General features: G+C 72.5%; 51 protein-coding genes, 1 tRNA gene and 1 pseudogene. 20 read left to right on the top strand and 33 right to left on the bottom strand.

Annotated features, from left to right (window positions below; genetic code table 11):
* The first annotated feature begins 21 nt into the window (after positions 1–21).
* On the top strand, positions 22–1,251 hold the full coding sequence (gene tyrS / locus ABD067_RS07630; RefSeq protein WP_343894620.1) for a tyrosine--tRNA ligase: 1,230 nt from the start codon (positions 22–24) through the stop codon (positions 1,249–1,251).
* A gap of 386 nt (positions 1,252–1,637) precedes the next feature.
* A complete protein-coding gene (locus ABD067_RS07625; RefSeq protein WP_343894619.1) occupies positions 1,638–2,021 on the top strand; it encodes a hypothetical protein in 384 nt (127 codons plus the stop codon).
* 100 nt (positions 2,022–2,121) lie between these two features.
* Here ABD067_RS07625 and ABD067_RS07620 read toward each other — a convergent pair whose 3' ends face one another.
* On the bottom strand, positions 2,122–3,489 hold the full coding sequence (locus tag ABD067_RS07620; RefSeq protein WP_343894618.1) for an alpha/beta hydrolase family protein: 1,368 nt from the start codon (positions 3,487–3,489) through the stop codon (positions 2,122–2,124).
* 190 nt (positions 3,490–3,679) lie between these two features.
* Positions 3,680–7,375, bottom strand: a complete 3,696-nt coding sequence (locus tag ABD067_RS07615; protein ID WP_343894617.1) for a YhdP family protein — start codon at positions 7,373–7,375, stop codon at positions 3,680–3,682.
* A 17-nt stretch (positions 7,376–7,392) separates the two neighbouring features.
* On the opposite strand from ABD067_RS07615, the gene ABD067_RS07610 reads away from it, so the two are divergent.
* From ABD067_RS07610 to ABD067_RS07600, 3 genes are all read left to right on the top strand, one after another.
* Positions 7,393–10,389: a bifunctional [glutamine synthetase] adenylyltransferase/[glutamine synthetase]-adenylyl-L-tyrosine phosphorylase gene (locus ABD067_RS07610; protein ID WP_343894616.1), complete on the top strand. Its 2,997-nt coding sequence runs from the start codon at positions 7,393–7,395 to the stop codon at positions 10,387–10,389.
* Entirely contained in the window at positions 10,386–10,868 is a 483-nt protein-coding gene (gene bcp, locus ABD067_RS07605) for a thioredoxin-dependent thiol peroxidase (RefSeq protein WP_343894615.1), read from the top strand. Before ABD067_RS07610 ends, bcp begins: the two co-directional genes overlap by 4 nt.
* Before the next feature lie 66 nt (positions 10,869–10,934).
* On the top strand, positions 10,935–11,522 hold the full coding sequence (locus ABD067_RS07600) for a hypothetical protein (RefSeq protein WP_343894614.1): 588 nt from the start codon (positions 10,935–10,937) through the stop codon (positions 11,520–11,522).
* A 22-nt stretch (positions 11,523–11,544) separates the two neighbouring features.
* Here ABD067_RS07600 and ABD067_RS07595 read toward each other — a convergent pair whose 3' ends face one another.
* Together ABD067_RS07595 and ABD067_RS07590 are read right to left on the bottom strand one after the other, a co-directional pair.
* Positions 11,545–11,871, bottom strand: coding sequence for a hypothetical protein (locus ABD067_RS07595; protein WP_343894613.1), 327 nt, complete (start codon positions 11,869–11,871; stop codon positions 11,545–11,547).
* A 31-nt stretch (positions 11,872–11,902) separates the two neighbouring features.
* Complete coding sequence (locus ABD067_RS07590; protein ID WP_343894612.1) at positions 11,903–12,199, bottom strand: BolA family protein; 297 nt, start codon at positions 12,197–12,199, stop codon at positions 11,903–11,905.
* A gap of 249 nt (positions 12,200–12,448) precedes the next feature.
* Between ABD067_RS07590 and ABD067_RS07585 the strand changes: the two genes are divergently transcribed.
* From ABD067_RS07585 to ABD067_RS07565, 5 genes are all read left to right on the top strand, one after another.
* Entirely contained in the window at positions 12,449–12,922 is a 474-nt protein-coding gene (locus ABD067_RS07585) for a J domain-containing protein (protein ID WP_343894734.1), read from the top strand.
* A gap of 97 nt (positions 12,923–13,019) precedes the next feature.
* A complete protein-coding gene (gene cobS / locus ABD067_RS07580) occupies positions 13,020–14,027 on the top strand; it encodes a cobaltochelatase subunit CobS (RefSeq protein WP_343894611.1) in 1,008 nt (335 codons plus the stop codon).
* 13 nt (positions 14,028–14,040) lie between these two features.
* Positions 14,041–15,915 (top strand): cobaltochelatase subunit CobT, encoded by a 1,875-nt coding sequence (gene cobT, locus ABD067_RS07575; RefSeq protein ID WP_343894610.1) that lies wholly within the window; start codon positions 14,041–14,043, stop codon positions 15,913–15,915.
* A gap of 164 nt (positions 15,916–16,079) precedes the next feature.
* Positions 16,080–17,078: an esterase-like activity of phytase family protein gene (locus ABD067_RS07570; RefSeq protein ID WP_343894609.1), complete on the top strand. Its 999-nt coding sequence runs from the start codon at positions 16,080–16,082 to the stop codon at positions 17,076–17,078.
* Positions 17,079–17,303: 225 nt separating this feature from the next.
* Positions 17,304–17,618, top strand: a complete 315-nt coding sequence (locus ABD067_RS07565) for a hypothetical protein (protein ID WP_343894608.1) — start codon at positions 17,304–17,306, stop codon at positions 17,616–17,618.
* A gap of 62 nt (positions 17,619–17,680) precedes the next feature.
* On the opposite strand, the gene ABD067_RS07560 is transcribed toward ABD067_RS07565, so the two are convergent.
* From ABD067_RS07560 to ABD067_RS07540, 5 genes are all read right to left on the bottom strand, one after another.
* Positions 17,681–17,771: transfer RNA gene (locus tag ABD067_RS07560), tRNA-Ser, on the bottom strand.
* A gap of 55 nt (positions 17,772–17,826) precedes the next feature.
* A complete protein-coding gene (locus ABD067_RS07555) occupies positions 17,827–18,102 on the bottom strand; it encodes an acylphosphatase (RefSeq protein WP_343894607.1) in 276 nt (91 codons plus the stop codon).
* On the bottom strand, positions 18,099–18,809 hold the full coding sequence (locus ABD067_RS07550; protein WP_343894606.1) for an ATP12 family chaperone protein: 711 nt from the start codon (positions 18,807–18,809) through the stop codon (positions 18,099–18,101). The genes ABD067_RS07555 and ABD067_RS07550 overlap by 4 nt, the downstream gene beginning before the upstream one ends.
* A 6-nt stretch (positions 18,810–18,815) precedes the next feature.
* The gene (locus ABD067_RS07545; RefSeq protein ID WP_343894605.1) at positions 18,816–21,467 is read right to left on the bottom strand and encodes an AsmA family protein; all 2,652 of its coding nucleotides are present in this window, start codon (positions 21,465–21,467) and stop codon (positions 18,816–18,818) included.
* A 30-nt stretch (positions 21,468–21,497) separates the two neighbouring features.
* Positions 21,498–22,502, bottom strand: a complete 1,005-nt coding sequence (locus ABD067_RS07540) for an RluA family pseudouridine synthase (protein ID WP_408871521.1) — start codon at positions 22,500–22,502, stop codon at positions 21,498–21,500.
* Between the two features lie 136 nt (positions 22,503–22,638).
* On the opposite strand from ABD067_RS07540, the gene ABD067_RS07535 reads away from it, so the two are divergent.
* Both ABD067_RS07535 and ABD067_RS07530 read left to right on the top strand, forming a co-directional pair.
* Positions 22,639–24,282 (top strand): DUF4214 domain-containing protein, encoded by a 1,644-nt coding sequence (locus ABD067_RS07535; protein ID WP_343894603.1) that lies wholly within the window; start codon positions 22,639–22,641, stop codon positions 24,280–24,282.
* A 98-nt stretch (positions 24,283–24,380) separates the two neighbouring features.
* A complete protein-coding gene (locus tag ABD067_RS07530; protein WP_343894602.1) occupies positions 24,381–24,872 on the top strand; it encodes a septal ring lytic transglycosylase RlpA family protein in 492 nt (163 codons plus the stop codon).
* On the opposite strand, the gene ABD067_RS07525 is transcribed toward ABD067_RS07530, so the two are convergent.
* The 3 genes from ABD067_RS07525 to ABD067_RS07515 are packed head-to-tail and all read right to left on the bottom strand — an operon-like array spanning position 24,869 to position 27,762.
* A complete protein-coding gene (locus ABD067_RS07525) occupies positions 24,869–25,234 on the bottom strand; it encodes a fluoride efflux transporter FluC (RefSeq protein WP_343894601.1) in 366 nt (121 codons plus the stop codon). The genes ABD067_RS07530 and ABD067_RS07525 overlap by 4 nt on opposite strands.
* Entirely contained in the window at positions 25,231–26,595 is a 1,365-nt protein-coding gene (locus ABD067_RS07520; RefSeq protein WP_408871518.1) for a replication-associated recombination protein A, read from the bottom strand. Before ABD067_RS07520 ends, ABD067_RS07525 begins: the two co-directional genes overlap by 4 nt.
* 9 nt (positions 26,596–26,604) lie before the next feature.
* A complete protein-coding gene (locus ABD067_RS07515) occupies positions 26,605–27,762 on the bottom strand; it encodes an NADH:flavin oxidoreductase/NADH oxidase (protein WP_343894600.1) in 1,158 nt (385 codons plus the stop codon).
* Between the two features lie 112 nt (positions 27,763–27,874).
* On the opposite strand from ABD067_RS07515, the gene ABD067_RS07510 reads away from it, so the two are divergent.
* The 4 genes from ABD067_RS07510 to ABD067_RS07495 all read left to right on the top strand — a co-directional run bounded on the left by ABD067_RS07510 (position 27,875) and on the right by ABD067_RS07495 (position 32,801).
* Positions 27,875–28,585 (top strand): SDR family oxidoreductase, encoded by a 711-nt coding sequence (locus ABD067_RS07510; protein ID WP_343894598.1) that lies wholly within the window; start codon positions 27,875–27,877, stop codon positions 28,583–28,585.
* A 407-nt stretch (positions 28,586–28,992) separates the two neighbouring features.
* Positions 28,993–29,907: an IS1595 family transposase gene (locus tag ABD067_RS07505; protein WP_343894596.1), complete on the top strand. Its 915-nt coding sequence runs from the start codon at positions 28,993–28,995 to the stop codon at positions 29,905–29,907.
* Positions 29,904–30,914, top strand: a complete 1,011-nt coding sequence (locus tag ABD067_RS07500) for a P63C domain-containing protein (protein ID WP_343894595.1) — start codon at positions 29,904–29,906, stop codon at positions 30,912–30,914. Before ABD067_RS07505 ends, ABD067_RS07500 begins: the two co-directional genes overlap by 4 nt.
* 1,200 nt (positions 30,915–32,114) lie before the next feature.
* Positions 32,115–32,801: an RraA family protein gene (locus ABD067_RS07495; protein ID WP_343894594.1), complete on the top strand. Its 687-nt coding sequence runs from the start codon at positions 32,115–32,117 to the stop codon at positions 32,799–32,801.
* On the opposite strand, the gene ABD067_RS07490 is transcribed toward ABD067_RS07495, so the two are convergent.
* Both ABD067_RS07490 and ABD067_RS07485 read right to left on the bottom strand, forming a co-directional pair.
* Positions 32,770–33,801, bottom strand: a complete 1,032-nt coding sequence (locus ABD067_RS07490; RefSeq protein ID WP_343894593.1) for a potassium channel family protein — start codon at positions 33,799–33,801, stop codon at positions 32,770–32,772. The genes ABD067_RS07495 and ABD067_RS07490 overlap by 32 nt on opposite strands.
* Positions 33,798–34,166, bottom strand: coding sequence for a RidA family protein (locus ABD067_RS07485; protein ID WP_343894592.1), 369 nt, complete (start codon positions 34,164–34,166; stop codon positions 33,798–33,800). Before ABD067_RS07485 ends, ABD067_RS07490 begins: the two co-directional genes overlap by 4 nt.
* A 5-nt stretch (positions 34,167–34,171) precedes the next feature.
* Between ABD067_RS07485 and ABD067_RS07480 the strand changes: the two genes are divergently transcribed.
* Positions 34,172–34,729 carry a YqhA family protein gene (locus tag ABD067_RS07480; protein WP_343894591.1) on the top strand — a complete coding sequence of 186 codons (558 nt, stop codon included), beginning with the start codon at positions 34,172–34,174 and terminating at the stop codon, positions 34,727–34,729.
* Positions 34,730–34,778: 49 nt separating this feature from the next.
* On the opposite strand, the gene pufC is transcribed toward ABD067_RS07480, so the two are convergent.
* The 11 genes from pufC to ABD067_RS07425 form a co-directional block, all read right to left on the bottom strand.
* Positions 34,779–35,870 (bottom strand): photosynthetic reaction center cytochrome PufC, encoded by a 1,092-nt coding sequence (gene pufC / locus ABD067_RS07475; RefSeq protein ID WP_343894589.1) that lies wholly within the window; start codon positions 35,868–35,870, stop codon positions 34,779–34,781.
* Positions 35,867–36,862, bottom strand: coding sequence for a photosynthetic reaction center subunit M (gene pufM, locus ABD067_RS07470; protein WP_343894588.1), 996 nt, complete (start codon positions 36,860–36,862; stop codon positions 35,867–35,869). The genes pufC and pufM overlap by 4 nt, the downstream gene beginning before the upstream one ends.
* Positions 36,863–36,881: 19 nt before the next feature.
* Positions 36,882–37,706: a photosynthetic reaction center subunit L gene (pufL, locus tag ABD067_RS07465; RefSeq protein ID WP_343894586.1), complete on the bottom strand. Its 825-nt coding sequence runs from the start codon at positions 37,704–37,706 to the stop codon at positions 36,882–36,884.
* A 127-nt stretch (positions 37,707–37,833) separates the two neighbouring features.
* The gene (pufA, locus tag ABD067_RS07460; protein ID WP_343894585.1) at positions 37,834–38,031 is read right to left on the bottom strand and encodes a light-harvesting antenna LH1, alpha subunit; all 198 of its coding nucleotides are present in this window, start codon (positions 38,029–38,031) and stop codon (positions 37,834–37,836) included.
* 15 nt (positions 38,032–38,046) lie between these two features.
* Positions 38,047–38,286: a light-harvesting antenna LH1, beta subunit gene (gene pufB, locus ABD067_RS07455; RefSeq protein ID WP_343894584.1), complete on the bottom strand. Its 240-nt coding sequence runs from the start codon at positions 38,284–38,286 to the stop codon at positions 38,047–38,049.
* A 144-nt stretch (positions 38,287–38,430) separates the two neighbouring features.
* Positions 38,431–39,885 (bottom strand): chlorophyllide a reductase subunit Z, encoded by a 1,455-nt coding sequence (bchZ, locus tag ABD067_RS07450; RefSeq protein WP_343894583.1) that lies wholly within the window; start codon positions 39,883–39,885, stop codon positions 38,431–38,433.
* Between the two features lie 4 nt (positions 39,886–39,889).
* Entirely contained in the window at positions 39,890–41,377 is a 1,488-nt protein-coding gene (gene bchY / locus ABD067_RS07445; protein ID WP_343894582.1) for a chlorophyllide a reductase subunit Y, read from the bottom strand.
* Positions 41,364–42,386 carry a chlorophyllide a reductase iron protein subunit X gene (locus tag ABD067_RS07440; protein ID WP_343894580.1) on the bottom strand — a complete coding sequence of 341 codons (1,023 nt, stop codon included), beginning with the start codon at positions 42,384–42,386 and terminating at the stop codon, positions 41,364–41,366. The genes bchY and ABD067_RS07440 overlap by 14 nt, the downstream gene beginning before the upstream one ends.
* Positions 42,383–43,324, bottom strand: a complete 942-nt coding sequence (bchC, locus tag ABD067_RS07435) for a chlorophyll synthesis pathway protein BchC (RefSeq protein WP_343894579.1) — start codon at positions 43,322–43,324, stop codon at positions 42,383–42,385. Before bchC ends, ABD067_RS07440 begins: the two co-directional genes overlap by 4 nt.
* 77 nt (positions 43,325–43,401) lie before the next feature.
* Positions 43,402–44,577: a methyltransferase gene (locus tag ABD067_RS07430; RefSeq protein WP_343894577.1), complete on the bottom strand. Its 1,176-nt coding sequence runs from the start codon at positions 44,575–44,577 to the stop codon at positions 43,402–43,404.
* A 7-nt stretch (positions 44,578–44,584) separates the two neighbouring features.
* Positions 44,585–45,469 carry a polyprenyl synthetase family protein gene (locus ABD067_RS07425; protein ID WP_343894575.1) on the bottom strand — a complete coding sequence of 295 codons (885 nt, stop codon included), beginning with the start codon at positions 45,467–45,469 and terminating at the stop codon, positions 44,585–44,587.
* Positions 45,470–45,585: 116 nt separating this feature from the next.
* Here ABD067_RS07425 and crtD point away from each other — a divergent pair, with 116 nt between their 5' ends.
* Both crtD and ABD067_RS07415 read left to right on the top strand, forming a co-directional pair.
* Positions 45,586–47,172, top strand: coding sequence for a 1-hydroxycarotenoid 3,4-desaturase CrtD (crtD, locus tag ABD067_RS07420; protein ID WP_343894574.1), 1,587 nt, complete (start codon positions 45,586–45,588; stop codon positions 47,170–47,172).
* 101 nt (positions 47,173–47,273) lie between these two features.
* Positions 47,274–48,053, top strand: coding sequence for a carotenoid 1,2-hydratase (locus ABD067_RS07415; RefSeq protein WP_343894573.1), 780 nt, complete (start codon positions 47,274–47,276; stop codon positions 48,051–48,053).
* Positions 48,054–48,193: 140 nt separating this feature from the next.
* On the opposite strand, the gene ABD067_RS07410 is transcribed toward ABD067_RS07415, so the two are convergent.
* A complete protein-coding gene (locus ABD067_RS07410) occupies positions 48,194–48,391 on the bottom strand; it encodes a hypothetical protein (RefSeq protein ID WP_343894572.1) in 198 nt (65 codons plus the stop codon).
* Between the two features lie 223 nt (positions 48,392–48,614).
* On the opposite strand from ABD067_RS07410, the gene ABD067_RS07405 reads away from it, so the two are divergent.
* Complete coding sequence (locus ABD067_RS07405; protein WP_343894571.1) at positions 48,615–49,454, top strand: DUF2189 domain-containing protein; 840 nt, start codon at positions 48,615–48,617, stop codon at positions 49,452–49,454.
* Between the two features lie 24 nt (positions 49,455–49,478).
* Here ABD067_RS07405 and ABD067_RS07400 read toward each other — a convergent pair whose 3' ends face one another.
* The 7 genes and pseudogenes from ABD067_RS07400 to ABD067_RS07370 form a co-directional block, all read right to left on the bottom strand.
* The gene (locus ABD067_RS07400; RefSeq protein ID WP_343894569.1) at positions 49,479–49,658 is read right to left on the bottom strand and encodes a hypothetical protein; all 180 of its coding nucleotides are present in this window, start codon (positions 49,656–49,658) and stop codon (positions 49,479–49,481) included.
* A gap of 102 nt (positions 49,659–49,760) precedes the next feature.
* Positions 49,761–50,072: a hypothetical protein gene (locus tag ABD067_RS07395; RefSeq protein WP_343894567.1), complete on the bottom strand. Its 312-nt coding sequence runs from the start codon at positions 50,070–50,072 to the stop codon at positions 49,761–49,763.
* Positions 50,073–50,105: 33 nt separating this feature from the next.
* A complete protein-coding gene (locus tag ABD067_RS07390; protein ID WP_343894565.1) occupies positions 50,106–51,191 on the bottom strand; it encodes a phytoene/squalene synthase family protein in 1,086 nt (361 codons plus the stop codon).
* Positions 51,175–52,647, bottom strand: a complete 1,473-nt coding sequence (locus ABD067_RS07385; RefSeq protein WP_456305239.1) for a phytoene desaturase — start codon at positions 52,645–52,647, stop codon at positions 51,175–51,177. The genes ABD067_RS07390 and ABD067_RS07385 overlap by 17 nt, the downstream gene beginning before the upstream one ends.
* A 639-nt stretch (positions 52,648–53,286) precedes the next feature.
* Entirely contained in the window at positions 53,287–54,660 is a 1,374-nt protein-coding gene (locus tag ABD067_RS07380) for a DUF3422 family protein (protein ID WP_343894563.1), read from the bottom strand.
* 30 nt (positions 54,661–54,690) lie between these two features.
* Positions 54,691–55,593: an alpha/beta fold hydrolase BchO gene (bchO, locus tag ABD067_RS07375; RefSeq protein WP_343894562.1), complete on the bottom strand. Its 903-nt coding sequence runs from the start codon at positions 55,591–55,593 to the stop codon at positions 54,691–54,693.
* Positions 55,594–55,678: 85 nt separating this feature from the next.
* Positions 55,679–55,923, bottom strand: a pseudogene (locus tag ABD067_RS07370) (hypothetical protein); the annotation flags it as partial.

The following is a 55,923-nucleotide window of genomic DNA, read 5'->3' as shown; positions in this document are numbered from 1 at the left end:
GTTGTGGCGGTGCAGGCGACGATGAGCGGCGGCGATTTCCTACAGGCGGCGCGGGAGCGCGGCTTCCTCCACCAAGCGACGGATGAGGCCGCGTTGGCGGCCAAGCTGCGCGCGGGGCCGGTTTCGGCCTACATCGGCTTCGACTGCACGGCCGACAGCCTCCACGTCGGCCACCTGATGTCGATCATGCTGCTACGGCTGTTCCAACGCACGGGCAACCGCCCGGTCGTTCTCATCGGCGGCGGCACTACCAAGGTGGGCGACCCGTCCGGCAAAGACGAGGCGCGCCAGCTCCTCACCGAGGGGGCCATCGAAGCGAATAAGGCCGGCATCCGTCGCAGCTTCGAGAGCTTCCTCGCCTTCGGGGAGGGCCAGACCGAAGCGGTGATGCTGGACAACGCGGCTTGGCTGGACCGGCTGCTCTACATCCCCTTCCTGCGCGACGTGGGGCGGCACTTCTCGGTCAATCGCATGCTGACCATGGACAGCGTGCGCCTCCGGCTGGAACGCGACCAGCCGCTCTCCTTCCTCGAATTCAACTACATGCTGCTCCAGTCCTACGACTTCCTGGAGCTGCACCGGCGGCACGGCGTGGCGCTGCAAATGGGCGGCTCCGATCAGTGGGGCAACATCGTCATGGGCGCCGACCTGGTTCGCCGGATGGCGGGCACAGAGGCCTTCGGCCTGACCACGCCGCTGCTGACCACCGCTTCGGGCGCCAAGATGGGCAAGACCGCGGCCGGCGCGGTTTGGCTGAACCCCGACCGCCTCGCCCCCTACGACTATTGGCAGTACTGGCGGAACACGGAGGACGCGGACGTCGGCCGCTTCCTTCTGCTCTTCACCGAGGTGCCGGTGGACGAGGCGCGGCGCCTCGCCGCGCTGGACGGGGCCGAGATCAACGAGGCCAAGAAGGCGCTGGCGACGGAGGCCACGGCGCTGCTGCACGGGCGCGCCGCGGCGGAAGCGGCGGCCGAGACGGCACGCCGCGCCTTCGAGATGGGCGAAGCGGCGGAAACGCTGCCAGGCATAGAAGCCGCGCTGCCGGCGACGGTGGTGGACCTGCTGGCGGCCGCGAAGTTCGTGGCGAGCAAGGGCGAAGCGCGGCGGCTCGTGGCGCAGGGCGGCGTGCGGCTGAACGACGCCACGGTCACGGATGCGACGCAGGCGGTGACGGCAGCGGATTTGCGGGACGGCGCGGCGAAGCTGTCGTTGGGGCGGAAGCGGCATCTGCTGGTGCGCGCGGTGTGACCGGACGCACCCCGCGCGTGTCACGCTTCTGAACGACTGATCGAACGGGAGCGCCGGGCCGGCGTCGACGCCGGCCCGACGCGCCATCCGGTACCGGTCCAGGGTCGCAGGACCGATCGCTTTCCGGCGGGGGGACCGACGTGCCGTTGCTGGCACCTTTCGCCCCACCCCCTTTGCACGCCTGCTGCGTGGGGTGTGCTGCGCCGCACAGACCGCGCCCTTTCCGCCGGCATATGCCCTTCATGGAGGATGAAACCGCGACAGTTGCGATCCTGGCGCGGCCTCGCAGACGGAAACACCAAGACCGGCAGTCCGGCGACGGATGGTTCCGTCAGCACGCCCGCGACATCCCCGAAGGAGGACGCACGAGCACATAGGAGAGAACCATGACGCGCAGCACCGCAATCGCTTCCTGGGCCATCCTGGCCGCCTTCGCAACATCTCCGCTGGCGGCGCAGGCGCCGAGCGGGGCTGGCATCGCCAGCTTTGTCGGGCCGGACGCCGGCAGCGTGGTGGGCGGCGGCGCCGCCACCCTGCTCGGCGGCGGAGACGACATGGTCATCCTTTACAGCCCCGGCGGCGCAGGCGGGGGCGGTGCCGATTACGCGCAGCCCGGACGGACCGCTCGGTTCACTAGCACAGACGGCGACGGGCCGCAGGTGGAGTACCCCGGCGCGGTACCGGCCGGAGCGGGGCGTGGCCGCGAGGCGTGGCTCTTCGGCGGGGGCGACAACGCCGAGGTCGTCTACGCGCCTCGGGCGGAGCGCTGAACGCTCGGTTGTGGCGGCGGGGCCGCGCCGCCCACCACCGCCGCGCGCCCGGTCGGCCGGACGCTCCGGCCGTGAGCCGGGGCAGGCCCGCCCGGCCCTTTCAGGAACGGGGGTCGGGCGGCGCCGCGGCGAAGGTGGCGCGGAGCTGCAGCGGCTCGCCGCCGACGACGTGCAGGAAGCGCCCGTCCGCGAGCACCGCGTCGCAGCCGTCGTCGCTGGTGCAGAGCCGGTCGCCCTCCACCCACCAGCGGCGGGTCGCGGTGCGCTCCGCCGGACGCTGTGGGTGGAAGTGGGACAGGTCGCCACCCGGGCCCCAGTGGGTGTACCGGGCGGCCCCCGTGCCGAAGCTCGACCAAGCCGTGCCGGTCAGCCGCCGCCCGGCGAAGGCGGCCTTGATCTCCTCCCCGCTGAGCCGCCGGCCCTGCGGACTGAGGATCGGTTCGCCGGTCCGCAGCGCCTGCCGCAGCGTCTCGCCCGACCTGCCCATGGCGCAGGCATATGCCACCTCCACGGCACGCACGCCGGTGATGTGGTAGGTTTTCTTGGGCCCGAGCTCCGGACGGTCGAAGCCTGTGATGTCGGCGTCGAAGACGCGCAGGCCCTGGCGGCGCGCGGCCTCCTCCCAGGCCGCCCAGGCGGCGTGCGGCACGTTGCGGTCGCGCGTGTCGCCGACGACGAAGACGGTGGCGTTCGACCGGATGCTCCCGACGCTGCGCATGGGATCGGCGAGATCGCCGTTGCGCATGGCGAGGTGGTCCGGGACCGCCCCGTCCTGCCGCCGGTGGAAGGTGGTGAGGTCGAGCGGTGCCGAGGCGATCACCGCGCAGCGGATGTCGTCCCGCCGCGCCAGGAGATTGGCCACGATGGCCCCGCCGGAGGAGAAGCCGGAGAGCGCGAAGTCCTGGAAGCCGTGGCGCCGCTTCAGCTCGGTCAGCGCTGCGTCCATCAGCAGGACCTCATCCCGCGTGTGCCGGTCCTCCGCGTGGTCGCCGGAGGAGCCGTGCATGCCCGGACGCCCCATCAGGAACACGGGCATACCGGGCATGACGCTGGCCACCATTTCCGCCACGAAGCGCCGCGACTCGGCGGTGTGTTGGTAAAAATCGCTCACCGCGTCCATACCGAACCTGCCACCCACGAAGCGGTAGGAGGCGCCGCCCGGGTCGCCCGGGAAGAACGCGATAGCCGTCCGCGCCGGCTGCTCCGTCCCCCCCAGGGAAAAGCGTATGCATTCGCGGCGGCTGCCGATGTCGATCCAGATCCCGTCGGGCAGCGCGCGGCACCCCGCCTCGGTCGCGGTCGCGCCGCTGATCAGCCCCTCGCGGGTGAAGGTGTCGGCGGAAAAGCCGTGCGCCGCCCACGGCTGGGGCCTGCGGTCGACGGCCCCTGCGCAACCGGCGGCCGCCAGCAGCGGCGGCACCGAAACCGCCGCGACGACGGCCGCCAGCTTCGAGCGAAGGGCTGCCATGGCGCACCTGTGTCGAACGGATGGACGCGGAGCTTAACGGCGTCGCGGCGATCGGCCAGCGCCCGAACGCATCACAATACGCGCATGGGCCGGCCGGCGACGCATCCCAGGCGCGGGCGCCGCGGGCGGCCGCCGGCGACCTGGGCTCCCGATGACCCCCTCGGGTCCGAAGGAGCTGCCAGCTCCACTCTCACCGAGGCGCGGCCCCGCCTCCCCCGTTTCCGCGTCCCTGGTCGAAGATGCCGAACAGCCCGCGCAGGAAGCCCGGCGTCAACGCGGCAAGCGGGTTCACCGTCACCGCCGGGTCGTCCAGCGGACCCTGCACGCGGTAGGTCGCGGCGAAGAGGCCGCCGCCGGCCTCCGGGCTGAACAGGCGACCCACCAGCGGCACGCGGCCGAGCAGGGAATTGAACACATAGGCCGGCACGATGGTGCCCTCCACCTCCGCCACCCGGCGCTCGCGCCCGATGCGGCCCTTGGCGGTCACGCCGAGCGAAGCCGAGAAGGCACGCGCGTCGCGGAGCACCAACGCTTCCGGCGTCAGCGCGAAGGGCGCGACCAGCCGGGCGAACACGAGGCCGTCGCCGCCTTGAACCGCTTCCACCAGCCCGTACAGCGTCATCGCCTGGAGGACCTTGGCCGCGGCCGGGGCGTCGCGCAGCACGAAGTTTTCCAGTTCGGCGGTGCCGCTGAGCGGCGCGCCGGGCCGCAACTCCTCGTAAGCGGCGTTCACAGACAGACGTCCGCCGCTGATGGAGTTCACATCGACCGCGCGGAGGAAGGCGCCTCCGTCCTCGGCGGCGACTCGCAGCACGCGGCGCTGCCCGCCATCGGGCGAAAGCGACAGGTCGAAGGCGCCGCCCCCGGCGTCGGGCGCGGCGGCGGTGCGGCCGGCGGCGCGCAGCGCGCGCAAGACGCCGGTGGCGTCGAACCAAGCGCTGCCCTGCACGCCGCCGAACTCACCCGTTTCGCCAGCCAGCGCCCGGTCGAAGCGGAGGTCCAGGGTGATGGGGAGGGAGCGGCTTTCCGCGTCCGGCCCGTCGCCGCGCTTGCCCCGCGGGGACGGGCCGGACGACAGGAAAGGCCGGAGGTCGAGCAGCGGCCCGCGCAGCGCCGCCCGCCACGCTTCGCCTTCCGCGGTGCCGTCGCCGGCGGGTCTCCGCACGGCGCCGGCGAAACGCGACGCGCCGAAGCGCCCTTCGGCGACCTCCACCTGCTCCAGGCGCTTGCCGCCGGCGCTGAACAGGGCGCGGCCGCCGCGCAACGAGAGATCGGCTGCGCCGAGCCGCATGTTCTCGGCGGAGAGCAGCGCGTCGCCCTGCAGTTGGAGCAGCGCTTCCACGGTGCCCGCCGTGCCCGGCGGCTTCTCCCAACCGGAGGGGTTGAAGACCAGCCGGGCGTCGCGCAGGTCGCCGCGCAGCGCGACGGTGCCGGCGCCGTTGCGGCGCCGCTCGTAGCGCGCTTCCACGGCGGTCGGGCCTTCCAGCAGCCCGCCGGTGTCGAGGCCGAACAACGCGATCTGGCGCGGGTCGGCGCGGCCGGTGAGCGTGGCGCGCTCCTGCACCTGGGTCGGCGGGCCGGGGCGGAAGTCCAACTCGGCGTTGAGCCGCACGGGCGCGCCCTCCAGCAGCCCCTGCCCGCCCAGCTTCAGCCCTTCGGTGGTCGCGGTAAGGTCGAAGCGGCCGTCCAGGAGATCGTGGCCAAGCAAGGCGCCGCGGAGTTGCGCGTCGGCGATGCGGGCGGCGGCGTCGATACGAAAGCGTTCCACCGGCAGGTCGGCGAGCAAGGGGAAGCCGATCCGCAGTCGCGCGTCCGCTTGGCCGCCGGTGACGGTCAGTTCCAGGGGCTTGCGCTCGAACAGCTTCAGCCGCGGGTGCTTGATGACCGCGACGGCCTCCGCCAGCGGGCCGGAAACCTGCAACGCAATCTCCGCGTTGCCCGGCTCCGCGTCCAGGCCGTGGAATCGGACATTCGCCTCGCGCACCTCGATCGCGCCACGGCCGCCGGTGTCGGCTCGCGCCTGCCGCGCGCCGCTCCGGGCGGTGATGGACACGGCGTCGAGGGTGAACTCGGCGACGCCGGACGCCCCCTGCACAGGCGGGATGGGCCGGAGCCAGTGGACGGTGGCGCCGGATGCCTCGGCCCGGCCGGAAAGGGCGGAAACGCGCACGGCGTCCAACGCTTCGGGCAGTTCCGCTTCCACGCGCCACGCGCCATCCCGCGCCTCGCCGGCGGTGACGTTCTGCACCAGCCAGCGGCGCACGTTGGGCGCCAAGCCCTCAGGCCAGTAGGCGCCGAGGTCGGCGAAGCGGACCGCGTCCATCCCGACGTCGATGCGCGCCAGCCACCCGGCGCCGCGGCGTTCCGCCCCGCCCCGCGCGGTGACGGTCGGGCCGGCGGCGGCGCCCGAGACCGCCGGCAGCCGCGCCGACAGGCTTTCCAGGCGCAGCCCGTCCGGCCGGAAGGACGCGGACACCTCCGCCGCCGCCACCGCCATGCGGCGGTCCTGGCCGAGCACGAACACCGCGTCGGTCGCCTCCAGCCCCGCCCGCGCCTCGACCAATTCGATTTCGCCGAACGTTTCCGGCGCGCGGAGCGAGAGCGCCAGCCGGGCGCCGCGGAGCGTGCCTGACGGCATGGCGCCCAGCACGGCGCGGCGCAGCCCGGCCTCGAAGCCCTCCGGCCAAGCGCGGTCCAACGCCGCGGCGGGCAGGGTCGTCGCCCGGAGGTCGAGCGCGGCCTCCCAGGCGCCGCCGCGCAGCGCCGCTTCGCCGCTGCCGGTCAACTCCGCCCCCGGCCCGGCGTCGGTCGGCGGGAGGGCGAGGCGGGCGCCGCTCAAGCGGATAGGCGCACCGCGTCCCTCCGTGACCGCCGAGGCCGACAGCGCCGCGAAGGGCAGGTGGTGGCCGCCGCCGAGGCGCAACCGGCCGGGCTCCGCCGCCACTTTCGCCTCCAGCCGTTCCGGGCGTCCCCAGGCGTCGAGGTCGGCGGCCGCGGACAGGCCGACGGAGGCGTCCAACGCCGACAGCGGCCCGAGGCCGGGCCACACCGCGGCGAGTTGCGCTGGGCGGAGCGCCGGCAGCGACAGGCCGAGCGTGACGCTCATCGGCCGGCCGCTGGCCGAGCCGTGCAACCGCACCGGCGCGCTGAACGCGCCGCTGCTGATGGTCGCGGCGCCGTCCGCGATCAGCCCGCCCGCATCGGCCCTGCGGATGTCGACCTGCGTGTCGACGAGCGACCAGGAGCGGCCGAGCGCCGCATCGACGACGGCGACCTCGCCGTCCGACACACGGATCCGCCGCAGCGCGTCGAAGGCGCCGCCGCGGTCGGAGGGCGGCAGCGCCAGGGAGCGCAGGACAGCCATCGCCTCGGGGACCGCGCCGCCGCCTTCCGCCTCCGCCGTCGGCGGGGCTTGATCGGCGGCGGCGGGGGGCCGCGGCTGGAGGGCGAGGTCGAACTCGCCGTCCGCCCGGCGCAGCACGACCAAGCGCGGCCGCCGCAACTCCACCGTGGCGAGGGCGAGCGACCCGCGCAGCAGGGCCCGGACGGACAGGGTGGCGCCCGCGCGCGGCAGTTCGCCGCGGACGCCGCCACCGGAGTCGAGGAGCTTGATGCCGGACAGGCGGATGTGGAGCGGCGCAGCGGCGCCTCCCCTCCAACCCTGCCACGCGATGGCCGCCTCGCCTATTTGGAGGGAGCCGCCGCCGAGTTGCCCGGCCGCGGCCTGCTCCAAGGCCCGCGCCAACGGCGGCAACGGCAAAGGCCCCTCCCCCAGCCGCCAGACGAGCGCGGCGAGGCCCAGCACGGCGGCGACCAGCAACGCGAGCAGCCCGGCCACCAAGCGGCGCAGGACGCGCGAGGCCGCTTGACCGGGCCGGCGCGTCACGGGTCTGCTCCCCGCCGATGACGATGCCCGAAGACCGCCGAAGCCGGCCTCCCCAACCCCATGACCGCGACGCGGCGGAGCGCCTCCTGGCGCGCTTCGGCGCGTGCTCCGAGGAAGCTCGGCGCTTCGCCGCCGACCCAGGAGGCGCGGCGCTGCTCGCGGCGCTGGGCGGCAACAGCCCTTATTTGTCCGATGTGGCGCTGCGGGAGCCCGCGGTGCTGCTCGACGCCGCAGCCGGACGCGGCCCCGACGCGGCCTTGGCCGCCGCCCTCGGGGCGCTGCGCGCCGCCGATCCGGTGAACGGGCGCGACGCGGTGGCGAACGCGCTGCGCCTGGCCAAGCGGCGCGTCGCGCTGGTGGCCGCCGTGGCGGACGTCGGGGGCCTCTGGCCACTGGGCAAGGTGACGGGCGCGCTGTCGGACCTGGCGGACGCGGCGATCGGCCTCGCCTGCGCGCACCTCCTCGGCGCCGCGGTCCGCCGCGGCGAGTTGCGCGCGTGGTTCGATGGCGGCGGGCCCGGTCGGTGCGAAGGCGCGCTCCGGGGCAGCGGCCTGGCCGTGCTCGGCATGGGGAAGCTCGGCGCGCGGGAGCTGAACTACTCCTCCGATGTCGACCTCTTGCTGCTCTACGACCCCGACGCCGCAACCTACCACAGCGACCGCGCCGGCGCCTGCTACGTCCGGATCGCGCGCGAGTTGGTGCGGCTCCTGGAGGAACGCACCGCGGAAGGGTACGTTTTCCGCACCGACCTGCGCCTCCGCCCCGATCCGGCGGCCACGCCGCTGGCCGTCTCGCTGGGCGCCGCCGTGTCCTACTACGAGTCGGTGGGCCAGAATTGGGAACGGGCCGCGATGATCAAGGCGCGCCCGGTGGCCGGCGACCTCGCGCTCGGCGAGCATTTCCTGCGGGAGATCCGGCCCTTCATCTGGCGCCGGCACCTCGACTTCGCCGCCATCGCCGACATCCATTCCATCAAGCGCCAGATCCACGCCCACAAGGCGGCGCGGGGGGCGGGCGAGGTGGCCGCGGTCGCCGGGCACGACGTGAAGCTCGGCCGCGGCGGCATCCGCGAAATCGAGTTCACCACCCAGGTGCTGCAACTGATCTGGGGCGGCCGAGACCCGGCGCTGCGCGAGCCCACGACCCTCGGCGCGCTGCGCGCCTTGACGGCCGCCGGGCGGCTGGAGGCGGGCGCCGCTTCCGCCCTTTCGGACGCGTACGTCTTTCTGCGCGACCTGGAGCACCGTCTCCAGATGGTGGCGGACCGGCAAACGCACCGCCTGCCCGAGGACGGGGCGGGGTTGGCCCGCATCGCCGCCTTCATGGGCTTCGACGGGGCGGAGGCTTTCGGCGCCGCGTTGCTCGGCCACTTCGAACGGGTGCAGGCGGCCTACGCCGGGCTGTTCGAGGACGCGCCCGCCCTGTCCGGCGCCGCGGCGGCGGAGGTGCGGGACGCGGGCGGCAACCTCGTCTTCACCGGGGCCGAGGACGATCCGGACACCATCGCGACGCTGCGCCGCATGGGCTTCCGCGACCCGGGCTCGGTGGGCGCCATGATCCGGAGCTGGCACCACGGCCGGCCGCGCGCCACGCGGAGCCAAAGGGCGCGCGAACTGCTGACGGAGTTGATGCCCGCGCTGCTCGCGGCCTTCGCCCGACAGATGAATCCCGACGCGGCGCTGGTGCGGTTCGGGACCATGCTGGACCGGCTGCCGGCCGGCGTGCAGGTGCTGAGCTTGTTCTACCGGAATCCGGCGCTGCTGGATCGAGTGGCAGGCATCCTCGGCGCGGCGCCGGCCCTCGCCGACCACCTCGCGCGCAACCCGGCCGCGCTGGACGGGCTCTTGGCCGGCGCCGGGCCGAACGGCCCCGACCCGGCCGCCGCATTGCGCGCGCTGGTGGCGGACGCGCGCCATCTCGACGAGGCGCTGGAGGCCGCGCGGCGCATCGTCACGGAGCGGCGCTTCGAGATCGACGCGGCGGCGTTGGAAGGCGCGCTGGACGCCGACGCCGCGGGCGGGATGCGGGCCGACTTGGCGGACGCCGCCGTCGAGTCGCTGCTCCCTTGGGTCGAGGCGGACTTCGCCAAGCGCTTCGGGACGGTGCCGGGCGGCGCGCTGGCGGTGGTGGCGATGGGCAAGCTCGGCGGGCGGGAGATGCTGCCCGCCTCGGACCTCGACCTTGTGCTGGTCTACGACCACGATCCGGAAGCGACGGCCAGCGAGGGGGGGCGGCGGTCGCTCGCGCCGTCCGAGTATTTCATCCGCCTCGCGCCGCAAGTGGTCGCGGCTCTCACGGCGCCGGGGGCGGAAGGCCGCCTGTGGGAGGTCGACATGCGGCTGCGGCCGTCCGGCAACAAAGGGCCGGTCGCCGTCGGAGTCGCCGCCTTCGAGCGCTACCACCGCGAGGAGGCCTGGACCTGGGAACGCATGGCGCTGACCCGGGCGCGCGTGATCGCCGGGCCGCCGGCACTGCGCCGCCGGATCGCCGGAGCGCTGGCGGCCGCCGTGGCGCGGCCGGCCGATGCGGCGCTCGCCGACGCCGCGTCGATGCGCGCGCGGATGCTGCGCGACCTTCCGCCCGAAGGAGCTTGGGACGTGAAGGCGATGCCGGGCGGCTTGGTCGAGGTAGAGTTCATCGCCCAGGCGTTGCAAGTCCGCCACGGGACGGCGGCGCCGGGCGTTCTTTCCCCCACCACGAGGGACGCGCTGGCGCGTCTCGGCGCGGCGGGGCTGCTGCCGGAAGGGGAGGCGGCGGCGCTGGTCGCGGCCGACCGGCTGTGGCGCGAGGTCATCGGTCTGATCCGCTTGACGGCGGGCCGTGCCCGCGACGCGACCCTGCCCGCGCCGGCGGCGGCGGCGCTGCTGCGGATAGCCGGGCCGCTGCTCGACCCGCCTCCGGTTGACCTGCCTGGATTGCGCGCGCAGATGCACAACACCGCGCGCACGGTGCGCGCGATCTTCGAGCGGCGCGTGGGCGCGCTACCGTCCGGCGCGGAGGGGGAGCAGCGATGAGCGAGGGCGGACCCAAGGAGGGCGATCCGGCGCCGGACTTCGCCATGAAGGCGAGCGGCGGGCGCGAGGTGAGCCTCCGGTCGCTGAAGGGCAGCCCCTTTCTGCTCTACTTCTATCCCAAGGCCGACACGCCCGGCTGCACCAAACAGGCTTGCGGCATCCAGGAAGCCCTGCCGCGGCTCGGGCGCTTGGGTTTGGCGGTCATCGGCGTTTCTCCCGACGCCCTTCCGCCAATTGAGAAGTTCGCGTCGAAGTTCGGCCTGGAGTTCCCCCTCGCCTCCGACGCCGACCACTCCGTCGCGGAGCGCTACGGCGTGTGGGTGGAGAAATCCATGTACGGCAAGAAGTACATGGGCGTGGAGCGGAGCAGCTTTCTCGTGGACGCCGAAGGCAAGGTCGCCCGCGTCTGGCGCAAGGTGAAACCCGAGGCGCACGCGGCGGAGGCGCTCAAGGCGGCGGAGGCCCTGGCCGAACACTGAACGGTGGCGCGCGGGGCAGGCGGCCGGTGGCTGTGGCACTTGCCGCTCCTCGCGGCAGTCGCCTTTTTGCGGCCGGCATCCGCGGCGGGGCTGTTCTTCCCCGACATCGACCAGTTGTTCCTGTCGGTGCTCGGGCACCGCTCGGTGGTGACACACAGTGTCCTGCTGCCGTTGCTCGCCCTGGCGGCGGCGCCTCCGGTGCTCGCGCGGTTGCCGCGGTGGGTGGGCCCCGGCGCACGGGCCGCGGCGGAGCGCAGCGCCGCGTGGTTCATGGCTTGGTTCCTGCTCGGCTTGGCCATCCACCTGATGGCCGACGCGGTGCCGCTGGGCTGCCGCGGCTACGCCCTCGCCAAGCTGCCGGCCCTTCCGCCGGTGTCGCGGCCGTCCAGCCTCGCTTGCGGGGCATCGCTGCTCTGGTACGCAGCGAACGCGGTGGTCGCTTTGGCGCTGTGCGAATGGCTGCTGCGCCGGGAAGGCGAGGCCGTCACTGCGGCGCGTTACCTGGCCTCGGGCGTGGTGCTGGCCGTCTATGTTCTGGTGAACGAGCGGCGGCCGATCCTGTTGCCGGTGCTCGCGCTCGCCTGGGGCGCGGCGGCGCTGGTCGCGCGCTACGCCGTACTGGCCCTGGCGCGCCGGGGCAGCGGCGGCGGATGACGGCGCGGCGGGGCAGGCGGCGTCAGGACGTCCTGTCGTTCCTCGTGCCGTCCGGAGGCGGGGCGAGGCGGTCGTAGTCCTCCGTCCCCAGGTCGCGGCCGAATTGCCCCTTGTCCGCCGGCAACTCGCCCCGATCGCCGTCACCGGCCGGCGCGAAGCCGGGATCGTCCGCCAACAAAGGCGGCCCCTCGCCCTTCCCGATCGGCAAGGCGCGTTCCGCGGTGCAGGAGCACACCACGCTGCCGTCCGGCAACGGGTTCGGCATCGTCGTTTCCTCGCAGAACGGGCACTGGATCGGGTCGGTCCGGATGACGTCAGACCGGGGGATCGGGGACTCGCCGTCGCTCATGCGGGCTCCAAAGCGCGGCGGCGCCGCGGGTTCAATCCGCGCCCGCTTCGCCCGGCGCCAGCAACCGCAGGGACAGCGCGTGCAGCCCGGTGCCGAACTCGGCCCCCAATGCGGCATGGACGGCGCGGGACCGGGACAGCCGGTCGAGCCCGCCGAAGGCGGGGCTGACCATCCGCACGGAATAGTGCGTCTCGCCTTCCGGGCGCGCCCCGGTGTGGCCGGCGTGCCGGTGGCTGTCGTCCACCACGTCGACAACGGCGGCGGGGAAAGCGGCGAGCAGGGCGCCGCGGATGCGCTCGGCCCGGTTGGGCAGGGACGGGTCCGTCATGGCGCCACCTTACATGCCGGGCCGCGCGCCCGACACTCCACAACGGGGCCCATTCGCCTTGCGCCCCCGGCGGCCCGCACCCATAAATCATCCATGCCCCGCCGTGGCGCGAACGCCCGACCGCCACAGGCGGACCCCGATGTCCCGCCGCGCCCTTGCGACCGGCCGGGCTGCCCCGCGCCGGGCGAGTTCAGGGCGCCGCGATCGACGACGAAGCTGAACGAGTATTTCTGGTTTTGCTTGCCGCATGTGCGCGAGTACAACGCTTCTTGGGACTATTACAAAGGCATGTCGCCGCAGGAGATCGAGGCCAACCTGCGGAACGACAGTGGGTGGCACCGCCCGACTTGGCCGCTCGGGCGCCTCGGCGCGGCTCGGGTCCTCGGGCCGGAGACGCTCCGCGACCCGCTGGGCGTGCTGAACGGGACGTCGTCGCACGCGCGCCGGCGGCAGGCGTCGGCGGAGAAGGCCGCCGCGCCGCCCCTCGAACTGCGCGCGGCGCTGGACGTTCTCGGCCTCGACTGGCCGGTGGACCATTCGGCGATGCGCAACCGCTACAAGGAGTTGGCGAAGCGCTTCCACCCCGATCTGAACAACGGCGACCGCGGCGCGGAGGAGAAGCTGAAGGATGTCAACCGCGCGTACAGCCTGCTCCGCAAGCGCCTCGGCGCCCCACGGCCGGCGACGGCCGCGGCGCACGAAGGGGCATCCGCGACGCCCTGACGCCTGGGGCGAACCGGCCGTGGAGCACTTGGCGCACGGGTAGCCGCCGCCGCCGCCCTGCCCTAGAACTCCCCACAAGACACACGAGCGGATGCCGATGAACAAGGTCGCAACCCTCGCCGAGATCCGCCCCACCTCGGCGATCGATACCCCAGACACCACCGTGGATGCGCGACAGGTCTTCGGCCTCGACGTGGACCTGCAGGTGCCGGCCTTCTCCACGCGCACGGAGCACGTGCCGGAGTTGGACACCGCGTACCGCTTCGACCGCGAGACCACGCTGGCCATCCTCGCGGGCTTCGCCTTCAATCGTCGCGTGATGATCCAGGGCTACCATGGCACGGGCAAGTCCACCCATATCGAGCAGGTGGCGGCACGGATCAATTGGCCTTGCATCCGCGTCAACCTCGACAGCCACATCAGCCGCATCGACCTTATAGGCAAGGATGCCATCGTCCTCAAGGACGGCAAGCAGGTGACGGAGTTCCGCGAGGGCATCCTGCCCTGGGCGCTCCAGCATCCCTGCGCGCTCGTGTTCGACGAGTACGACGCCGGCCGCCCGGACGTGATGTTCGTGATCCAGCGCGTGCTGGAGGTGGAGGGTCGCCTTACGCTGCTCGACCAGAACCGCGTGATCCGGCCGCACCCCCAATTCCGGCTGTTCTCCACCGCGAACACGGTGGGCCTCGGCGACACCACCGGTCTTTACCACGGCACGCAGCAGATAAATCAGGGCCAGATGGACCGCTGGAACGTGGTGGCCACGCTCAACTACCTGCCGCACGCGCAGGAAACGGAGATCGTGCTGGCCAAGCTGCGCGCCGAGGGCGACGCGAAGATGAAGAAGCAGGTGGAGGCGATGGTGGCGCTGGCCGACCTGACCCGCGCCGGCTTCATCGCCGGCGACATCTCCACCGTGATGTCCCCGCGCACCGTCATCACCTGGGCGGAGAACACCCGCATCTTCCGCGACGTCGGCTTCGCCTTCCGCCTCACCTTCCTCAACAAGTGCGACGAGGCGGAGCGGGCCACGGTGGCGGAGTATTACCAGCGCTGCTTCAACGAGGAGCTCCCCTCGGGCGCGCTGCTCAAGAAGGCGGGGTGAGCGCGGGAAAGCGATGAGCAGCGGCAAGCAGGACCTCACCCGCCAGGAGGAATTCAAGCGCGCCACCGCGGGCACCCTGCGCGCGGTGGCGCACGCCAACGCCGAGGTGCAGGTGGCCTTCCAGCCCGGCCCCGGAGGCGTGTCCGGTAAGCGCGTGCGCTTGCCCTTGCCGACGCGCACGCTGCCGCCGGCCGAGATGGCGAAGCTGCGCGGCGCGGCCGACGCCGCCGCCCTCCGCCTACGACACCATTCCGAAGCCGTCCACGCCGCCCGGACGCCCGCCCGCCGCGAGGCCAAGGAGGTGTTCGACGCGCTGGAGGACGTGCGCGTGGAGGCCGTGGGCAGCCGCCACATGGCCGGCGTCGCGGCAAACCTCCGCGCCCGCCTCTCGGACGCCTGCGAGGCCGAGGGCTACGACCGCATGACCCGCAAGGATCAGTTGCCGTTGCCCGCGGCGCTGTCCCTGCTGGCACGCGAGCGCATCAGCGGTGAGACGGCGCCCGAGGCGGCGCACCGCGTTCTAGACCTTTGGCGCGACACCCTGGGCGAGAAGGCCGAAGTGGCGCTGGCCGAGATGGCCGGCAACACGGAAAGCCAGGAGGGCTTCGCCCGCGCCGCCCGCCGGTTGCTCGCCGCGCTCGACCTCGCCGAAGCGGAGGTGGAGGCCGAGGCGGAGGACCAGGAGGACGGCGAGGAGCAGGGCGAGAACACGCCGCAGCAGGACCAGTCCGGCGAAGGCGAAGCCCAGGCGCAGGACCAGGAGAGCATGCTCGGCGCCCAGCCGGAAGCGATGCAGGGCGAGGCCGCCGAGGAGGAGGTCGAGGAGACCGAGGAGGAAGGCGCCGCCGCCGAGGGCGACGACCGCCCAGGCGGCCCGCAGCAGCGCCGCGAGGTGCCGCAAACCGACGACGGCAGCCGCTACCGCGCCTTCACCACGCAGTTCGACGAGGTGGTGGAAGCCGACGCCCTCTGCGACCCGGAGGAGCTGGCGCGCCTTCGCCAGCAGCTCGACCAGCAGCTCTCGCACCTCCAAGGCGTGGTGTCGAAGCTCGCCAACCGCTTGCAGCGGCGCCTTCTGGCGCAGCAGCAGCGGGCCTGGGAGTTCGACCTTGAGGAAGGGCTGCTCGACGTGGCCCGCCTCGCGCGCGTGGTCGCCAACCCGATGCACTCGCTGTCCTACAAGCGGGAGCGTGAGGCGGACTTCCGGGACACGGTCGTCAGCCTGCTGATCGACAACTCCGGCTCCATGCGCGGCCGGCCGATCACCGTCGCCGCCATGTGCTCCGACATCCTCGCCCGAACCCTCGAGCGCTGCGCGGTGAAGACCGAGATCCTCGGCTTCACCACCCGTGCTTGGAAAGGCGGGCTGTCCCGCGAGCGCTGGGTGCAGGAAGGCAAGCCGCGCAACCCGGGCCGGCTCAACGACCTACGCCACGTGGTGTACAAGGCAGCGGATTCGCCCTGGCGGCGGGCGCGCAAGAATCTCGGGCTGATGCTCCGCGAGGGGCTGCTGAAGGAGAACATCGACGGCGAAGCGCTGGATTGGGCCTACAAGCGCCTCCGCGCCCGGCCGGAGCACCGGCGCATCCTCATGGTAATTTCGGACGGCGCTCCGGTGGACGACAGCACCCTGAGCGTCAACCCGGGCAACTACCTGGAACGGCACCTCCGCAAGGTGATCACCGACATCGAAGGCCGGGGCGATGTGGAATTGATCGCCATCGGCATCGGCCATGACGTCACCCGCTACTACCGGCGCGCCGTCACCATCGTGGACGCCGAGGAGCTGGGCGGGACCATGATGAAGAAGCTGGCCGAGCTGTTCGACGAGGACGCGGCGGAAGCTTGGCACCGCGCCGCCGCCGAACGGGCCCCCTTGGTGGCCTGAACCGGCGCCGCGGCCGCCTATCCGCGCGCTTGCGGAAGCGCGCGGAAAACGATATTGAAGCGGCATGATTTCGCCCCGATGGTTGGGCCGCCCGTCGGCTCGCTCCGGTGGGGCCGGGCCGCGCCGCGTCAGCGCCCCTTCCCGCACCTGAGCGGCCCGTCGCCTTGCTCCGCCGTTCCCTGCTCACCGGGTCGTCCGGGCTTCTCGCGCTGGTGTCCTGCGGAGCCGGCGGGGAGTCCGAGCACGAGCCCGCGCGGGACAGGCCGCGGCCTTGGTCGCAGCCGGCGCGGCCGGTGCAGGTGCCTGCCCTGCCCCAAGGCCATCGGTTGGAGTTGCTGGGCGGCCTCGAACTCGACGGCGGCGCCATAGGCTTCGGCGGTTTTTCCGGCCTTCACCTCGACGACGACCTCCGGTTGACGGCGGTGAGCGACTTGGCGCGGTGGATGTCGGCGCGCTTGGTGTTGCGGGAGGACGGGCGCCCGGCCGGTCTCGCGGACCTGCGCACCGGCCGGTTGCGGGACGGAGCGGGCAAGCAGTTGTCGCGGGGTTACGCCGGCGACGCCGAGGGTCTGGCGCGTCTGCCGGACGGGTCGTGGCTGGTGGCCTTCGAACGCTGGCACCGCCTCCGAGCCTTCCGCGGCCTCAACGGCCCGGGCGCCTATGTCGAAGCGCCGCCGGGCCTGGACCGGGCGCCCTTCAACGGCGGCGTCGAAGCGCTTGCGGTGCTGGCCGATGGCGCTTTGCTGCTCGTCACCGAAGCCATGCAGGGCGGCGCCGACCCGCGGCTGCGCCGGGCTTGGCTCGGCGGCCCTGGCGCCTGGAAGCCGGTCTTCTACCGGGCGGCCGAAGGGTTCGACCCAGCCGACGCCGCGGCCTTGCCGGACGGCGGTGCTCTTATCCTCGAACGGCGTTTCTCCTTGTTCGGCGGGTTCGGGGGCCGGGTGGTTCGGTTGGCCGCCGCCCAACTCCGGGGTACGCCGCCAGCGACCGTGCTGGAGGGCGAGGAGATTCTGAGTTTGTCTTCGCCCTTGCCCACCGAGAACTACGAGGCGGTGTCGGTCGCCCGGCACCGCGGGCGGACCCTCCTCGCGGTGCTGGCGGACGACAACGAAAACATGCTCCAACGGAGCCTGTTGCTGCTCTTCGCCTGCGCGGGGGCTTGACGACGGCACCGTTTCGCATACAAATCGGCAATGCCGCATTGCGATGCCAAGCGTGTGATCGAGACATACCCTCGTTTATGAAAACCGTCTGCACTTAATCTGACGTCCATCAACGGCAGGATAGCCGTAACTTGGGAAGGAACCGTTCCTATGCTCCAGCACGCCCGCCCCCAGACTACGCCCGGTAGCGCCGCCCCCCCGGGTGTGGTGGGCGCAGACGGTGCCGTGCTCCAGCGGATCGAAGCCCGGCACGGACACGCCATCGGCGCGCTGACCGAAGCGTTGTCGGAGCACAGGCTCGCTTGGCACGCGGCGCGCGAGGACGGCGATTTCGGCCGCATCCTGCAAGCCGAGTTGCGCTACGCCGAAGCGGCGGCCGATGTCGCCCGCGCGTTGCGCGCCCGCGGCGAACCCGATGACGCGGTGGACGCCTACCTGCGCGCCAAGCGCTGCGAGATCGACGCTTGGGCGCCGTTTGCCCTGCCCTCGCTCCGCCGCTGGGGCGTGTTTGCCGGCGCGCGGCCGATGGCGCGCCGCTAGCCGGGCTCGGTTTCGATTGGCATGGATCGCCGGAGGCGGGGGTGCGCCGTTCCGGCGCCCAATGGCGGATGGGGTGGGATTCGAACCCACGATACGCTTTTGACGTATACGCACTTTCCAGGCGCGCGCCTTCGACCGCTCGGCCACCCATCCTTCGAGGCGGCGGACCATAGTCAACCGGCCGGTGCCGGGCAACCGCCGACGCGGGCTACAAGCTTGGCAAGCGCCGGAAACCGGGTTCCGCCGGCGCCTCGGCGAAGCTCTCCGTTATGCGGTCCACGCGCGCCGAGGCCGGGCCGCGGCGGCACAGGGTGAGCAGTTCCTGCACCGCGGCCGCGTCGCCCGCCACCACCGCCTCGACGCTGCCGTCGCGGCGGTTGCGGACCCAGCCGTAGAGGCCGAGGCGCGACGCCTCCTGCACCAGCCAATCGCGGTAGCCGACCCCGTGGACTCGCCCTTCGATCCGCAGGTGGCGCGCGTTCATGCGGCGCCGCGCGCCAGCGCCAGCAGCCGCGCCGCCTGCTCGACATCCGCCGCGACGCGCGCCCGCCGCGCCTCGGCCTCGGCGTCCGTGCCCCAGAACCGCTCTTGAAAGATTTCGTCAAGGGTGGCCAAGCGCAGCGCTTCGGCCGCCTCCAAGCGGCAATCCACCACCGCGAGCCCTAGCACCAGACTGCCGAAGGCGGGCACCAGCACGCCGAGCGCTGCCAGGTCGAGCGCCCCCAGCGCCGAAACGGCGCGGCGCAGCGCCGCCAGCGCGTCGGGGCCCTGGGCCACCGGCATCAGGCCAGCGGTGACACGCAGCAAGGCGTCGTGCCGCCGCGCCGCCCAATCCAGCAGGGGCTGCCACTCCTCGGCCTGGATGGCGGCGAGGCGGGGGTCGTCCGCGAAGTAGCAGAGCAGGTCGGTTTCGGCGTAGCGGGCCAAGGCCTCCGCCACCGGCGCCGGGTCGGGCGCGATCCGCTCCTGCGCCGTTCCGGCCAACCGGGTCAGCGGCACATCGTTGAACGACATCTCGCCGCCTTTGGCTCCGCCCGCGGCGTCCCACTCGGCGGCGACCGCCTCCGCGAGCCTCTCGCTCCACACCGTGAACGGCGCGCCGCCCGGGAGGCGTACCGGTCGGCCGTCGAGCAAAACACTGTATCCTTCAGGGCTCCTGCCCACGGTGGCCCGGTCCCAGAAACGCTTCATGCCGCCCTACCTGCCACGACCGAACAAACCGCGCAGCACCTCTTCCGCCTGCCGGGGCAGATCGCGGGGGGCGCCGCCGGGCGATGATGGGGCGGGCGCCGGCTGCGCGGCGGGCGCCGGGCGGGAGGACGGCATGGCGCCGGCGCGGCCGCCGCGCGCCGCCGCGAGTTGGGACACGCAGTCGGGCAAGGCCGGGCCGCCCGCGGCGCCCCCGCCGCCCAGGGTGCCGGCCAAGGCCTGGAGGTCGCGGTCCGGTGTGCGTTGCAGCGACAGCAGCGCGCCGAGCCCGGCGGCCGCCGCCGCTTCGGGTGAAACGCCGAACCGCGGCGCCGCCAGGGTGCCGGCCACGTTCACCGGCGCCCGCACCGACACGCCGCCCAAGCGCAGGTCGGGCAGCAACCTCACCGCCAGCGTCTCGTCCCGCAGGTTGACCACTCCCTCCCCGCCCAAGCGACCGAGCGCCGTTTCCAGCAACAGCGCCCGCAGGCGCGCGGCGCCGTTCTCCGCTTGCACCCGCAACGCCCCGCAATGGAGGGGGACCCGGTCGCCGGTGCCAGCCTGCGAGACGAGGGCGCGGCGCAATTCGGCCGGAAGGCCTTGCAGCAGCGCGGCGTCGAACGCGCCGTCCACCAAGGCCAGGCCGAGGTGGCCCGACAGCCCGCCTGCCACCGCCCGCAGATCGCGCCCGGCCCCGCGCAGGTCGGCATCGAGGTCGAAGCGCCCGGAAACGCGCGGCGGCGCCCGCAAGGCGGCGAGCAGGGCCGCCAAGTCCAGGCCCGCCCCCTGCGCCGACGCCTGCAAGGCCGGAGGGTCCACAGTGCTGTCGGCGCTTCCGCGCACCAAGAGCTGTTGCCCGCCGGGCAGGGTGGCGAGGAAGGGGTCGAGCCGCCCGCGGCCGTCCTCCACGGCGACGGCGACCAGCACCTGCTGCAGGGGCATGCCGCCCGCCACCAACTCCTCGAAGCTCCAGCGGAGGTTGCCCTGCACGAGCCGCAGCGCATCCAGCGGCAAGGCCGTGTCGGGAATCAGGCGGCCGTCGTTCCGCGCCTGCGGAGCCGCGGCGGGGGCGCCGGCCCCGGGCGCGGGCGCCGCAGGCGGCGGAAGCAGCGCGTCCAAGTCGAAGCGGCGCGAGGCCAGTTCGCCCAACGGCCCTTGGCGCTGGCCGATCGCGTAGGTCACGTCGCCCGCCGCGTCGCCGGCGGAGGAGGCGAAGCGCAGCCCCCGCAGGAAAACCCCAGCCGCGAAGCCGGGGCCGCGTTCGGCCACGCGCGTGTCCAGCGACAAGTCGCGCAAGGCCGGCAAGGGGCGCCCGACCAAGGGCGACAGCGCCGCCAAGTCCGGCACGCGGAGGGCTAGTTCCAGGTCGATGCCCGTCGGCCCGCCGGAGATGTCGGCGACGCGCCCCTTCAAAGACCCGGTGGCTGCGCCGGCGCCGAAGCCGAGGTCGACCGGCCAGGGCTCCGGCGGTGTGCCGGCCAACAAGGCACGCGGCGCGCCGAGGCTGCCGGAAGCCCGGAGGGGGAGGTCTCCGATCGCGGCTTGGCCCTCCAAAGCGAAAGCCGCGTCGTCACGCGGCGCGCTCACGCGCAACGCCGAAAGCCGCAATCCCGGCCACAGCCAGGACAGGTCGTTGGCGCCGATGGACACGCGCAGATCGGCGAAGCGCGGAAGCCTGCCGGCCGCCTCCGAAGGCGGATCGGCCAGCGTCGCGGCGACGTCGATGTCGCGGAGCGGCGGTGTCGGCAGGTTGGGCAACGCCGCGGCGAAGCGCGAAATGTCAGGCACCTTCGCCGCCACGGAAACGCGCCACCCGCGCCCGCGCAAGGGCTGCTCGACGAAGCCTTCCACCCGCGCGTCCGCGCCCCCGACGGCGGCTGCCACCCGCACCGGCCAAGGCGAAGCCGCGCCGGCGCCGAACAACCGCGCCGGCCCTCCCGCCTCGCCTTCAAGCGTGATGGGCAGTCCGTCGAGCGTCGCCACTCCCTGGAACCGCAACAGGCCGTCCGAGCCCGTGACGGCTTCCGTGCCGAAGCTCTCGATCGCCAGGTCGCGCGTGCGGCCTGTCACGCCGTCGCGGTAGACCACGCGGCCCTCCGTCACCGTAACGCGCTCCACCGACACAGGGGGCGGTCGGGGCGCGGGCGCCGCCTCCTCCCGTTCCGACGCGCCGGGCGGGGCAGCCGGGGCGTCGGCAGTCGCGGACGAGGCCGGCTCGGCGCCCGTTTGGGCGAAGGCCCAGTTCGGCCGGCCCTCGGCGTCCGTTTCCAGCAGGATGTCGGGCGCCCGGAGCACCACCCGTCGCAGCTCCAGCCGGCGGGACAGCAGCGGCAGCAGCGCGAACTCCGCCTCCACCCGGTCCACCCGTGCCATCTCCGGGCGCGAGCCGCCGAGCATGTTGGCGAGCGACACGTCTTCCAGCGTCACCGTCGGGACGAGGGAGAACTTCAGGCCGACCGGCCCGGACAGGGTCAACCGCCGCCCAGTCGCCGCCTCCACCGCCGCGGCGATGCGCGGCTTCTGCGCTTCCGGGTCGAACAGCGCGACGGCGACACCCACCGCGACCGCGCCCAACACGAGCAACAAGGCCGGGATGATCAGCAACCAACGGAGCGGGCGGCGACTCCGGGGACGGGATGCGGCGTCGGCGGCGGTGGCCATGCGGTCCTCCCGGGCGTGCGGCGTCGGCCCTTAGCGCCGCGGCCCCGGCGAAAGGTGCCGCGGCTTCGGGGTACGCGGCGCCTCGAAGCCGAAAAAGGCGAAGCTGTCGCGCATATGGGGCGGCGGCGGCGCCGCCACCTCCAGCCCCCCCCCGTTCGGGTGCGGCAGCCGCAGCGCACGGGCGTGCAGGTGCAGCTTGCCCGAGACCCGCTCCATGTGCGCGCTGGCCCCGCCGTATTTGCCGTCGCCCAGGATGGGGCAGCCGAGCCCCTCGGCGCAGTGGACGCGGAGTTGGTGGGTGCGCCCGGTCAGCGGCCGCAGTTCCAGCCAAGCCACGCGCGCCTTGACTGTGTCGAGCACGCGGAAGTCGGTGATGGCGCGGGTGCCCTCCTCCAGGTCGTCCACCGCGCGCACGCGCTCGTGGCCCCGCGGGCCGCCGAGCTTTGCGAGCGCCAGATCGATCCGGCCCTCCGGCGCCTCCGGCCGGCCCATGACCAGCGCCCAATAGGTCTTCTCCACTTCGCGCCCGCGGAAGGCGGAGGCCAGGCGGGACGCGACGGCGGCGCTCCGCGCGAGCACCAGCACACCGGAAGTGTCCCGGTCGAGCCGGTGGACCAGCCGCGGCCGCTCCTCCGCGTCGAACCGGAACGCGTCCAGCATCGAGTCCACGCTGCGGCTGATGCCGGGGCCGCCTTGCACCGGCAGGCCGTGCGGCTTGTCCAGCACCAGCACGGCGTCGTCCCGGTGGATGATCCTGGCCGCGAGGTCGCGGGCGGCGTTCTCGTCCTCGGGCGATGGCCGGCGGCGCTCGCCTTCGTCGGACGGCGGCGCCTCGGGCAAGGGCGGGATGCGCACCTCCTGGCCCGGTTCCAGGCGCATCCCGGCGTCCGCGCGCTTGCCGTTTACCCGGACTTGACCGGTCCGGAGCATCTTCTGGAGTGCGCCTTGGGTCAGGCGCGGGAAGTGCCTGCGGAACCAACGGTCAAGGCGTGTTTCCGCCTCGTCCTGCGCGACTGTCCGGTGCTCGATGGCCATGCCCGGGGAGATGTAGCCCCGGCGGCGCGGGGCCGCCATGCCGCAGCATGCCGGCACCAAACCCAAGAGAACGTGAAACGATACGTCGGCGCCACTCGCGCTATGGACCCGGAACTTTGTGGGAGGGAACGGAATCGTGGCGGTCATCACCGGCAACGGCAGGCTTTTGGGGACGGAAAACGGCGACGAGATCACTGGCGGCAACGTAAGCGACACCTTGCTGGGCGGCGGCGGCAACGACACGCTGAACGGGGGCCTCGACGCCGATTTCGCAGAATACTCCACCTCCCCCGCCCCTATCGAGGCGCTGCTCTCGGCTGGCACCGTGAGCCGGGACGGCACCGGCGGCACCGACACGCTCATCGGCATCGAAGGCGTCATCGGCTCCCTCACCGACGACGTCATCGTCGGCAGCGCGGAGCCCAACGTGCTACTCGGCCTCGCGGGCGCCGACACCATCAACGGCGGCGGCGGCGACGACCTGCTACGGGGCAACAGCGGCAACGACCAGATCACCGGAGGCGGGGGCATCGACACCGCCTTCTATGGCGGCGACCGCGCCGATTACACGATCGCCGCGATCGGCGGCGGCTTCGTCGTGACCGACACCGCCCCGGGCGGCGAGGATGACGGTTCCGACACCGTGGTCGAGGTCGAGTACTTTTCCTTCAACGACGTCCTGTTCGCGGCCGAGGAGGTGCTGAACCCCGCCGCCAACCGCCCGACGGCGGGTGACGACTCGCTCTTCGGCGGCGCCCGCACCGACCGGATCGATGCCCTCGGAGGCAACGACACCGTGTACGCAGGCGCCGGCGACGACGCGGTGATCGGCGGCCCCGGCGACGACGCGTTGGACGGCGGCGCCGGGTTCGACACGGCGCTGTTCGGCGACGCCGGCTTCCGCGGCGCCACTCCCCGGCAAGCCGACCCCGGTCTCATCCTGACCACCGCCGCGGGCACGGACACGCTCGCCGGCTTCGAGGAGGCCCGCTTCGCCGACGGCCGCTTGGTCCTGAACACGGCTGACCCTGCGGCGCGCGTGGCGCGGCTGTACGAGGCGGCGCTGGACCGCCTGCCCGATCAAGCCGGCCTCAACTTCTGGATCGCGGCGTTGCAAAACGGCGAGCCGCTCGCCTCGCTGGCCTCCGGCTTCCTGGCGTCGCCGGAGTTCCAGGCCCGCTTCGGTGGCGCCACCGCCGGCAACGACGCCTTCGTGGACCGCCTCTACCTCAACGTGCTCGGCCGCGCAGGCGAGCCGGACGGCCGGGCATTCTGGGTGGGCACGCTCGACGGCGGCGCCGGCAACCGCGCCGAGGTGCTCGCCGCCTTCTCCGAGAGCGCGGAAAACCAAGCGGGCACCGCGGCGCTGGTGCAGAACGGCATTTGGGACCGCAACGAAGCAGCGGCGCAGGTGGCGCGCATGTACGACACTGTGTTCGGCCGCCTGCCCGACGCCCCGGGCCTGGTCGGCTGGAGAGACGTGTTGGAGGCCGGCCGCGCGACGCTAGCCCAGGTTGCCGATGCCTTCGCCGGCAGCGCCGAGTTCCAAGCCCGCTACGGCGCGCTCGACAACCGCGGCTTCGCCAACGCGCTGTACGTGAACACGCTGGATCGGCCGGCCGACCAAGCCGGGCTAGACTTCTGGACGGGGGCGCTCGACGCCGGCGCGGCCCGCTCGACGGTGGTTCTGGCCTTCTCCGAAAGCGCTGAGCACGTCAACCTCACGGCGAACAGCATCCAAAGCGAAAATGCGAACGAGTTCGGCATCTTGTTCGCGTGAGCTTCTACCTGCCCTCAACGTAGCGGGAGCTAGCGGACAAGCAGGGAAACTTGCCCGCTGCCCCAGGCGCTCCCATCGCGCAACAGCGATGGGAGAATATGTTGAAGTCCTTCAATTTTGCCGCTGCCGTAACGGTGCTGGGCTTGGGGTTGGGGCTCGCTGCGTGCGACCGCATGCCGATCCCCCAGGCCGAAGCGTCCCCCAAGCAGCAGCAACAGGAGGCGAAGCAGAAGCCCGAACCGCGTCCTCACGAAGGCGAAGCTTCGTACTACGGTTCGCAGTTCAACGGCCGGAAAATGGCCAACGGCGAACGGTTCAATCCTAACAGCAACTCCGCCGCGCACCGCACCTTGCCGCTGGGCACCACCGCCAAGGTGACGAACCTTGAGAACGGGCGCAGCGTCACCGTGAAGGTCGAAGATCGCGGTCCGTACGCCCGCGGCCGCGTCATAGACCTGAGCCCGCGCAACGCCGAAGAGCTTGGCATGAAGAAGGCCGGCACGGCGCCGGTGCGTGTGACGCCGGTGGAGGTGCCGGAACGCGACGCGCGTTCGGGCCGCGGCGGCGAAAGCCGGCAGGCGCAGCGCTAGATCCCGCTCCGGGTGGCGGCGAGGCCATGGCCCGCCGCAAATCCGGCGAACCCTGCCCCGAGACTGGCCGCCACATACAGGACGGCCAACCACGGGGCGCGTTGCCAAAGCGTCATCGTCTCCAGGGAAAATGCGCTGAAGGTGGTGAATCCGCCGAGCAGTCCGGTGACGAGCAGCAGCCGCGCGTCCCCTTGCACGCCGAGCGACGCCAAGGCGCCGATGGCCGTGCTGCCTGCCGCGTTCACCGCCAACGTCCCCCAAGGAAAGCCGGCGCCGAGCGTCGCCACGGCCGCGGCCGATATCGAGTAGCGCAGGATCGAACCCGCCGCGCCGCCCAGCGCCACGAGAAGCAGGCCCTTCAACCGCTCCGGTCCCCCTTCCTCGCGCGCAGCTCCGCCCACCGTTCGAGCCTTTCGCGCGCGGCCGCTTCCGCGCCGCGGTCAGTCGGCCGGTAGAAGCGCCGGCGCTCCATGCCGTCCGGGAAGTAGTCCTGGCCTGAGAAGCCCTCTTCCTCGTCGTGGTCGTAGGCGTAGCCGCGCCCGTAGCCGAGGTCGCGCATCAGCCCGGTCGGCGCGTTCAGGATGTGGGCGGGCGGCATCAGGCTGCCGGTCTCACGGGCCGCGGCTTGCGCTTCCTTCCAGGCGACGTAGGCGGCGTTCGACTTGGGCGCCGTGGCGAGGTGGATGACGAGCTGCGCCAGCGCCAACTCGCCTTCCGGCGAGCCCAGCCGTTCATGGGCCTCCCAAGCGGCGAGCGCGAAAGGCAGCGCCCTCGGGTCGGCGAGGCCGATGTCCTCCACGGCCGCGCGGGTCAGGCGCCGGGCGAGGAAACGCGGGTCCTCGCCGCCGCCCAGCATCCGCGCGAGCCAGTAGAGCGCCGCGTCCGGGTCGCTGCCGCGCAGCGACTTGTGCAGCGCGGAGATCAGGTTGTGGTGCTCCTCGCGATCCCGGTCGTAAAGGGCCGCGCGGCGCGACAACACCCCCGCCAGCCCCGCGGGAGAGAGGGGCGCCCGGCCCTCCGGCAGCGCGAGCAACTGCTCCGCCATGTTGAGCAGATAGCGTCCGTCGCCGTCCGCCATCGCCCGCAGCGCCGGCCGCGCCGCCTCGTCCAGCGGCAGCGCGCGGCCCGCTTCGGCTTCGGCGCGGGCCAGCAGCGTCTCCAGCGCCGCGTCGTCCAACCGGCGCAGCACCAGCACTTGGCAGCGCGACAGCAGCGCGCCGTTGAGCGCGAAGGACGGGTTCTCGGTGGTGGCGCCGACCAGCGTGACCGTGCCGTCCTCCACCACCGGCAGGAAGCCGTCCTGCTGCGCGCGGTTGAAGCGGTGGATCTCGTCCACCAGCAGCAGCGTCCCCTGCCCCGCCCGCTTGCGGAGCCGCGCCTCGTCGAAGGCGCGCTTGAGGTCCGCGACGCCGGAGAACACCGCCGACAAGGACACGAAAACCAGCCCCGCCCGCGCCGCCAGCAGCCGGGCGATGGTGGTTTTCCCCACCCCCGGCGGCCCCCAAAGGATGAGCGACGCGAGGCTGCCGCCCGCCAGCATCCGCGACAGCGCGCCCTCCGGCCCGACCAAGTGGTCCTGGCCCGCGACCTCCTCCAGAGCGCGCGGCCGCAGCCGGTCGGCGAGCGGACGGGGTCCGGCGTCCGCTGCCGCCGAGGGAGGCGGATCGCCGGGCGGCGGGCCGAACAGGTCGGCGTCGTCAGAAGCGGGGCGGCGTGCGGGCACGGCGGCGGCTCAGGCGTCCGAGCGTTCGCGGTAGGTCGAGGGCGTCAGGTCCCGCACCTGCCGCGCCCGCTTCTCCAGCCAATAGGCTTGCGGCGGCGGCACCAGGGCGAAGCGCGGGTCGGCGCCGAGCTTCTGCGCCGCGTCCATCGGCCAGTTCGGGTTGTAGAGCAGCTCCCGCGCCAGGGCGATCAGGTCGGCCTCGCCGCGCTGGAGGACGCCCTCGGCTTGGTCGGCGTGGACGATGAGGCCGACCGCCATGGTGGCGATCCCGGCCTCCCGCTTGATCCGCGCCGCGTAGGGCACTTGGTAGCCGTAGCCGATGGGGCCGGCGCCGACCACCGGCGCGCCGCGCATCCCGCCGGAAGAGCAGTCGATCACGTCAACGCCCTTCGGCCGCACCAGCTTCGCCAATTCCACGCTCTCCACCGGCCCCCAACCCGCGTCGTCCTCCACGGAAAGGCGCAGGAACAGCGGCTTGTTCGCCGGCCAATGGGCGCGCACCGCCTCCACGATCTCGACGCAGAACCGCATCCGGTTCAGGTCGGTGCCGCCGTAGTCGTCATTGCGGCGGTTGGAGAAGGGCGACAGGAACTCATGCACGAGGTAGCCGTGCGCGCCGTGGATCTCCAGCACCTCGAAGCCCGCTTCGTGGGCGCGGCGCGCGGCCTGCCCGAAGCGTTCCACCAGCGCCGGTATCTCGTCGCGCGAAAGGGCGCGCGGCAGCGGATCGGACTCCGGCGCGGCGAGCGCGCTCGGCGCCACCAATTCCCAATCGTCCCAGTCGTCGATCTCCGGCGTCCGCTCCAGCGGCCCGCCGCCTTCCCAGGGCCGGAACCGCCGCGCCTTGCGCCCGGAGTGGCCGAGTTGGATGCCCGGCACCGCGGCGTGCGCGCGGATGAAGGCGACGCAACGGGCGAGGCCGGGGATGAAGGCGTCGTCCCACAGGCCGAGGTCGCCGAGAGTCCCGCAGCCGCGCCGCTCCACCTTGGTGGACTCCATGATGACCAGCCCCGCCCCGCCCGCGGCGTAGCGGCCGGCGTTCATCAGGTGCCAATCGGTGGCGAAGCCGCGCTGCGCCGCGTACTGGTGCATCGGCGCCACCACCACGCGGTTCTTGAGCACGGTGTCGCGCAGCGTCGCGGGCGTGAACAGCATCGGCTCGGCCATGCGGGGCGGTCCCTGGATCGTTGCGCCCACCCTACAGCGCCGGGCGCCGCCGGGAACCCCGCCCGCCGGCCCGGCTTGGAAGGCCGGATCGGCGAGGAGGAGCGGCCGGGGCATGGCGGAAGCGCGGCGGGTGGCGCTGGTGACGGGCGGCGCGAAGGGCATCGGCCGGGCGGTCGCCGCCCGGCTGGCAGGGGACGGCTGGCGCGTGGTGATCGCCGACCGCGAGGCGGCGGCGACGCCGGACCACCCGGCGCGGTGCGTGCGGGCCGACGTTGCGGACGAAGCCGCCGTCGCCGCGCTGCTCGACGGCGTGCGGCGCGAGGAAGGCCGCCTCGACGCCCTGGTGTCCAACGCCGGTTTCATGGTCCGCAAACCCTTGCGCGAGCTGGCCCTCGCCGAGTGGAACGCGGTGCTCGCCACCAACCTGACCGCCACCTTCCTGCTGGTCCGCGCGGCGGAAGCGATGCTGCGCGACGCCGGCGGCGCCGTGGTGACGATGGCCTCCACCCGCGCCCGGCAATCGGAGCCGGACACCGAAAGCTATTCGGCGTCCAAGGGCGGCTTGGTGGCGCTGACCCACGCCCTCGCCGTCAGCCTCGGCCCGGCGGTGCGGGTGAACTGCATCAGCCCCGGCTGGATCGAAACGAAGGGCGAGGCGCTGCGCCCGGAAGACCACGCCCAGCACCCGGCGGGCCGCGTCGGCCGGCCGGAGGACGTGGCGGCGCTGGCGGCGTGGCTGCTCGGGCCGGAGAGCGGCTTCGTCACCGGCGCGGAGTTCGTGCTGGACGGCGGCATGACGCGGCGGATGATCTACGCCGAGTAGGGGTTGCGACACGAAAGGGGCGCGAGTGTCCGGTGCGGCAGAACGCAGCGGGATCATTTGTCCGTCTTCCCGTCCGTCAATCAATCCGTCCGGCTTTCCGGCTCGCTCTCGGGCATGGCGGACACCACCGTTCAATTCGGAAAGCTTTGAAGTTGCGGGCTTTTCGCTGCCGGACACTTAGAAATCTTCGTGTCGTGACCCCGAGTAGCCACAGACCCGTGACCGGCTTGGATAGATAGGCTTCGAGCGCGCTTCGACGGCTCAAGCTGCGCCGTCGCCACTGGCTGGGGCACATGCCGGGCCAGCATTTCGCCAGGATTACTACAGATGCCTAGGGTGTCTATATACGAGCTTGACCTAGCCGGTGGGGCGGGGTAGAACGGTCCTCTCAGTCGGGAGCGCCCGCCGTGTCAGCCTTCAACACCCTCAAGGAAGCGATGGACGCGATCCCCGATGAGGATGCGGCCATCGCCCACTTCACGCGGATCTGCTGGCGCGACGGCCCTTCCTGCCCCTACTGCAAGGGCAGCAAGATCTACACCTTCAAGGACGGGCGCACCCACAAGTGCGCCGCCAAGGGCTGCGGAAAGCGGTTCTCCATCAAAGTCGGGACGATCTTCGAGGGCACGAAGCTGCCGCTGCGGACGTGGATCCTCGCCATCTGGATGATCACCAGCCACAAAAAGGGCATCGCCTCCACCACGCTCGCGCGCGACCTCGGCATCACGCAGAAGTCGGCGTGGTTCGTGCTGCACCGGCTGCGGGAGGCGGCGGCGACCCGGAGTTTCAACGGCCCTTTGTCCGGCACCGTGGAGGCCGATGAGACCTTCGTGGGCGGCAGGAGCAAGAACAAGCACGCCTCCAAGCGCACGGGGATCCGCGGCCTGTCCGGCAAGGCCTTAGTGTTCGGCATTGTGGAGCGGGGAGGCGACCCCCGCATGGTCGCTGCGTCCGATCTCAAGGCGCGCACGGTCCAAGGCACCATAGCCGAGCACGTCGCGCCCGGGTCCACGGTGATGACGGACGAAGCCCCGGCTTTCGTCGGACTGCAAGGCCGTTACTCGCACCACTCCGTCAACCACGGCGCGGGCGAGTACGTGCGGCACTTCAACATCCACACCAACACGATCGAAGGCGCTTGGTCGCAACTCAAGCGCCAGATCGTCGGGGTCCACCACTTAGTCAGCGCCAAGCACCTGTCCCGCTACGCCGCCGAGTGCGGCTGGCGCTACAACCGGCGCAAGATGGCGGAGGGCGCGCGGGCCGACGCCCTGATCGCCGGATCCGACGGTCGGCTCACCTACAAGGCGCTGATCGCATGACCAAGAAGCAGAAGCAGGCACCCGCCGTTGACCTCGATTTCGACGAGGCATTGGCGCGGTTTGCGCAGACGGATCCAAGCGAGATGACCAACACCGGCGAAACCCCGGATGGCGGGGAGGTCCAACTTCCCAAAGCGACCCACCAGGGCAGCATGCAGGTCGGCGCGCTGGAACTGGACTGCTACGTCCTGGAGGACGGGCGCCGGGTCTTCCACAAGCGGGGCATGGCGAAGGCCCTGGGCATGAAGTCCGGCGGCGGCAACGTCTTCATGCGCGCGATGCAGCGCAAGGGGCTCGGATCCGCGCTCGGCACGGCGTTGCACGAGAAGATCGCAAACCCGATCAATTTCAAGCCGCTGACGCAGGATCTCGCCCACGGCTACGAAGCCGAAGTGCTCGTGGACGTGTGCAAGGCGATCATCCGGGCGGACGACGCGGGCAAGCTGCAACAAGGATCCCAAGCAGACCTCGCCGCGCAGGCGCGGATCCTCGAAAGGGCCTTTGCCAAGGTGGGCGTCGCCGCCCTCATCGACGAAGCGACGGGCTACCAGCAAGTCCGGGATCCGAACGCGCTGCGGATCCTTGTGCAGCAATACATCGAGGCCGAGAAGCGCGAATGGGAGAAGCAGTTTCCGGACGAATACTACGATGAGCTGAACCGGATTTACGGAAGCAAGCGGCTCACCATGACCGCTTCGGGCGCCGTTATACAGAACCGGCCGCAGCACTTCGCCAACTTCACGCGAAGCTACGTGTATCAGCCGCTTGAGAACGGCGCGGTATTGGACGAACTGGACCGCATCAACCCCAAGATCAACAGGCGAGGCACGCGAAAGGCGCGGTTCCACCAACACCTGTCGCTCGGCTACGGCATAGAGAAGCTGAAACGGCAGGTCCAAGAGGTGATGACGATTGCGAAGATCAGCCGCAGCGTGGGCGAGTTCAAGCGGCTGTTCGAGCGCCGCTTCCCGACCACCGGGTCGCAACCCGATCTCTTGGACAACTAGGATCCGTGGGGCGTAGCGCGGGCGGATCCAAGGTCCGCCCCACCGCCTAGGTCACATTCGTATATAAATGCCGATGCCTAGCATTACCTGTCATGCCTGGGTTTGCCCCTCCGCTCCCGCGGTGTTTGCCACCGGAGTTACAACAGCGGCAGGCCCCTGTTTACCAATAGCTCTATCAGGCCCTCGAAGCAGACGAACTTTCCCACGACACTCGAATGTTGCAAAAACCATTTTGTTCATGTTATGTTCGCATATTTGCAAGGCGAGATGGCCTGACCCATGCGACCGATCCTCCGCCCCCGGCCCGGCCATGTCACAGCAAACCGCCCGCGAACCCTCCCGCGTACCACGCCGCGCGCCTCATGCCTGCCGAGCGGGCATTTGTCCGAAAGCGCCCGCCCCACGCTCCGCCCCGCGCTTCCAGTCTTCCAAAGGCATGGCGACCGCACGGTTCCAGCCGCGCCGGAGACGCCGAAAGCAGCCGGCTCCCCGTCGAGCCTCTATTCGTCCGAAAACACCAAAACCAATCCCGGCTCCTTCCCCGATACGCCGACAGGCACAACGACCGCCCGTTTCCCAAACACGCACTCGACCAACCCGGCAGCCTTCCGGTCGCCAAATCCGTATTTGTCCGAATGCGCCACGCGCCACCCGATCCGGAGCGGCGACACTCCTTCCCGAACCGCATCCCCGGCGACCTTCCTGCGCCCGGACCATGGCCGCCGCGGCATTCGCCCGAATGCGCCAAACACCGCCGCCGCTCCGCGCTCCGATCCACGCCGGGCGCGGCGACGCTCCTTCCCGAACCACGTTCCCGGCGCCTGGACCGTGGTGGCGCCGGCATTTGTCCGAATGCGTCGCGCGCCTCCCGGTCCCGCGCGCCGGCCCGCCCGCCGGCGCGGCGATCTCTCCTTTCCGAACCGCGCCCCCGCGACCGCCCGGCGCCCGGACCGTGGCGGCCCCGGCATTTGTCCGAATGCAGCAAACGCCGCCGCCGCGCCACGCTCCGACCCGCGCCGGGCGAGGCGGCCGAACGGTCCCGGCCGCCCTCGCGGCAGCCCGCCGCCCCCTCCGCGTTTTCGGGCCAGGCACCCGCGCCCCGTGGCCGGACGCGGCCCGGCGCAACCCCGGCGGTGGCGGCTTGGCGCCGCCCGCCCGCCGCGCGATGCTCGCGCCGAACACCGGGAGGAAAAAATCGCCATGCTCGACAACCCGCCGCTGCTCACCGTCCACCGCGGGTTCCGCCGCGCGCCGCCCGAACTGCTGGAGCGCTTCCGCGGCGCCCAAACCTCGCATCTGGCGGACGCCATGGAAGGCCGCGGCGCGCTCGACTGGCGCGTCAAGCCGCTTGACCCGGCCAACGCGGCTTTCGTCGGCCCGGCGCTGACCGCCTTTGCCTACCCCGCGGACGTGGTCGGCGTGATGGGCGCCTTGGCGGAAGCGCGGTCGGGCGACGTGGTGGTGGTGGCGAACGACGGCTACCTCGGCACCGCCGTCCTCGGCGACCTCGTGGCCGGCATGATGAAGAACAAAGGCGTCGCCGCCTTCGTCACCGAAGGGCTGGCGCGCGACAAGGCCGGCATCCTGGCGACCGGCCTGCCCGTGTTCTGCGCCGGCGTGGTCCCCACCTCGCCCGCTGCCAACGGGCCCGGCACCGTCGGCGCCCCCGTCACCTGCGGCTGCATCCACGTCCGCCCCGGCGACATCGTGGTCGGCGACGCGGACGGCGTGGCGGTGGTGCCGCTCGACCGGGCGGAGGCGGTGCTGGCGAGCCTGGAGGCCGTGCGCGCCGCCGAGGCCAAGGCGGTCGCCGCGGTGGAGGGCGGCGCCACCGAGTCCGAGAAGGTGCGGCGCATCATGGCTTCGGCCCGGGTTCTGGGGGGCTAGCGCCCTCCGCCGCGGCGGCCGCCAGCGCCTCCCGTTCGTCCTCGTCGTCCGGCAGCTCGGATTCCGGCATCCCGGCCTGGCTGCCGCGCATGATCTCGTAGAAGCCGAACAGCAGCAGGAGTTGGCCCGACAACGCCTGCACCGTCGCCAGCAGCCGAATCCCGTCGTCGATGGGTTGGATGTCGCCGTAGCCGACCGTTGTGAGGGTCACGGCGCTGAAGTGCAACGCCCCTTGGAACCCGATGCGGATCGGCCCATCGGAGCCATGAAACAGCTCCTCGTGCGACAGTCCCTCCGCTATCCGGTACAGGCAGCCGAACGCCACAGTGAGCAGCGCCCAGAGGCTGCAATAGGCGGCCACCGGCACGGCGAGTAGGACGATGCGGCCCGTCATCTCGCGGAAGATCGCGGCGATATCGGCCAGCAGCCGCACCACCTCGCCCACCGTCGCCACGCTGATGGCGGAGATCAACGCCATGGCGCCGAGCAGCGCCAAGGTTTGGGTGCCGGGCGCCGCCCGGTTGAAGGGCAGCGCCAAGCTGAGCACCGCTACCGCCCCCATCGCGGCCAGCCAACCGGCGAAGCGCGGCAGGTGCGCCAGGTCCGGAGCGTGCGCTGCCGCGACCCAGGGCCGCAAGGCGCTCCGGAGCGTCCAGCACGCCCCGACGAAGGAGGCGATCGGCAACAGAAACGCGACCGGCCGCGCCCAATCCTCGGCGCCGGGGAAGGCGGAGCGCCCGACCACCGCGAAGAGGCAGGTGTACATGGCGAGGCCGTTGGCGGCGTTGAGCGCGAATTGCGGCCCCTGCGGGAAAAGCAGGTAGAGCGCCCCCACCGCCAGCCCGACACCGCAGAACGCGACGGCGGAGAGCACCCATCCCTCGTCGGCCACGCCGCCCGCCACGAGCAGCATCAGCACCAGCGCGGTCGCCTCGGACGTCAAAAAGCCGCGCGGCGTCCCGGAGCGGCGGCCGCGGCCGACCTGCTGATGCCCCTTCAACCCCGCCGCGCTTCCGACCCGGGTAGCGCCACGACGCCGGTGGTCTCCACCCGCCAAGCCGGGCCCACGAGCGGCGCCTGGACCGTCATCCGCGCGGGCTTGGCGGCCGGGTCCAGCCACCGGTCCCAGGCGCGGTTCATGGCGGGCGCGTCCGCGATGTCGGCGAGCAACACGGTCACGGACAGGAGCCGGCGCTTGTCGGTGCCGGCGTGGCGTAGCGACTCGTCCACTTGCCGGAGGATGTCGGCGGTTTGGCCTTCCGCGTCGAGGCCCGGGTCGTCAGCCACCTGCCCGGCGAGCCAAACCAACCCCCCATGCACCACCGCGCCCGACAGGCGTTGCTCCTCCGCCAACCTTTGGATCATCGAACATGCCCTCTCCCCAAGATCGCGGCGGGGACGCCGCGGTTTCGCTGCTCGCCACCCTGGGCCGCGCAATCCTGGCGACACGTTACGTGCTCATGGTCTTCTTCTTCGGCCTCGCGGCCAGCCTCGCCCTCTTCGCGGCCCGGTTCGTCGTGAAGCTCGGCGGGCTGGCGGCCGGCCTCTTCGACAAAGGCGAAGAGGACGTGCTGATCGCGGTCCTGCACTTGGTGGACTCCGCTCTGATCGCGTCGCTGGTCATGATCGTGGTGCTGTCGAGCTACGACAGCTTGGTGGACCGGCTGGCGCGAGAGGCCGATCAGGAAGACCTGGGCTGGGTCGGCCGCACCGACTACTCGAACCTCAAGATCAAGGTGGCGACGGCCATGGTCGCCATCTCGTCCATCCACCTTCTGCAGGTGTTCCTGAAGGTCGAGGACTACAGCCAGGAGGGCGTGATGTGGCGAGTAGTCATCCACGCCCTGTTCCTGGTGGGAGCGCTCATGCTGGGCCTGCTGGACCGCCTCACCCGTCACGGCGAGGCGGAGCAGAACGAAAGTGTCTAAAAAAGGCGGGGGCGCAACAGCCTTGCGCCCCCGCCCTGGCCTAAGGCCATCACCGCCTCGCCGATTCCGGAGGCGGGGGCGTGGCGGAAATCAGGTTCAGCTCCGGGTGTTCCGCGAGCATGCGCGCTCCGTTGAGCGGCTTGTAGGCGCCCTGGTGGCAGGTCGTGCAGTTGACCTTCAACGGGTCGCCCATCGGCCCGAGGCGGTTGGCAGGGAACACCGGCTTCAGCGGGTCGATGAAGGCCGTGTTGACGTCCCGCACCATCCGGATGCCGTGCCAAGCGTTCAGGCGCTGCGGGCTGCTCTGGCTCCAGTCGGCGAAGGCGCGGCTGTTGTGGCAATGCGTGCAGTTGACGTTCAACGCCTGAGAGAAGTGCATCATCAGGCCGTAGGTCCACTCCGTCTGCTTGATGGAGTGGCGATTCCCCTCCGGCAAGGGCGTGGTCCCGTTGACCCGGATGTCGCTCGCGCCCTCGAAGTACGGGCCGAAGATGTCGTAGGGCAGCGACGACATGCCCACGACGGGGGAGGCGAGGTTCTGGCTCGCCGGGTCTGCCGTGAAGCCACGGCCCCGCGACGGGTCGGGCGTCGGCGTCTGCGACCAGACGTTCAGCGGTACCGGGTTGCCGCGGTGGCAGGTGTAGCAGGTCACGCCCGCCTGGCCGACGTGGCTCGTCCAGTGCTCGTTGATGTGCTTGGTCATCTGCATCATCCGGCGCGCGACCACCTTGGTGTAGACGCTGTCCTCCGCCATGTTCTCCGGGTTGTGGCAGTAGTTGCAGCCGCGCTCCGGCGCGCCCGGCTCGGTCGGCCCGTCTATTTCGGGCGAGACCCATTCGGTGATGGATTGCATCAGGCGCCCGAACTGGCCGACGCTGAGGTTGCCCAGCACCTGCACGTTCTCGTAGACGTCCTTCGCTTTCGGACCGTCCGCGTCGGCCTGCTCGGGCGCCTCGGGGACGCCGTGGAGGTAGGCGTTCACCGCTACCGTGCGCGGGTTGTAGACCAGTTCCATCGCGGTGCCGCGGAAGCCCCTTTGGATGGCCGTGATCGGCGGCCGCTCGAAGCTGACCAGCGTGACGATGACGGCCGCCGTCGCCAGGCAGGCGATGGTCAGCCAGCTGTAGAAGCCCAGTCTCATCGGGGCGCTCCCATGGCTGCGGCGGCTGCGGGGTCGGGGATGGGCGGATACACGTCGGGGTAGCCCGGCGCGAAGCCCTGCTTGACCGCCCAAAGGTACCAGTTGTCCACCACCGTGCCGGTGAGCAGGATGCCGATGCCGCCCGTGATCGGGGTCAACACGGCGAACCACCACGCCCAGCGGTGGATGCTCTCGAAGGACGCGCAGAAGCCCATGGTCCAGCGCCAGAACAGGGCGCAGCGCTCGTGCGCCGTGCCGCGGTCGAGCGTCTGCTCCACCTCGCGCTCGGCGCCGAAGCGGCCCGCCGCCAGGATGGTGGCGCCGTGCATGGCGAAGAGCAGCGTCGAGCCGTAGAGGAAGACGATCGAGAGCGCGTGGAACGGGTTGTAGAAGAGGTTCCCGTAGCGCAGCGAGAAGGCCGCGGTCCAGTCGAGGTGCGGGAAGATGCCGAACGGCACCGCCTCCGACCAACTCCCCATCGCGATCGGCCTGATGAAGCCGAGCACGAGGTACAGCCAGATCGCCGCGCCGAAGGCCCAGGCGGTGTGGGTGCCCAGGCCCAACTGGCGCGCCCGCGTGTAGATCCGCACCCACCAGAGCAGGACCGAGATGGTCAGGAAGAGGCCGGCCAGCAGCCACCAGCCGCCCTTGTCCATCGGCGGTATGCTCAGGCCGTAGGAGGGCGCCGGCGGCTCCAGCGCCAGCCAGAAGAGCTGGCGCACGAACTGCACCGGGTCCCACCCCACCGAGGCCCACATGTTGAGCCCGATGATCTCGAAGGCCGCGAAGCCGAAGATCAGCGAGATGAGGCCGATCCAGCCCAGGTAGATCGGCCCGACCTGCGCGTCGCCGATCTGGCCGAAGACGTGCGAGAACGACGTCTTGCCCTGGCGGCCCGCAGGCTCGTGCGAGATCGCGACGCCGAGGTAGGCCGGGCCGCGCACCTGCACCCGCGTGAAGATGTTTTGGTATTCCAAGTCCAGCAAGGCCATCGCCGCGCGCTCCCCCTCGCTAGCTCCAGATGGGCAGGTTGAGCCACCAGCCCCACCATTCCGGCCAACCGCGTGTCCAGAAGGGGCCGCTGATGACGATGCACACCGCGCTCCAGAAGCCCGCGCTCAGGGCCGCGAAGAGGCCGAGGCGGTGGATGCCGAGGGTGCCGATCGAGTACCCGACGATGTCGCGGTAGAAGGTGTTCTCGTGCTCCGCCGTCTTCACCGGCTCGCCCTTGGGCGGGTTGAGGGCCGACAGCACCAAGGAGGCGTGCAGCGACAGGATCAGGGTAGTGCCGAAGAAGAAGCTGATGGCCAGCATGTGCGCCGGGTTGTAATGGAAGTGCAGGTACTGGTAGCCGGTGTTCGACACCCAATCGAGGTGGCTCCAGATCCCGTAGGGGAATCCGTGCCCCCAGGCGCCCATCAGCACCGGGCGGATCACCACCAGCGTCACGTAGGCGAAGATGGCGACGCTGAAGGCCACCGGGATGTGGTAGCCCATGCCCAGCTTGCGCGCGATCTCCGCCTGCCTGAGCGCCCAGGAGCAGAAGGCCCCGATGGCGCAGATGGTGATCGCCTGCCACAGCCCGCCTTCCTTGATCGGCGCGAAGCCGAGCCCGTATTTCAGGTCGGGCGGAGGGATGTTGATCAGCCAGATGTTGCCGGTGCCTTGCAAGGCGGCGCCGTAGATGATCAGCAGCGTCCCCAGCAGGGCGAAGAAGATCGTGGTGACGCCGAAGAAGCCGACGTAGAACGGCCCCACCCAGAAGTCGAACAGGTCGCCGCCGACCAGCGTCCCGCCGCGCACCCGGTACTTCTTCTCGTAGCTCAACATCGACATGGCGGCCCTCCCGACTCCCGCGGGTCGGCGGCGGTCGTCGACCGGCCCGCCCGAAGCGTTTCCTCCTCCGCCCGCGGACGGGACCGCGTCGCCACGGCCCCGTCCGCGGGCACTCCGCCGGCTGCGGCTACCGCGCGGGCGCCGGGGCCGGCAGCGGCGCGTTCTGCGCCGCGGGCGGGCTCACCGTGCCGCGCGGGCCTTCCAGCCAGTTGAACCGGTCGGTGCTGAGCAGGATGAAGTGGATCAGCAGCGCCAGCACCATCAGGAAGGTGAACAGCGCGATCAGCGTGCGCCGCGGGTCGAAGAGCAGCCAAACTCGCCACATGTACTGGGCCTCCCCTTAGGTGAGCATGGTCGCGACGGCGGTCGCGCCGTCGATCAGGTTGGACGAGTAGCCGCGCACGCCCGGCAGCCAGGGCCGCCACAACCAGACCAGGATGTGGGCGACGATGGCGATCACCGTGAAGACCACGAAGCTGGTGACGAAGATGCTGTGGAATTCCCTCGCTTCCGGCTCCGTCAGCCCCGACAGCGAGGCGTCCCGTCTGTCCCTCGTGTCGGACACCCTTACGTCAGACATGCAAGCACCTCTCTGGTAGCGGCCTCGCGGCCGTGGCCGCCGCGCCCTTCCCGCGCGGCCGGGACCGCCGCGGCGGGACGACGCCCGCCGCGCGCGATTGGTAGTGGCGGTCCGCACGGGGCGGGGACGGCGCGGCGGCCGCCGTCACGGCACGCCCTCCGCCGCCATGGAGCCGAGCGCACGGCGCGCGCGCTCCGCGGTCACGCGGGGTTCGGCGGCTTCGCGCGCCTCGCGCTCCACGCGGTCGCGCAGGCGCTTCGCCGCCGAGATGCGCAGCAGGAACGGCTCCGTGTCCACGCGCTCGTCGAGCAGCCGCGTCGCCTCGTCGTCCCACGCGGCCTCCTCCGGCCGCGCCGGCGTCGCCTCCACCCGGTCGAGGTCGGTGCCTAGCGGCAGGATGTGGAAGAGCGCGTCGAACAGCGCGTTGCAGTACTCCTGCAACACGTAGGTCGCGCCCGCGTAGCCCATGAAGGGCGTACCGGTGGAGCGGCGGATGATCGCGCCTGGGAAGGAAGCCGGGATGTAAACCGCCCGGCTGCGGCACTCGGCCGCGTACATCCGCTCGTTGTAGGAGCCGAAGAGCACCAGCGGCGCCTTGGTCCGCACCGCCTCCCGCACCGCCGCGTTGTCCGGCTTCATGCCGGCTTGGCGGGAGAAGGAGAAGGCGCAGGGAATGCCCAACTCCTCCTCCAGGTAGCGCTTCAGCCCGTGGACGTAGGTGCCAGTGGCCACCACGGCGAAGGAGGCGGAAGCGAAGAAGTCCTGCGTGACGCTCCGCCACAGGTCCCACACCGGCTTCAGCGTCGTGTGCCGCTCCCGCTCGATGAAGGGCTCAGGGTCGAGGCCGGTCAGCTCGCCGAGCTTGCGCAGGAAGTTGGTGGTGGCGAACACGCCTATCGGCGCCTGGAGGTAGGGCCTGTCCAGTTCCTCGCAGAGCCGGCGGCCGAACTCGCGGTACAGGCAGATGTTGACGTCCGCGTCTGGCAGCTTCGTGATGTCGTCCACGTGCGAGCCGAGCGGGAAGACCAGGTTGATCTCGCAGCCGATGCCTTCCACCAGCCGCCGGACCTCCGCGAGGTCGGAGGGCATGTTGAAGGTGCCGTAGATCGGCCCGATGATGTTGACGCGCGGCTTCGCGCCTTCCGGCCGCACCTTTCGCAACGCGGGTTTGGAGCGCTTGGCGCCGAACTCGGTCCACAGCCAGTAGATGGCGCGGTCGGCGCACTGCCACTGGTCCTCGTCGATGGTTCGCGGGATGAAGCGCAGCAGGTTCGAGCCCTCGGGCGTCACCCCCCCGCCGATCATCTCGGCGATCGAGCCGGTGACCACCACCGCGGGGAGGTCCGCGTCCTGCGTCGCGCTGGCGCGGCGCATCGAGCCTTCCGTGCCGTTCTGCGACAGCGAGTCCTCGTCCAGCCCCGTCACCACGATCGGCAGCTCGTGCGGCGGCAACCCGTCCGTGTAGTGCAGCACCGCCGTCACCGGCAGGTTTTCGCACCCCACCGGCCCGTCGATCACCACGCGCAGGCCGCGCATGGCGGTGAAGGCGTAGACGGCGCCCCAGTAGCCGCCGGCCCTGTCGTGGTCGAGCACGAGCATCGGCTCAGCTCCCCACCGCTTCGGCGGCCTTGGCGCGCATCGCTCGCAGCTTTCGCTGTCGGTCGCGGAAGCCCGGCGGCTCGACGGGTTTGCCCGTGAAGCCGTAGCCCGCGCCTTCCGACGTGCCGACGCCCTCGAAGAAGCCGACCATCCGCGCGAAGCGCTCGCGCCCCTTGGTTTGCGCCGCGACGATCCCGGCGAGCGAGGCGGCGCCCGCCGGCCCGAACAGCGGCCGGGCGGAGACCATGTTGGTGAAGTAGAGCGCCGGGACGCCCATCTCCTTGGCCGCCTGCACCAGCGGGGTGGTGCCGAGCGCGAGGTCCGGCTTCGCCTCGCGCATCGCCGCCATGTCCTGCTCCAAGGAGGCGCGGTACTGCACGTGCGTCCCGCGCGCCAGCAGCCACTCGCGGTCCGGGTCGCTCCATTCGGTGCGCGGGCAGGCGGTGCCGACATAAGGCACCTCCGCCCCCGCCTCGACCAGCAGCCGTGCGACCAGCAGCTCCGACCCCTCGTAACCGGAGACGGTCACGCGCGCGCGGATCGGGTTCGCCTCCAGCGCCGCGCGGATCGCCGGCAGCGCCTTCGCCTTGGCCGCGTCCGCAGGCACGCCGGCCGCGCGCCCGACCGCGTCCAGCCAAGCCGCCGTCCCGTCCACGCCCACCGGGCCCGACGCCACCACCGGCCGCCCGGCAGCGCGGAACTCGCGCACCGTGGCGGTGTAGAACGGATGCACCGCCGCCGCCGCCACGCAGTCCAGCGCGCCGTAGAGGTCGCGCCACTCCCGCGCCGGAAGCCCCGGCGCCAGCCGCAGCCCCATGGGCGCCAGCAGCGCACCGACGCCGGGCGGGTCGGCCGGGAACAGCTCGCCGATCAGCGCGACGCCCGGCTCGTCCGAGACGGCCCCGCGCGGCCGCGCCACCGGCCCCGCTTCCGCCTCCAGCCGCGCGTAGCGCAACATGGCGCCGGCCAGCACGTCTTTGGCCTCCGCGTGGGTCGGAACGCCGAAGCCGGGCACGTCGATGCCGATGATCCGCACGCCGTTGATCTGCTTCGGCAGGAGGTCGAGCGGCACGCCGGAGGCCGTGGGCACGCAGAGGTTGATCACCACCACCGCGTCGCATTCGTCGGGCCGAGCCGTCTGGTGGACCGCTTCGCGGATGTCCTCGAACAGCTTGCCCGTCACCAGCGTCTCGGAATTGAAGGGCACGTAGCCCACGCTCCGACGCGCGCCGTAGAAGTGCGAGGTGAAGGTCAGCCCGTACACGCAGCAGGCCGAGCCGGAGAGGATGGTGGACACCCGCCGCATCCGCAGCCCGACGCGCAAGGAACCGAACGCCGGGCACATGGATTGCGGCTGGTCGTGCGGCCCGCGCGGGTAATCGGCCATCAGCTTGGCCATGGCCCCGCCCTTGCCGGCCGCGCGCGCCGCTTCCTGCATCGTCTCGCGGCCGCCGTGGCAGCCGCTCGCAGCCGGGACGTCAGGCGCCGTCATAGACGACCTCGAGCGACGGCTTGTTGAGCACCTCGGCCGCGCACATGTCGTCCATGGTCGCCGGCTCTAGCACCACCCCGCGCCCGACGGCCTCGCCCTTGAACAGGTCGAGCAGCGCCTCGTGGCTGAGCGGCGTCGGCCGCCTGGGCGGCGCCTCCGCCACCTGCACCGCCAACGCCTCGAACAGCGGCGCCCAGCGCCCGCCCGGTCGGCCCACGATCTCGTAGGACGCGCTCTTGCGCCGGATGTCCTCGTCGGCCGGGATGGACGCCAACAGCGGGATGCCGGCCCTCTCGGCGAAGGCGGAAGCCTCACCGGTGCCGTCGTCCTTGTTCACCACCATCCCGGCCACCCCGACGTTGCCGCCGAGCTTCTTGAAGTACTCGACGGCGGAGCAGACGTTGTTGGCGACGTAGAGCGATTGCAGGTCGTTCGACCCGACCACGATCACCTTCTGGCACATGTCGCGCGCGATCGGCAGGCCGAAGCCGCCGCACACCACGTCGCCGAGGAAGTCGAGCAAAACGTAGTCGAAGTCCCAACTGTGGAAGCCGAGCTTCTCCAGCAGCTCGAAGCCGTGGATGATGCCCCTGCCGCCGCAGCCGCGCCCGACCTCCGGCCCGCCCAGCTCCATGGCGAACACGCCGTCGCGCTTGAAGCACACGTCGCCGATCGCAACCTGCTCGCCGGCGGCCTTCTTGCGCGACGAGGTCTCGATGATGGTCGGGCAGGAGCGCCCGCCGAACAGCAGCGAGGTGGTGTCGCTCTTGGGATCGCAGCCGATCAGCAGCACGCGCTTGCCTTGCTGCGCCATCATGTAGCTGAGGTTGGCCAAGGTGAAGGACTTGCCGATGCCGCCCTTGCCGTAGATGGCGATCACCTGCGCCTTCTTCGCCGCGTCGCCCGTAAGCACCGCGTCGGGACCGGCAGCGGCCTCCGCGCGCAGCCGTTCGTGCATGCTGGCCTGCGCCGAGGCGGGCGCGGGCGGCTTGCCGGCGGAAGCGTTCATGCCGTTCCCCTCCAATCCAAAACCATCTTGAGGCAGTCGGGATCGCCGAAGGCGGTGCGGTAGGCGTCCGGCGCCTGCTCCGCGCGGCGGCGGTGCGTGATGAGCCCGTCGAGCGAGAGCCGCCCGTCCGCGACGAAGCCCGCCACGGCGGCGAGGTCCGGTTCCCGCCACTCGGCGGCCACGCGGATGCGCGCCTCGCGCATGAAGGCTGGCGGAAAGGCGAAGCGCAGCGGCTCGGCGTAGAAGCCCGCCAACACCACCTCGCCGCCGGGCGCCAACCGCGCGATCAGCCCGTCCAGCGCGGCCGGGTCGCCGCTCGCGTCGTAGATGGCGCGGTAGTCGCGCCGCGGATCGGAGGCGGGATCGAGCACGGGATAGCCCAGCGCCCCCGCGGCCCGGCGCGCGTCCGTCTCCCACACGGCCGGCGCGGCGCCGCCGGCCAGCGGAGCTAGGCGCGCGAGCAGCCGCCCGAGCACGCCATGCCCGACGACGAGATCAGGCGGCGCGGCGCCCTGCGCGGAGACCGCGTGCCAAGCCGTGGCGGCCAGCGCCAGCAGCACGCCTCGCTCGCCCAACGACTCGCCCAGGGGCAAAGCCTTCGCGCCCGGCACCACCAGGCGAGACGCGGCGCCGCCGAACAGCCCGCGCACCGGGCCGAAGCACCGCGCGCCGGCGACGAACACCCGCTCGCCGACCCGCCGCCCCGCCTCCGGCCCTGCGTCCACGACGCGGCCGACCGACTCGTAGCCGGGCACCAGCGGGTAGCCCATGCCGGGGAAGTCCGGCATCCGCCCCGACCAGAGCAGCCGCTCCGTCCCGGTGCTGATGCCGCTCCACTCGACGGCCACGACCACGTCCGCCGCGCCGGGCGCCGACAGGTCGAGGCGGCCGAGTTCCAGCCGCTCGGGCTCGCGCAGCAGGACGGCTAAGGCGTCCACATCAAACTCCACTCGCTTTGAACCGTCAGGCTAGACTTACATTCGGCCATGTCAAGCAAAACTGACACAACCTGCGATCACGCCGCACGCGCGGTCATGAGGCCGGTGAGCAGGGGCGTGCTGGTGCGCCGCGGCCGCGTGTCCGCGAACCCGGCCGCGCGCAGCAGCGCGCCGATCTCGGCCGGAGTCCGCGGCCGCCCCCGGCCCATGGCGAGCAGGTAGAAGCCGAAATACGCCTCCCCCACCGGCTCCGCCCCGGGCGTGCCTGACATCGGTTCGGCCAGCAGCAGCGTCCCGCCCGGCGGCAAGGCGCGGCGCACCGCGCGGAGCAGGGCGAGCGCTCCGTCCTCGTCGTGGTCGTGCAGCACCCGCACCAAGGACACGATGTCGGCGCCCGTCGGCAGCGCGTCCGCCAGGAAGTCGCCGCCCGCGACGGTCGCGCGACTCGACAGCCCCGCCGCGTCCAGCCGCGCCCGGGCGCGCTCCGCCACGGCCGGCAGATCGAAGAGCACCAACCGCAGATCCGGCGCGGCCGCGCCCGCGGCGCACAGGAAGCCGCCCTCGCCGCCGCCCACGTCGAGCAAACAGCGGTGCCGGCGCAGGTCGTAGGCGCCGAGCACCTCCTCCGCCACCAACGGCTGCGAAGCCGCCATTAGCGCGCTGTACGCCGTCACCTCCAAAGGCCCGAGTCCCGCCGCCGCGCCGCCGGTCGCGTAGGGCCAGTACCGGGCGAGGCCGGTCCCCGTCGCGCCGCGCAGCAGCGCCACCGGATCGCGCAGGTCCGCGTAGAAGACGGCGTGGTGCTCCACCATCGCCGCCAAACCGGGGTTGCCTACCATCGCCGCGCCCAGCGGCCCGAGCCCGTAGCGGCCGCCGGACCGCCGAGCCGCCAAGCCGAGGGCCGCCGCCGCTTCGAGCAGCCGCACCGCGGCTTCGGGCGGCAGATCGGTGCGCGCCGCCACGGCTTGCGAGGTCTTCGGCCCGTCGCTCAGCAGGTCGAACACGCGCAGCCGCACGCAAGCGGCCAGCACCTGCGAGTAGACGAAGCCCGCGCACAGGTCGAACAGCGCCCGCGCCCGCCGCCGCGCCACCGGACGGGTGAGCGGGAAGCGCGCCGCCCAACTCCGGAACATCGGGTCCGCCACCATCCGGTCGCGCCAGTCGCGCACCCGGTCGAGCAGGGAAGCGCCGGACGCGGGACCGAAGCCCCTGCCCTCGCCTGGCGCCGCCTGCGCCGTGGACCCCGCCGCCACGCGCCGCTCAGGCCGCCGCGACGGCGCGCGCCGCCAGACTCGCCGGCATCAGCCGCTTGGCCTCCGACCGGATCAGCCCGCGCAGTTCCGCCGCGCCTCGGCACGGCGGGACAGCGGCCATCGCCTCCGCAGCCAGCGCTTCCAGCCGAGTAACCGCCCCGGAAACGCCGTAGGAAGTGGCGGCGCTGGGCCGCCCGAGGGCGACGTCGCGCCCGGCCGGCTTGCCCATCTCCTCCGGCTCCGCCGCCGCGTCGCGGATGTCGTCCGCAACTTGGTAGGCTTCGCCGAGCCGTTCGCCGAGCAAGCGCCACGGCCCGCCTTCCGCCCCTGCCGAAACCGCGCCGGCCATCGCCGCTGCCGCGAACAGGATGCCGGTCTTGGAGCGCTGGTAATGGCCGAGGTCCACCGTCTCCGGCGGCTCGCACTCCCAGGCCTGCCCGGCCGCGATCCCCGCCGGCGCGCCCACCGCCGCGCCCACCACCTCCAGCAAGGGTCCGAGGCGCCGCGGCGCGGCGCCGGCGCCGCGCGCGATGGTCTGGAACGCCAGCACGATCAGCGCGTCGCCCGCCAGCACCGCAAGCGGCTCGCCGAAGGCCCGGTGGACGGACGGGCGCCCGCGCCGCACGTCCGCGTTGTCGAAGCAGGGGAGGTCGTCGTGGACCAGCGAAGCGCAATGCAGCAGTTCGATCGCCGCCGCCGCCGCGTCCGCCGCCGCCGGGTCGTCCTCGCCGCACGCCGCCGCCACCGCCAGGCACAGCCGGGGCCGCACCCGCGCCCCGCGCGGGAAAACGGCGTGCTCCATGGCCTTGCCGAGCCGGGGTGGCCCGCCTGCTTTTCCGGCATGGGACAGGGCCGCGGAAAGGGCACGTTCGATGCGCGATACGGCGTCCATCCTCGGTGTTCCCTCCGGCGGAGGCGCGGACGGCGACGCTTGCCACCGCGCTATGTCAGGATACATTGACATGCAGCGCCGACGGATGTGTCAACAATTATTTACAGGACCGAAGCATGGTGCAGCGCGGGACAGGGCGCGTCGTCGTGGTCGGCGCCGGCATCGGCGGCTTGGCCGCAGCGCTCGACTTGGCCGCGCGCGGCTTCGAAGTGCTCGTGCTCGAACGCGCCGCCGCCCCGGGCGGCAAGATGCGCGAGGTCGCGGTCGGCGGGGAGGGCGGCGCGCGCTTGGACGCCGGGCCCACCGTGTTCACCATGCGCTGGGTGTTCGAGGACCTGTTCGACGCCGCCAGCGCGTCCATCGCCGATCACCTGACCCTCAAACCGGCCACAGTCCTCGCCCGCCACGCCTGGGATGGCGGCGGTGGCCGGCTCGACCTCTTCGCCGATGTCGCCCGTTCCGCCGACGCCATCGGCGCCTTCGCCGGCGCTGCGGAGGCGCGCGGCTTCCGAGCCTTCTGCGACCGCGCCCGTCGCGTGTATCGCGCCCTTGAAGGCCCCTTCATCCGCGCCGCGCGCCCGACGCCCTTCTCGCTTGCCGCCGCCGCCGGCCCCTCCGGCCTGGCCGGCCTGATGGGCGCATCGCCCTTCACCACGCTCTGGCGCGCCCTCGGCGACCACTTCCGCGACCCGCGCCTGCGGCAGTTGTTCGCCCGCTACGCCACCTATTGCGGCTCCTCGCCCTTCCTGGCGCCGGCGACGCTGATGCTGGTCGCGCACGTCGAGCAGGAAGGCGTTTGGCTGGTCGAGGGCGGGATGCACCGGCTCGCCCGCTCGATGGAGGAACTCGCGCGGGCCCGCGGCGCCACCTTCCGCTACGGCGCCGAGGTGGCCGAGATCCGCGTCGAGAGCGGCCGCGCCGCCGGCGTCGCGCTCTCCACCGGCGAGCGCTTGGACGCCGCCGCCGTGCTGGTCAACGCCGACGCCGCGGCGGTGGCCTCCGGCCTGTTCGGGCCGGCCGCGCGCGGCGCGTTGCCGCCGGCGGAAAGGCGCGACCGCTCCCTCTCCGCCCTCACCTGGGCCATGCTCGCGGAGGTCGAGGGCTTCCCCCTCCTGCGCCACACGGTCTTCTTCTCGGACGACTACCCGTCCGAATTCGAAGCCCTGTTCGGCCGCCGCCGCCTCCCCGCCGCGCCCACCACGTACGTTTGCGCCCAGGACCGCGGCGCGGCGGAGGACGACCTCGCGCCTTCCGGCCCGGAGCGCCTGCTCTGCCTCGTCAACGCACCGGCCACCGGCGACACCACCCCCCCTTCGCAAGCGGAGATCGAACGATGCGAGACGGCGACCTTCCGGCTGCTGGAGCGCTGCGGCCTGACCCTGCGGCGCCGGGACTCGGTGCTGACGGGGCCGGCAGGGTTCGAGAAGCTCTTCCCGGCGACGGGCGGGGCGCTCTACGGCCGGGCTTCGCACGGCTGGGCGGCGAGCTTCGCCCGACCTGGGGCGCGGACAGCGCTGCCGGGCCTGTACCTGGCGGGGGGCAGCGCGCACCCGGGCGCGGGGGTGCCGATGGCGGCGCTGTCGGGCCGGTTGGCGTCCTCCAGCATCGCGTCGGACCTAGCGAAGGCGACGGCCGCGAACACCCGCGCTTCGACCGCCCGGTCGCGCGCAACGGCTACGCCTGGTGGTACCTGGACGCGCTGAGCGACGACGGCCGCCACGGCCTCACGGTCATCGCCTTCCTCGGCAGCGTCTTCTCCCCCTGGTACGCCTGGGCGCGGCGCCGTCCGGGCGGCGCCGACCCGATGGAGCACTGCGCCGTCAACGTCGCCCTCTACGGCGGGCGCGGCCGCTGGGCGATGACCGAGCGTCCGTCCTCCGTGGTGGAACGCGGCCCCGACACGCTCAACATCGGCCCGAGCGCGCTGCACTGGGACGGCGACTCGCTCCGCGTCCAGGTGCGCGAAGTGACCGCGCCGGTGCCGAGGCGCCTGCGTGGCGAAATCCGCCTCCGCCCCGCCGGCGCCACCAACGACCGGGGTTTCATCCTCGACCCGGCCACCCGGCGCCACCGCTGGACGCCCATCGCCCCCGCCGCGCGCGTCGAGGTTTCGTTGGAGGAACCGGCCCTGCGTTGGTCCGGCCCCGCCTACTTCGACACCAACGACGGCGACGCGCCGCTCGAGCAGGACTTCGCGCGCTGGGATTGGTGCCGCGCCCCGCTGTGCGACGGCGGTGCCGGCGTGCTCTACAACGTCGAACCCCGAGACGGCGACGCGCACTCCTTGGCGCTGCGCGTCCGGCCTGGCGGCGAGGTCGAGGACGCCCCGCCCGCCCCGCGACCCGCCCGCTTGGCGCCGACCAGAGTGTGGCGGATGCCGCGCCCCTTCCGTGCCGAGGAGGGCGCCGAACCCTCCGTGGTCCGGACGTTGGAGGACACCCCTTTCTACGCCCGCTCGGTGGTTTCCACCCGCATGTTCGGCGAGACGGCGCAAGCGGTCCACGAGAGCCTGTCCCTCGACCGCTTCCGAACGCCCTGGGTGCAAGCGATGCTGCCCTTCCGCGTCCCCCGCGCGCGGCGCTGAACCGGGGATTTCGGTGGAGCCGGGGCAGGCGGACAGGCTACATTGGGCGAGCCAACGCCCGCCCCGCGTCTTTTGTCCCAAAAGCACACGAGACGCCAGGTGAGAGGGTAAAGAAGCGGGGTCCGACGCCTACCCTGTCCCTACCGGGCCGGGTCCGACAAAGCCGCGTCGCGCACTCCCGTGCTGCCGCCCCGCCGCGCCGGAACCAACGGTTCGCCCCTCACGGCGCGCCGCTTGTCCCGCCGCAGCATGATCAACTCCAGCGCCGCCAAGCCGAGAAGCGGACCGAAGACCAAGAAGAGCTTGAGCGCGGCGAAATACGCGTTCTCCTGCTCCACGGCGTCACCCTCCGATGCGTCCGGTGCCGGGTTCAACTGGGCCGGCTCCGCATGGCGGCAAGGCGCCGAGGGAACGAAGTACATCAGAACTTGAACATTGTATCCTGCGATCCGCCCTAGGAGGGTGGTAGCCTCCTCGCGAGATCCCGACCCGAGCCTGGCGCGACGCCGCCAAGGTCGCGCGCGCGCCGCCTCCGGTCGCGGTTCGTCAGGAGGATCGAACATGGCCGAAACCTGGACTTCCCGGCACGGCGCGCCGGCCACCACGGGGGCGCCCGTCGGGGCGCAGGCAGGGGCGTCGGCGGCCGCGGAACCGGCCATCCGGCGCATCGCCGTTTCCGACATCGGCGACGCCTTGCGCCTGGGCTGGCAGGACTTCCTGGCAGCGCCCACGCAGTTGCTGTTCCTGGGCCTGCTCTATCCGTTGATCGGCTTCATCGCCGCGCGGGCGACGGCCGGCGGCGATCTGATGCCGCTGTTCTACCCGCTGCTCGCCGGCCTCTCGATCATGGGCCCGGTCGCCGCGCTCGGGATCTACGAGATCAGCCGGCGGCGCGAACGGGGCTGGGCCGTCTCCTGGCTCGACGCCTTCGCGGTGCTCCGGTCGCCGGCGATCCTGTCCATCGTGGCGCTCGGGCTGATGCTGCTGGTCATTTTCGGCCTGTGGGTGCTGGCCGCGCAGTGGATCTACGACGCGACCCTCGGCGCCGTGGCCCGACCCTCCTCCGTCGAGGAGTTCACGAACCTCGTCTTCAACACGCCCGAGGGATGGCGGCTCATCCTGATCGGCAATGCCGTGGGCTTCCTGTTCGCGGTGGCCGTGCTGGCGCTGACCGTGGTGTCCTTCCCGCTGTTGCTGGACCGCGATGTCGGGCCCGGCGTGGCCGTGCGCACCTCGCTTCGCGCCGTGGCGGCCAACCCTGTCCCGATGGCCGCGTGGGGCCTCACGGTCGCGGTCCTGCTGTTCGCGGGCAGTTTGCCGATCTTCATCGGCCTTGCCGTGGTGATGCCGCTGCTCGGCCACGGCACTTGGCACCTCTACCGCAAGGTCGTCGAATCCTAGCGGGAGCGGAGGCGGGCCGTCGGGTCAGCGCGGCGGGGTGCCGTCGCCCGGCGGCCCCTTTTCCGCCGGCGGGTGGCTGACGTGGCCGGCCTCGCCGCGCTTTTCGCGGCTGCGCTTGATCGATCGCAACTGCCAGATGCCTATCGCCAAGGCCGCCAGCAACGTCATGCCGAACTGCCAGCTCAGGAAGAATTCCCAGTTCATTCTGCGCTTCTCCGCGTCGCGCACGCCCCGGCGCGCCGCCATCCAACGTGAGCGCGGACGGCAGTTGCAGGCCGCCTCATGGCGAAAGCGTGATCGGGCTCTTCACCCCCGATACGTTCGGACGCGGTGGGCCACCTTGGCCTTCACCCAAACGCCGTAGCCGAACAGCAGGGCCAGGAAGCCGGCCAAGTCGAACATGGAAAAGACGCCGCCCCCGCCGGTTAGGAGGAAGGCGAGCGCCGCTTGGCCACCGGCGACGAACAGGCCGAAGACGATGATCGGCGGGCCGATGTCGGCCAGTGGCACTAGCGAAGGGTGGAGCGGCGGCGGCGCCTCGCCGCGCGCCGCGGCCTCCTTGGCAAAGCGGCGGCGGAGCGCGGCGAGCCACACCAGCCCGAGGCCCGCCGACGCCATGATCGCCCCCGCCCAGTGCCGGAACACCTCCCGTTACCCGCCGACACGCGTCGCGGGCGCGGGCGCCGTGGCATCGCGGTCCCGGCGCTCCAGGCGCGCGAACAGGTCGATCACCCACACCGCGCGCGCCTCCAAACCCCACCCGGACGAGCCAGAAGCGGGCGGAGGCGCCGGCGCCGTTTCGGGGACGGCGTCCACCAGGAACCGCGTCGCTGGCGAGGGAAGCGCCGTTGCCTCCCGCGCGGAACGGCCGACGCCCATCGGCAGCGCCGCGCGCAACACCAGGGCGGCCTTGCGCGAGGCCGGCACGCGGGCACGCGCGCTCACCGAGTCGAAGCCTTTCCGCTCCACCTCCCGCCCGATGCCCGCGTAGAGCAGCCCGGCGGCGCGGATGCCGGGCCGGCACTCCGCGGGCAGCGCCGCGATGCCCGCCCCGCCGCGGAGGTACAGGCCCTCCGCCGCCCGGAGCAGTCGTCGCACCACGGCCGCCACCGCTGGATCGAAGGACGGCCGCGCGAGCCAAGCGTCCGGGTCGAGCCCCGCCTCTCGCAGCCAGCGCAGCGGCAAGTAGAGGCGGCCGGCGCGCGCGTCCTCGCCGACGTCGCGGGCGATGTTGGTCAGTTGCATCGCAACGCCGAGGTCGCAGGCGCGCCCCAACGCGTCCCGGTCCCTCACGCCCATGAGCACCGCCATCATGCAGCCCACGGAACCGGCCACCCGCGCGGCGTAGGCCTCTAGCGCCGGAAGGTCTTCGTAGCGCCGGCCGCCCTCGGCGTCCCAGGCGAGCCCTTCCAGCAGCGCTTCGGGCAGCGCGGGGGGGATGCCGTGCCGCGACACGACGGCAGCGAAGGCGCGGTCGGCCGGTATGGGCAGCGGCCGGCCCTCGTAGGCCCGCGCCAGGCGCTCGCGCAACCGCGCCACCGCCGCCGCTCGGCCGCCCTCGAGGTCGACCGCGTCGTCGGCCAGGCGGCAGAAGGCGTAGAGCGCCGAGGCCGGCGCCCGCACCCGCGCCGGGAGCAGCAACGACGCCGCGTGGAAGGAGCGCGACCCGCCGCGCAGCAGCGCCCGGCACGCCGCGAGGTCGGCCGCGTGCTCCGCCGCGTCAAACGGCGCGCGCATGGGGCACCAACGCGTCGAGCACCTTGGCCGAGGACAGCACGCCGGGGATGCCGGCGCCTGGGTGGGTGCCGGCGCCCACCAGGTAGAGGTTCTCCAATTCCTCGCTCCTGTTGTGCGGACGGAACCAAGCGCTCTGCCACAGCACCGGCTCCAGTCCGAAGCCGGCGCCGCGCGGCGAAAGGAGGTCGTCGCGGAAGTCGAGCGGCGTCGCCACGCGCGACGTCACGACCGCCTCCTCCAGCCCCGGCAGCAGCGTTTCCGACAGGTGCCGCGCGATGGCGCGCCGGTAGGGCGCAGCCGCCGCCTCCCAGTCGAGGTTGGCGGCGTCGAGGTTCGGCACCGGCGACAGCACGTAGAAGCAATCGCACCCCGGCGGCGCCATCGAAGGGTCGGTCGCGGTCGGCCGGTGCAGGTACAGGCTGAAGTCCGGGGGAAGCACCTTGCGGGAGAAGATGTCGCGCAGCAGCCCGCGGTAGCGCGGGCCGAGCAGGATGGTGTGGTGCCCGACGTTCTCGTAGCGGCGCTTGGTGCCGAAGTACCAGACGAAGAGGCCCATGGAATGCCGCGCGCGCCGCAGCCGCCCAGCGGTCCAGCGCCGCCGCCGGTGCTCCGGGGGCAGCATCCGCTCGTAGGTCCAAGCGGAGTCGGCGTTTGAGACCACCACCTCGGCCGCCACCGCCTCGCCGGAGGCGAGCACAACGCCCGTCGCCCGGCCGTCCCGCGCGGTGATGCGCCGGACCTCGGCGCCGAGCCGCACCCGGCCGCCCTGCCCTTCGACCAACCCGACCAGCCCGCGCACGAGGCTGCCGGTGCCGCCCATGGCCCACCACACGCCCCAGCGCCGCTCCAGGTGCGCGATCAGCGCGTAGAGGCCGCTCGCCGAGAAGGGGTTGCCGCCGATCAGCAGCGGGTGGAAGGACAACGCCACGCGCAACCGCTCGTCGCGCACGTGGCGCGCGACGAGGCCGTGGACGCTCCGCAGCCCGCCCAAGCGCAGCAGGTCCGGCGCCACGCGCGCCATGGACGCCACGGAGCAGAACGGCGCGTGGCCGAGTTCCTCGAAGCCGACGCGGCACATCCGCTCGCTCAGCCGCATGAAGCGCTCGTACCCACCGACGTCGCCGGGGCTGAGCCGCGCCACCTCGGCACGCATCGCCGCCGGGTCGGCGGAGCAGTCGAAGGTGGAGCCGTCCGCGAAGCGCAACCGGTAGAAGGGCGACGAGGGCACCAGTTCGACGTCGTCGGCGAGCCGCCGGCCGCAGAGCGCCCAAAGCTCCTCGAACAGGAACGGCGCGGTGACGATGGTGGGGCCGGCGTCGAAGGTGAAGCCGTCCTGCCGATGGACCCGGGCGCGGCCGCCCGGCGCATCCAACCGCTCCAGCACCGTCACGCGGTAGCCGCGCGCGCCGAGTCGCACCGCGGCGGCGAGTCCGCCGAAGCCGCTGCCGATCACCACGGCGTGCGGACGCCGATCGTGCCGTTGCGGTGCGGCGGCGTCGGCGCGCGGCGCCAGCGGCCTCGCTGCTGTCAATCCATCCATACAATCTGCATTGTAAGTCAGACTTGACAGTCGCTGCCAAGCGGGAATCGACGGTTCAACGCCCCGGTCCGGACCAAGCGGCTCATCTTGCCTTCACATGGGCGAGGATGTTGAGGAGCCGGCCGAATGGATCGCGCACGAAGAACCGCCTGACGCCCCAAGGCTCATCGGCGGGGCAGTACTCCACGCCGAAGCCGCGGCCAGCCGACCGCTCTTACACTCCGTTCAGATCGTCCACCCCGATCGGGATGTCCGAGAGCAATGTGCCGGACCCACTTTCGGTCGCCACGCTCACCCGCGGCGTCGTGCGCGCGCCGGACGAGAACGTCACGCTTCAGCCAAGGGCAGTTGCGACCTCCATACCCAGAAGGCCGCCGTAGAACGCCCGCGCCGGCCCGACGGCATCGGCCACGATGTTCGCCACCACCCGCATCACCGCCATGCGGACCCCCTTCGGCGCGACGGCCACAGCCGGAGGCCCGGCGGTTCCCGGCGATGACGCCCGAGCCCGCGGCCGGCCGGAAGACCCCGACCCGGCGCGCGCCCGCACCGTCCTCAATCACCCCTGCGTTCGAGGCCGCGCCGCACGCGACGCAAGCCGAGCGCCACCAGCCCCGCCACGACCGGCACGGCGACGCCCACCGCGACGTCCGGCTCCACGCGCCACGCGCCCGCCGCCTTCGCGGCCTTTGCCGCGTAGCCGACCAGCCCGACCACGTAGTAGGTGATCGCCGCCACCGACAGGCCCTCCACGGTCTGCTGCAAGCGGAGTTGCAACCGCGCCCGCCGGTCCATGGAGGCCAGGACGGCGAAGGCCTGCCGCTCGCGGGAAATCTCGACGCGGGTGGACAGGAGCTGCGTCACCCGCGCGACACGCGCCGACAACGCCTCCTGCCGCCGCGCCACCGCCGCGCAGGTGGCGATGGCGGGGGCCAAGCGCCGTTCGGTGAACTCCTCGAAGGTCGGCAACCCCTCGATCCGCGTTTCGCGCAGCTCGGCGATGCGGCGGCGCACCAGGTCGTAGTAGGCCGCCGCCGCGCCGAAGCGGAACAGCGTCGCGGCTTCGCGGCTCTCTATCTCGGCGGCCAAGCGGGTGAGCCGCTCGTGCAGCGCCGCCTCGTCCGCCTCGCCGGCGCCGATCAAGGCGGTGGCGACCTCGGCCAAGGCGCGCTCCCGCCCGCCGAGGAAAGGCGCGAGGTCCTTGGCCACCGGGAAGGCGAGCAGCGCCAGGATGCGGTAGGTCTCGATCTCGAACAGCCGCTGCAGCATGCGGCCGGCCTGCCAGGGCGCCATGCCGCGGTCGAGCACCAGCAGGCGCCCGAAGCCGTCCGGGTGGATGCGGAAGTCGGTGTAGGCCTCGCCCCGGCCGCCGACGATGCCGCCGCCGATGAGCTGGTTCCCGCCGAAGTGGCGCCCCGAAAGCGCGTCGAGGTCCGGCGCCGGCCCCTCGCCGGCGCTCGGCACCAGTGCGGCATGCACGGCCGCGACCACCTCGCCCGGCACCGCGGCGAGCCAACCGTCCGGGAGGGCGCCGATCGCCGGCTCGGCGAAGGGGTCGTCGCCGCCAATGCCGGGCGCGACCACCATGCAGCGCGTGAACTCGCCGTGCCGCTCCCAGCGGAGGCGGAACGCCCCGAAATCGGCGCTGTAATGGCTGGCGCCCGGCTCGGGCAGCGTCCGGGCGCCGGAGCGCCGGGCGAGGTCGCGCACGGCGTCCAGCGCCGCTTCCCGCTGGGCGGCGTCGCCGAGCAGCGCGACGTAGGAGGCGCGCAGCGGCCCGGCCAGCGGTTCGGGCGGCCGGGCGTGGACCTCGTCGTTCAGCGCTTGCCGCTGCGGGTGGTCGCGCGGCAGCGGCGCCGCCACGGCGCCGGCGGCGCTTCGGCCCGCCCGCCCGGGGGCCTCCACCGCCGGGGGATGCTGCGCCGCCATCGGCCCCTCCCACGCTACCCCGCGGCGCCGTCAGGCGGACGCGGGCGCCACCGCCGCCGTTTCCGCCGCGACCCGCCGCACGATCTCCGCCACCTGCTCCGGCCGCTCCTCGTGGGCGAGGTGGCCGAGGCCCGGCAGGATCACAATTCGGGCGGAGCGCAGCACCTCCTTGACCCGCTGCGCGTCGGACGGCGGGATGGTGCGGTCGCGGGTGCCGACCACCAGCGTCAAAGGCGGCCGGAGCCGCGGCAGGTCGCGCAGCAGCGGCCGCAGATCCCAGTTCGCCATCATGCCGAGCGCCGCCGACAGGTGGCCGGAATGCCGGAACAGCCGCGCGTACAGCTCCACCCCGCGCCCGTCGATCGCCGAACCGGTGTCGCGCAGCAGCCGTTCCGCCACCGATCGGTTGGACGCGCCCCAGGCGAAGACCTTCGGCACGAAGGACAGGCCGGCGAGGAACCTCGCCGTGCGCGTGAAGAACTCGGCGTGCTCCCGGCCGATCGGCATCAGGGCGGCGTTCAGCCCGACCACCGCGTCCGGGGCGATGCGCCCGTCGAGCGCCATGCGCAGCAGCACGGCGGTCCCCGCGGAATGGCCGGCGGCGAAGGCGGGCGCGACGCCGAGCGCGCGCACCAGCGCGCCGAGCGACTCGGCCATGCCGGGCAGCGACAGGCCCCGGGCGGGGGCAGCCGGCATGGAGGTGAAGCCGTGGCCCGGCAGGTCGGGCGCCACGACGGTGAAGCTCCGCGTGAGCAGCGGCAGCAACGCCCGCCAGGAATGCGTGGAAGCCGCGGTGCCGTGGGCCAGCAGCAGCACCGGCCCCTGCCCCGCCACCTGCAAATGCCAGCGCAGCCCCCCGGCCTCGACGAAGCGGCTCGCCTCGCGGTTCGGCCAATCGCGGCCGTCGCGCGACCAGACGGGCCGGTCGCTCACCGGACCGCAGCTTTCGGGATAGGGCCGCCGCACACCGCGCGCATGGGGGAGAGATGGGCGGCGGAGCCCCGCGGGCAACGCCCCGTCACGGCGCGGCGGGCCGCCGCACCGCGCCCGCCAGGGCATCGGCGGTCCCGCTCCCGGCGGGAAGCGGCAGGTACCGTCCCCCCATCTCCGCCGCCAGTTGCCGGGCGAAGGGGCGCGGGCGCGGCGCGGTGTCCACCAGCACCGCCGGCACCCCGGCCGCGCGCGCGAGACGCGCCGCGGCCAGCGCATCCGCCTCGGCGCGCGCCCGGTCGCCGCCCGCCGTGCCGTCGCGGGCCACGTTGG

Origin of the sequence: Craurococcus roseus, from assembly GCF_039523795.1 — a bacterium.
Classification (GTDB): Bacteria; Pseudomonadota; Alphaproteobacteria; order Acetobacterales; family Acetobacteraceae; genus Craurococcus; species Craurococcus roseus.
The sequence above is the reverse complement of the archived record's forward strand: the minus strand, read 5'-3'. Positions and strand labels throughout refer to the sequence as shown.

Coding starts and splice junctions, on each gene's coding strand:
- ABD067_RS07530 (WP_343894602.1), top strand. CDS start 24,381: ATGTTGAAGTCCTTCAATTTTGCCGCTGCCGTAACGGTGCTGGGCTTG.
- ABD067_RS07595 (WP_343894613.1), bottom strand. CDS start 11,871: ATGAGCGACGGCGAGTCCCCGATCCCCCGGTCTGACGTCATCCGGACC.
- bchY (WP_343894582.1), bottom strand. CDS start 41,377: ATGACGGCGCCTGACGTCCCGGCTGCGAGCGGCTGCCACGGCGGCCGC.
- pufL (WP_343894586.1), bottom strand. CDS start 37,706: ATGTCGATGTTGAGCTACGAGAAGAAGTACCGGGTGCGCGGCGGGACG.
- ABD067_RS07425 (WP_343894575.1), bottom strand. CDS start 45,469: ATGGACGCCGTATCGCGCATCGAACGTGCCCTTTCCGCGGCCCTGTCC.
- ABD067_RS07590 (WP_343894612.1), bottom strand. CDS start 12,199: ATGACGGACCCGTCCCTGCCCAACCGGGCCGAGCGCATCCGCGGCGCC.
- ABD067_RS07395 (WP_343894567.1), bottom strand. CDS start 50,072: ATGGCGTCGGCGGGCCTCGGGCTGGTGTGGCTCGCCGCGCTCCGCCGC.
- cobS (WP_343894611.1), top strand. CDS start 13,020: ATGAACAAGGTCGCAACCCTCGCCGAGATCCGCCCCACCTCGGCGATC.
- ABD067_RS07440 (WP_343894580.1), bottom strand. CDS start 42,386: ATGAACGCTTCCGCCGGCAAGCCGCCCGCGCCCGCCTCGGCGCAGGCC.
- crtD (WP_343894574.1), top strand. CDS start 45,586: ATGGTGCAGCGCGGGACAGGGCGCGTCGTCGTGGTCGGCGCCGGCATC.
- cobT (WP_343894610.1), top strand. CDS start 14,041: ATGAGCAGCGGCAAGCAGGACCTCACCCGCCAGGAGGAATTCAAGCGC.
- ABD067_RS07380 (WP_343894563.1), bottom strand. CDS start 54,660: ATGGCGGCGCAGCATCCCCCGGCGGTGGAGGCCCCCGGGCGGGCGGGC.
- ABD067_RS07500 (WP_343894595.1), top strand. CDS start 29,904: ATGACCAAGAAGCAGAAGCAGGCACCCGCCGTTGACCTCGATTTCGAC.
- ABD067_RS07405 (WP_343894571.1), top strand. CDS start 48,615: ATGGCCGAAACCTGGACTTCCCGGCACGGCGCGCCGGCCACCACGGGG.
- ABD067_RS07610 (WP_343894616.1), top strand. CDS start 7,393: ATGACGATGCCCGAAGACCGCCGAAGCCGGCCTCCCCAACCCCATGAC.
- ABD067_RS07555 (WP_343894607.1), bottom strand. CDS start 18,102: ATGAACGCGCGCCACCTGCGGATCGAAGGGCGAGTCCACGGGGTCGGC.
- ABD067_RS07625 (WP_343894619.1), top strand. CDS start 1,638: ATGACGCGCAGCACCGCAATCGCTTCCTGGGCCATCCTGGCCGCCTTC.
- bchZ (WP_343894583.1), bottom strand. CDS start 39,885: ATGCTCGTGCTCGACCACGACAGGGCCGGCGGCTACTGGGGCGCCGTC.
- pufA (WP_343894585.1), bottom strand. CDS start 38,031: ATGTGGCGAGTTTGGCTGCTCTTCGACCCGCGGCGCACGCTGATCGCG.
- ABD067_RS07550 (WP_343894606.1), bottom strand. CDS start 18,809: ATGAAGCGTTTCTGGGACCGGGCCACCGTGGGCAGGAGCCCTGAAGGA.
- ABD067_RS07620 (WP_343894618.1), bottom strand. CDS start 3,489: ATGGCAGCCCTTCGCTCGAAGCTGGCGGCCGTCGTCGCGGCGGTTTCG.
- ABD067_RS07485 (WP_343894592.1), bottom strand. CDS start 34,166: ATGATCCAAAGGTTGGCGGAGGAGCAACGCCTGTCGGGCGCGGTGGTG.
- ABD067_RS07480 (WP_343894591.1), top strand. CDS start 34,172: ATGCCCTCTCCCCAAGATCGCGGCGGGGACGCCGCGGTTTCGCTGCTC.
- ABD067_RS07515 (WP_343894600.1), bottom strand. CDS start 27,762: ATGGCCGAGCCGATGCTGTTCACGCCCGCGACGCTGCGCGACACCGTG.
- ABD067_RS07415 (WP_343894573.1), top strand. CDS start 47,274: ATGGAGCACTGCGCCGTCAACGTCGCCCTCTACGGCGGGCGCGGCCGC.
- pufB (WP_343894584.1), bottom strand. CDS start 38,286: ATGTCTGACGTAAGGGTGTCCGACACGAGGGACAGACGGGACGCCTCG.
- ABD067_RS07510 (WP_343894598.1), top strand. CDS start 27,875: ATGGCGGAAGCGCGGCGGGTGGCGCTGGTGACGGGCGGCGCGAAGGGC.
- pufC (WP_343894589.1), bottom strand. CDS start 35,870: ATGAGACTGGGCTTCTACAGCTGGCTGACCATCGCCTGCCTGGCGACG.
- bcp (WP_343894615.1), top strand. CDS start 10,386: ATGAGCGAGGGCGGACCCAAGGAGGGCGATCCGGCGCCGGACTTCGCC.
- ABD067_RS07390 (WP_343894565.1), bottom strand. CDS start 51,191: ATGCGCGCGCCGTTTGACGCGGCGGAGCACGCGGCCGACCTCGCGGCG.
- ABD067_RS07400 (WP_343894569.1), bottom strand. CDS start 49,658: ATGAACTGGGAATTCTTCCTGAGCTGGCAGTTCGGCATGACGTTGCTG.
- ABD067_RS07495 (WP_343894594.1), top strand. CDS start 32,115: ATGCTCGACAACCCGCCGCTGCTCACCGTCCACCGCGGGTTCCGCCGC.
- tyrS (WP_343894620.1), top strand. CDS start 22: ATGAGCGGCGGCGATTTCCTACAGGCGGCGCGGGAGCGCGGCTTCCTC.
- ABD067_RS07540 (WP_408871521.1), bottom strand. CDS start 22,502: ATGGCCATCGAGCACCGGACAGTCGCGCAGGACGAGGCGGAAACACGC.
- ABD067_RS07545 (WP_343894605.1), bottom strand. CDS start 21,467: ATGGCCACCGCCGCCGACGCCGCATCCCGTCCCCGGAGTCGCCGCCCG.
- pufM (WP_343894588.1), bottom strand. CDS start 36,862: ATGGCCTTGCTGGACTTGGAATACCAAAACATCTTCACGCGGGTGCAG.